Here is a 49,046-nt window from a genome sequence, read left to right on the forward strand (position 1 = left end):
CAGACAAAGTTAAGTCTTAAAAACAACTACAGGGGTGTAGCTCCAATTGGCAGAGCAGCGGATTCCAAATCCGCGTGTTGGGAGTTCGAATCTCTCCACCCCTGCCACTTTTAAAGCCTCAGCAGAAATGCTGGGGCTTTTTTCATACCCCTGTCCCGTCCTAGATACCTTTACGTTGCATTTTCTTCTAGCAAGCCCTTCTCCAGTTTTATCTCAAACCCCATAAAAATGTGCGGCGGGTGAATGACTATTGTGGGTTTAGTTAAAGCTTAAAAAGTCATAGTGCGTCGTAAGGCGAATAAGCGTGTCATTTTTCATCATGAGGCTGAAGTGATGATGAGATTTAGCGACGATAACAAGCTCAACGCTTAGTGATGTGGCAAGTTTATCTATGGCTTTTCCTACGGGACCATCAATAATATAGATATGATCTTTACTGATGGTGGTTTCAGTGAAAAGAGATTCAATTTTCCGCTCTAAATCCTTCTTATCTTCATCGACAATCTCGTCCCCAGTATGTTTGCCAAAATACACTTCGTCATCTTGATAGCTTTCCCCTAAGTAGGTTGCATAGCCAATAAATAGCTCAGCGTTCAACTGTTCGGCAATTTTAATGGCTTTATCTAAGTTGGCTTTTGAATCAATATCCAAAGCATAAAGAATCTTGCTGTACATAATCATTCCTTTTTAGCTTTATTGACCCACGCATATTCTGCACGTGACACCAAACCGTGATATATCAGTGCGATAATGACTATTAAACAACTTCCTAAAAGAACGGGATAAAGGGCGAAAGCAAAGCTGGTATGCCCGCCAAGCATAATGAGTATCGGATTGCCTCCCGCCGGTGGATGAGTAAATTTAAATATCATCATAAAAAAAATGCCTGTTCCTACCGCAAGTCCTAGAGCCCAATATTCAGGTGGGAAGATATTGGCAAAAATGATACCAACGATGGCAGTGGTTAAGTGGCCAAATACCACATTGGGAGGCTGTGCTAGCGGGCTTTGTGGTAGGCCGAACACCAGCACCATGGTCGCGCCAAACGGGGCGATAAGTGCATAGTCACCTTTGGCAGTTTGATCTATGAAGGCAAGCAGTGCGATACAAATCGCCGCACCAATGGCAGCGACAAACGCGATCATCCAAGGTTGTTTCGCGGGTTGTTGTATACGAAAGTAGATTCCTTTTGAGTCATCTGACATAGTTGGGCCTCAATTGCATCAGAATGCGCCGAGTATAGGTGCTTACCTGATGACAGGGAGTCGATTGTCGGGCTATTCGCGTGATTGAAACGGTTGTTCGTTTTTCGTGGATAGCAGCGCACTGCAAGCTAGTAAGGGGATTAGCTAGAAGTAGTGCCCATTTTCACAAGTGGTTACCAGAGATAATGAAGCAGTTAAAAGGGCGGTGGGTATTATTAGGCACAGCGATCCTGATTGTTGCCATCAGTTTAGTGTACGTGATGGTGGATGTGCCTGACAGTGCCAGGTTGGCATCAGGAGACGGCACTTTGCGTTGTCGCGACTATACAAGTGATTCCAGCATCGATATCAAAGAGCCTATCAATGTTGCTGTGTGGAATATTTATAAGCAGCAGAACAGCGGTTGGGATCAAGAGCTGGACGAGTTATCAAAGACGCATTCCCTTATTTTGTTGCAAGAAGCACAGTCAAAACCTCAGTTGCTTCACTATATCGAAGAAAAAGGCTGGCACAGCAATCAAGCTTACGCCTTTGCTGTGAATGGTGAGATTGCTGGCGTTATGACGCTGTCGGAAGTTATGCCGAGAGAAGCTTGTGCCTATACCAAGATAGAGCCGTACTTGCGGTTACCTAAAAGCGCGCTTTACAGTGCTTTCCCTTTATCAAATGGCGAGACCCTTTCAGTAATTAATATTCACAGCATTAACTTTACGTTTGGTATCGTCGAGTACAAAGAGCAACTTGAAGCTCTTGTGGATGCGGTACGCGATGTCAAAGGGCCATTGATTATTGCCGGTGACTTTAATACATGGAGTGAAGAGAGACTCGATGTTGTGAGAAATGCGCTGAATGAAGTGGGGATTAAAGAGGTTAACTTTGCTTCCGATCAGCGACTAAAAGTTTTTGGTCATCCGCTTGACCATCTCTTTTATCGAGGACTGACGTTGCATAAATCAAGCTCAAAAGAAACCAATGCGTCTGACCACGCTTGGTTGGATGCTTCGTTTTCCTTTTCCCAATAGTTTTAAAAAAGGCCGGAACCCCGGCCTCTATTTTTGTTCTTTCTGATGTTACATGACTTCTGCTAAATGTGGTTGTTCAACAGAATTGTCATAGAGAGGTCTTAACGCTTGGAGTACATCTGAACGGGAGATCACCCCAACCAGTTTGCCATGTTCTAAAACTGGGAGAATATGTGGCTTGCTGACTTTTGCTTCTTTTACGCGGTCTTTCAAAGACAAGCTAGAGAAGCTAGTTGCAATCCCCATTGAGCTTACTGGGAAGACTTTTTCTTTGTCCATGACCAAGAATTCAGCGACATCGATAATGGTCTCTTCGCAGTTAAGTGCGGTGACTTCATCACGCATGAGTTCCCCAATGCACTGTTTTGAATCTGGTAGATAGTCTTCACACCAAAGGTTTACCATTGCGTCATGGACAGAAAAGAATCCTACTACAAATTGCTGGCTGTCACAGACTGGGGCACCTGTTAAATTGTGTGCGAGTAGGATATCAATCGCGTCTGAAGTGCGGTCGCTGGCTTTCAGGACGATTGGGCTTTTGTTCATTAGGTCTTTAACTTTCAGATTATTCATCATAATAGTGTCCTTACTTGCTTTATTTATGGTGACTGGTACGTTGATGCTCAGCATCTCTGGTTGAAGAAGTTGCTTTCTGTAGATGCCCCAGTTAGCAAGGCCTACAAGAACTGCACCACCGACGATATTTCCAAGCGTCACAGGTACAAGATTATTTACTAGGAAGTGGTTAATCGTGAGGTCGGCATATTGGCTAGCATTTACGCCAAGCCCTGCCCAGAAACTTTCTGGTGAAAAGTTTGCGACCACGATGCCAAGTGGGACCATGAACATGTTTGCGATACTGTGCTCAAAGCCGCTAGAAACAAACATGGCCACCGGTAGCATAGTCATCACCGCTTTCACGATTGGGTTTGCAGAACAAAACGTCAGCCATATAGCTGTACAAACTAAGATGTTACACAGCACACCAAGCGTAAATGCCTCTAGCCAAGTATGGTGCAGTTTATGCTGTGCAATGTTCAGCACATTTAAGCCCCATTGACCCCCATCTAGCTGATACATACCTGCTGCAGATACGAGTAAAACTACCAACATGGCACCCAAAAAGTTTCCGAAGTAAACTTTGGCCCACGTGGAAAGCAGCTTGCCAATACCCACCTGATTGTTGGCCCATGAAATGCTGGAAAGCACCGTGCTGGTAAACAGTTCCCCTTCAAAAATAACGATTAATATCAGTCCCATGCTGAAAGCAAAGCCACCAGCTAGGCGGTTAAGACCCCAACTTGCGCCATCATTTCCGGTCGTAACTGTGGTATAGAACAGAAAAGCGAGACCGATAAATGCGCCAGCCAAAATTGCGAGACTGATTGTCGCACCGCTGCGCTTACTTATTTTCTTGAGCGCGTATCGCTCGGCTTCTGTCATCATTTCTGATGCAGAAAATCCCTTCACTGAGACGAAATCATGATCAGAGTATGCTGTAGTCATCATTTCCCCTCCCAAATGTATTCATTGTGCTCTCCTTGTTTCTAAGCAAGACGACGTGCCTTGCTACGCTTTCAGATTAAGTGGAGTGAGGAGGGGAAGTACAATTGATAATCTTCGAAATTCAATTCAGATAAATTGATGATTTTTAACGGATAGGTAGAATGTAACCATAGGAAGTTTGTGGCTTAATTCGCAAGCAATCAGGAGAGGTTGCAACCATGCGTTATTCATTAAAACAACTCGCCGTATTTGATGCGGTCGCAGATAGTGGCAGTGTCAGCCAGGCAGCTGAAATGCTTTCTTTAACTCAATCAGCTACCAGTATGTCATTGTCACAACTGGAAAAAATGCTAGGTAGACCTTTGTTTGAACGTAAAGGTAAACGTTTAATTCTTACTCATTGGGGCTCTTGGCTTCGACCCAAAGCAAAGCGCTTGTTAAGAGATGCTAAACAAATAGAAACTGGGTTCTATGACCAGCATCTTCTGAGCGGAGAAATACGTCTCGGTGCCAGCCAAACGCCCGCAGAGCACCTGATTCCGGACCTTATCAGTATTATTGATAATGATTTTCCGGAAATTCGAATCTCTTTAGGGGTGCAAAGTACCAGCTCAGTGATTTCCGGCGTACTGGATTATCGGTACGATCTCGGTGTTATTGAGGGAAGGGTAGATGATAACCGCCTTCATCAAGAGCCTTGGTGTACCGACCATTTGAAGATAGTCTCTTCAGTCCATCACCCATTTGCTAAGCGTGAACGCGTGAGTATGGCGCAGCTTGAGCAGGCCAAATGGGTGTTGCGTGAACATGGTTCGGGGACCCGTACCGCGTTTGAAAGTGCTATCTATGACCATATTGCGGATTTGGATGTGTGGCGAGAGTACGAGCATATTCCCGTTATCCGCCGTATGGTGGCGAACGGTCCTTATCTGACATGCCTGCCCTACCTTGATGTCGAGCGTTATATTGAAGCTGGAAAGCTAGTGGCACTGAATGTGCCAGAACTCAATATTGCTCGCTCACTCTCTTTTGTTTGGCGTGCTGATATGGCGGAAAACCCCCTCGTTGATTGTATTAAACGAGAGGGGATTCGAATGATGAAACGACACCCGATGGTGATGTGATAAAAAAAAGGGGCATACAAATATGCCCCTTTTTATATGTGTTATCAGACTTATGCGCTGACTTTGGTTACATCAATATACAGTTTCAGTTTTTGTCCAGGCTTAATATAGGCACTCTTCTTAAGCGAGTTCCATTTCACCAGATCAGACACGGAGACTTTGTAACGCGCGGCGATACCGCTCAATGAATCGCCTTCACGGATTTGATAGACGATTGTACGAATTCTTGCGCCTTCGGCTGCTTTCTTCCAAATGACTAAATCTTGGCCGATATGCAGCGGGTCTTTCGGACTCATGCCATTCCAACGTGCCAGCGAGCTCACTGATACATCGTTCTTGCGTGCGATGGTCCAGAAGCTGTCACCTTTCGCGACTTCGTACGTTACTTTGTAATCACCACGTTTTTTACTGGTTAGCTTTGCTAGACGCTGAGGTGCGCTAAGTGAGTATTGGCTTTCATCTTTCACTGAAACAGGGATAAGCAGGTGTTGTCCTGCACGTATATCGGTTCCACTGATGCTGTTGGCGCGTTGAATCACTTTTACTGTTGTATTGTGTCGCTGCGCAATCATGCCTAGCGAGTCACCACTTTTCACTTTGTAACGCGTGACCTTAATGCCTTTGTTGTTGTTCTCAGCGAGCTTGTTTTTGAACTGCGCGATATTGTCTTTCGGCAATAGCAGGTGGTTAGGACCGTCTGGAGATGTAGCCCAATGATTGTATGCTGGGTTTAAACTTTGCAGTTCAGAAAGTGGCAATCCTGCATAGCTAGCAGCAAGTGCAAGATCCATTTGTACCTTAGGTTCAACTTGCTCTACGACAGGTTTATTCGCGATTTCTGGTAGGTTGAGACCGTACTTTTCTTTGTTTTTGATGACGTCAGCAACGGCGAGCAGTTTTGGCACATAGCCACTGGTTTCTTTCGGCAATGACAAATGCCAAAAGTCAGTTGGAAGACCTTTCGCTTTATTATTGCGAATAGCGCGGAATACGCGTCCTTCCCCAGTGTTGTAGGCAGCTAACGCGTGTAGCCAGTCACCATCAAATTTCTTGTGAAGGTATTCCAATAAATCTAGGGCAGCGTCCGTAGATGCAATCACATCGCGGCGGCCGTCATACCACCAATTTTGCTCTAGACCAAAGCGGCGACCAGTATCAGGCACAAATTGCCATAGTCCCGCAGCACGGCCGTGAGAGTATGCGAATTGGTCGAATGAGCTTTCAACAACAGGCAAAAGGGCGATTTCTAGAGGTATTCCTCTTTCTTCTACTCTTTTAGTAATCAGGTAGAGGAAAGGCTCAGCACGCTTAGAGACAGTTTCGAGGTGTTGCGGATGCTTGAGATACCAGTTGCGGTAATAGTTTACGCGCTTATTTTCGGGGATTGGCATCTGCATTTGCATTGCAATTCGTTCCCAGACATCCTCCTGAGTCTGCGGTGTGATAACAGGGACGACAACTTCCTCAATAACTGGCTGTTGTGGTGATGTAACCGCAACCTGAGTGAGTGTTTCCTCTGGAGCATCTGGCGTATTAGTCGTAGATGCGACGTTTTCTTGCCCGGTAAGCTGGCATCCTGCGAGAAACATCGATCCCACTAATACAAAACGGAACTTCATTACGGGTTAACCTTTCAAAAATTGGCCGATGATAATAATCGGCCAGTAGCAATGCTTACAAGTGACTAATGTCAAAATTCATCTTTCCAACGGCGAAGGGCAGCGAAAGTTTCTACGTCTGACACGCCTTGCGCTCGGTTTGTTACAGCCATTTTCACCGCATCGATGTGCGAGCGTAAAAACGGGTTAATGGCTTTTTCCAATGCAATTGTTGAAGGGATCGTGCTTTGACCCGCCTCTCTTAGTGCTTTTACATCATAGGCATAAGTGGCCAGAGCTTCATTATTTGGTTCGATCGCTTGCGCAAAATTGATGTTTGTTTGTGTGTATTCGTGCGCGCAGTAGACTTTTGTGTCGTCTGGAAGGGCTGACAATGCTGTCAAAGAGCGGTGCATTAGTTCGGGCGTTCCTTCAAATAAACGACCACAGCCTCCAGAAAAAAGCGTGTCTCCGCAGAACAACATACCTTTAGCGTAATAAGCGACATGGTCGAGTGTATGTCCCGGAACTTGGAACACCGTAAAATCTTCACCATACAGTGTAAAGTGGTCGTTATCAGCAACAGGGCGCGTAACGAAAGGGAATCGAGCCGTATTGGGGCCATACACAGTAAGGGATGGAAAGTGTGACAGCAGTTGGTTCACACCGCCAATATGGTCGTTGTGATGGTGGGTAATCAATATGGCATCTAGCGTTAGGCCAAGTTGTGATAGTGTTTCAATGACAGGGTTGGCATCGCCTGGGTCGACAACAACGCAATGATTGTCATCATTTTTTAGCAGCCAGATGTAATTATCATTGAATGCGGGTATGCTTGATACTGATAGCACAAAAACTCTCCAGCTATAACTCAAATTGACTATGAAACCAGCACGCAGCCAACGTCCATTAGAATACCCCTACACATGGGATCAGTTTGCTCATGGCGAATGGGCGTGCACGCATATACAAACGCGACTCGATGAATGGTTGCCACGTCTGTTCGGATATCACATGTTGAAACTCGGCGGCCTAAGCTGCGAGTTGGTCAGTGGTCATTGTAACATCCAGCACCAAGTCTGCATTGATAAGTTAAATCCACTGCGAAATGTCGAATCTGAAAGCTACGATTTACCGTTTGTAGACAAGGCATTTGATGTTTGTATCTTAGCCAATCAACTCGACTACACCGATGATCCCCACCGACTATTGCGTGAGATCGACAGAGTAATGATAGATGACGGCTATTTAATCCTTTCTGGTGTCAACCCAAGCAGTGTAATGGGAGTTGGTCGTTTGATCCCTTGGCGGAAAAATCAATTGCCTTGGAGTGGTCGCATGTTCACTCCGTTACGCGTGAGAGATTGGCTGGGGGTATTGAATTACGAAATCATGGAAATGTCCTGCTTTGGTCTGATTCCGGCAACCAAGCATAGAACATGTGGTGTGTGGTTTGAGAACGCGTGTTCGGGGCTTTTGCCTGCTATTGGCTCTCTGTACTTTATTGTGGCGAGAAAGCGCACGTATCCATTGAAGCCGATAAAACCAAAATGGAAGCTGAAGAAATCGCTTTCGCCGGTGAGTGTTAACTATCGCACCGGCGGATAACGTCATTACTCAGACGGTACATAACCTGTGTCTGGGCCTGTAGGATTTTCCGCCCCCGACCTTGCCAACTCGTCACAACGTTCATTTTCTGGATGGCCTGCATGCCCTTTTACCCATTGCCAATCAACATCATGACGCTGAGTTTCTGCATCTAACCGTTGCCAGAGGTCTGCATTTTTCACCGGTTTTTTATCTGCGGTTTTCCAACCGCGCTTTTTCCAGTTATGAATCCATTGCGTAATACCCTGACGCACATATTGGCTATCAGTAGTGAGTACAACGGAGCAAGATTCCTTTAAACTGGCTAAAGCAACAATAGCAGCTAACAATTCCATGCGATTGTTCGTGGTAAGCGTAAAGCCCTCACTCAGCTCTTTTTCGTGCTGTTTGTAGCGTAAAACAACGCCATATCCACCCGGACCTGGATTTCCAAGACAAGAACCGTCCGTGAAAATTTCTACCTGCTTGACCATATTTGTTAGTATCTGTTCAATTTAATCGCCAAGTCTGACACAAGTGACGCTATGAAAGCCAGTTACGACCGGATAATCGTTCTCGATACCGAAACCACGGGTATGAACCGTGAAGGTGGTCCTCATTATGAAGGCCACAAAATCATTGAAATTGGTGCCGTTGAAATTGTAAACCGCAAACTGACGGGACGACATTTTCACGTATACATTAAGCCTGATCGTGAAATCGACCCCGAAGCGATTTCTGTTCACGGTATTACCGATGAGTTTTTGGTTGATAAACCAGAATACAAAGAGATCCATGAAGAGTTTCTGAACTTCATTAAAGGCGCAGAACTTGTCGCGCACAACGCGCCCTTCGACGTCGGCTTTATGGATTATGAATTTCAGAAGCTGAACGCGAATGTCGGTAAAACGGAAGACTTCTGTAAGGTTACCGATACCCTTGCAATGGCAAGGAAAATCTTCCCGGGTAAGCGTAACAACCTTGACGTGCTCTGTGATCGTTATGGCATAGATAACTCTCACCGTACGCTTCACGGCGCATTGCTCGATGCCGAGATATTGGCAGATGTTTATCTGTTGATGACGGGCGGCCAAACAACATTGAAGTTTGGTGGCAGCGACGCGGGTGATCAAGAAAGTGGGGGCGAGACCATAAGACGTGTCGAAGCCGGTGCAAAAAAACTAAAGATAATACAAGCTTCTGCCGATGAACTAAAAGAACATGAAGCGCAACTGGATGTGATTGAAAAAATCGGCAGTTGTTTGTGGAGGCAACAGGAGAGTGTATGAAGAGTGGGTGGACTGGATTGCTGCTCGCTCTGTTGATGGCGTTCCATGTATCAGCAGAGCAAACATCTGACAGTGATATTCGGTTGCTGAACAACCGTTTTCGTATCGATTCCACCATCACTCAGGTTGCGTTCGTAATCTATAGAGAAAATCCCAGCAAACCTGTTGTGCTTATCCAGCCTGATGGCACCAAGTTTTATGCATGGCGTCACCCAGACAATGTCTCTTGGCACCAAGAAGCCGATATGGATATTGTATCGGTCTTAGATCCGATGCCAGGGCCTTGGCAGGCTATCGGAAAGGTCTCGCCTAAAAATCGTATTCGTATTTTGTCGGATTTGAATATGAAGGTGGATAAATTTCCTACGCGGTTGTATCAGAGTGAGACACTCAAGTTCACCGCTCGCCTCATGCAGGGAAATCAGCCCCTAAATCTTCGAGATTTTCTAGACAGGGTAGATCTCACCGTCACGTTTACGGAGTTTTTGGAAAATGTTGACGGGATACCTGAAGACCAACGCCCTCAGGCCATGTCGCTTGGGCAATTTGCTGATGACGGGGCTGGGTTTGATGAAGTGGCGGGAGACGGGGTTTTCACGGTCGAATTACCCATTAATGTTGCGCCCGGGAAATACTGGGCACGCGTGACGTCAGGTAATGGCGTATTTTTCCGAACACTTGAGCAAGAGGTGTTGGTGTATCCGACCCCGTTGATGGCCACGTTTAAACAAAGCCGTAAAAAAGCACTGCCTCATCACTTGCTGGTGGAGTCAGATGTTGCCAGTGTCGAAGAAGGAACCGTGGCAGTTCACTCTGAGTTTATCGACTCAAACGGCAAGGTCAGTGTTTATCAGGGGGCGGCAAATGAAGATTACACAGCACTGAATATAGACATTGATAATTTTGATCAGCCTGGTCGACATCGATGGTTTGGTTGGCTTTATGGCACCGATAAACTCTCCGGTCGCCCGCTCGTATTCAAATTGCCCGAACAGACGTTTGCTGTTGCTGACTATGCTGCTATTGAGCAAGCAAAGATCGAGCGTGAAGAACGTGAAGCCGAGCGTAAACGTATTGAGGACGAAAAGCTGGCCGCAGAGCAGCGAGCAGCTGATCGGAAGATGGCGATGATCACGATTATAGGCGGCAATATCTTGCTGCTAATTTTGGCCATTGGTGGCTGGGTCGTGGTCCGTAAGATTAAGGCAAAACGATTGGCAGCTGAAACGGAAGATGAGTTGGAAGCCCCACCACCGGAAGAGTCAGATAAGGCTGCGTAGCAAAGGAAAAGGAGAAGCGAATCGCTTCTCCTTTTTACTACGTATTGCTAACGTTCGGTAGTGTTAGGCCGCATGAACCACGGTGTCTAATGCGGATTGGGCAGCAGCAAGTTCTTTCGGATCGAAGTCATCGACACTGATGGTTTCAATTCTTCCTTCCTCTGCTATTCGCAGCATATCTGCCTCTTTTTCAGAAATAGCACCTGCTTTCAAGCCTATGTCTGCCACTTTGTCCAAGAACATGAATGGCAGTTTTTCTCCTGTCTTGTCGCAGACTTTTTTGTGAATCGGTTCTGCTGCAAGGATATCAAGCAGTGCTTTTTCTATCTTGCCTACCGGATTGTGCTCAGAGGCTTCAACGAACTGACCACGACCGAGGCGAGAGCGCGTTTCTCCTGGCGTTTGCAGAATACGAGCAACCTTGCCATCCAGTTTGTCACTTGGTTTGGATCGACGTGAACCGAAAGGTAACAGCAGCACGCGAAGTGGCGTCGCTACCCAGCGATTTGGGAAGTTCGCCAGAAAATCTATCATGGCTTGTTCAGCTTGATAGAGTGCGTCTTGAGCACCCCAATGCACCAGAGGCAGGTCATCTTTCTTGAAGCCATCATCGGCATAACGTTTGAGGGTTGCTGATGCCAAATACAGTTGACTCAGAATATCACCTAAACGTGCGGATAAGCGTTCTTTGCGCTTAAGGTCACCACCCAAGACCGCCATGGAAATGTCTGCCAACAGTGCAAGGTTTGCTGAATAGCGGTTCATTTGTTGGTAGTAGCGTGCGGTAACATCTTTATTCGGTACGTTAGATGTACGACCGTCGGTTAGGCCCAGCCATACAGAGCGGACAAGGTTACTAATGACAAATCCAACGTGACCAAACAGCGCTTGGTCAAAGCCCGACAAGGCTTCTCTTTCATTCTCATTGTATGCCGCATCCATCTCTGCAAGAACGAAAGGGTGGCAACGAATGGCACCTTGGCCAAAGATAATCATTGAACGGGTAAGGATGTTTGCACCTTCAACTGTGACTGCAATGGGAGCACCTTGATAGCCCCGTGCAAGGAAGTTTTTCGGCCCAAGACAAATACCCTTTCCGCCTGCAACATCCATTGCATCAATCACACCTTGCTGCCCACGATGGGTACAGTGGTATTTCACAATGGCAGAAATAACAGACGGCTTCTCACCTAAGTCGATACCAGCAACAGTAAACGTACTTGCCGCATCCAGTACATAAGCATTACCGCCAATACGCGCTAATGGTTCTTCAATGCCTTCCATTTTACCAATGGGCAGTTTGAATTGGCGGCGAATGCGAGCGTATGCCCCTGTTGCTAGAGCGGCAGTTTTTAGTCCACCTGTCGCATTAGAAGGTAAGGTGATACCGCGGCCGACAGAAAGGCATTCCACCAACATACGCCAGCCTTGGCCTGCCATGGGTGAACCACCGATAATGAAATCGAGCGGTACAAAGATGTTCTTGCCGCGCGTTGGTCCATTTTGGAATGGCAGATTCAGTGGGAAGTGGCGACGGCCGATATCGACACCTTCAATGTCGGTAGGGATAAGGGCACAGGTAATGCCAATGTCTTCTTTGTCACCAAGCAGACCTTCAGGATCTTTGAGTTTGAATGCGAGACCCAATACCGTCGCAACAGGCGCGAGTGTGATATACCGCTTGTTCCAAGTGATAGACATGCCGAGGACTTCTTCACCTTGCCACATCCCCTTGGTGACGACGCCTTCGTCAGGGATAGACCCGGCATCGGAACCCGCTTCTGGGCTAGTCAGGGCAAAACATGGGATCTCTAATCCGTTTGCTAGGCGAGGTAGATAATAGTCTTTTTGATCGTCGGTGCCATAGTGTTGCAGTAGTTCGCCAGGACCAAGGCTATTGGGTACACCCACGGTGGATGACAGTACGCCAGATACGCCCGTCAGTTTTTGAAGTACCAGTGATTGTGCGTAGGCAGAAAACTCCAGACCACCGTATTTCTTCTTGATAATCATGGCAAAGAATTTGTTGTCTTTAAGGTATTGCCATACTTCTTCAGGAAGATCTGCAAGTTGATGTGTCACCTGATAATCACTCACCATGCGGCAGACTTCGTTGACTGGCCCATCGAGAAAGGCTTTTTCTTCTGCACTCAACCTTGGAGCCGGTACGTCGTGAAGTTTGTTCCAGTCAGGGGCTCCACGGAACAATTCAGCTTCCCACCACACAGTTCCTGCATCAATTGCTTCTTTTTCCGTCTGCGACATTTCAGGCATTACACCTTTAAAAAGCTTTAGAGCAGGTTTACTGAGCCAAGTTTCTCGAAACGAGCGCACATTTAATGGAATGGCGATCGCCACGAAAATTAGCCATGACACTTCACCGACGATGCCGATAGATGATCCAAGCATTAACAAAGCAGCGGTGGCGGCGGTAAAGAGCTTTAAACCGGTTCGGTGGTATGCCAGCAAGGCAAATACGAGCAAAAATGTTAGTAGGTACAGGGTTGTTGCCATGATTGGTTCTCCTTTTCCAGCAACCCGAACGATATTGGTAAGAGGTCATACCACTTAATTGTAAGCAGGTTTTTAAGAGAATGTAAAACGATGACCGGTAAAAATGTGCGCAAAATTTCACATGAGAAGAGGAAAGGTGGTGGTTCAAATTTTAGGCAATTGTTTTCACTGACTATTCATAAACCGAGCAGGATTATCGACAGGATTCGCTATTTGTGGGTACACTGCGGGATAACGATTTGGGCGGCTTGCCCCATCACGTCAACGATAAAAAGAGAATTTGCCCATGTACCAAGATCTCATTCGCTCAGAGTTGAATGAAGCAGCTCAAGTGCTAAACGCATTTTTAAGCGATGACAAAAACATTGCTGATATCGAAGCGGCAGCAAAGCTGCTGGCTGATTCTTTCAAGGCCGGTGGTAAAGTCCTGTCTTGTGGTAACGGTGGTTCACACTGTGATGCCATGCATTTTGCTGAAGAACTAACGGGTCGTTACCGTGAAAATCGCCCTGGCTACCCAGCGATTGCGATTTCTGATCCTAGCCATTTGTCATGCGTAAGTAATGACTTCGGCTACGAGTATGTGTTCTCACGCTATTTAGAAGCCGTTGGCAGCAAAGGTGATGTGCTGTTTGGACTGTCAACGTCTGGCAACTCAGGCAATGTCCTGAAAGCGATTGACGCAGCGAAAGCAAAAGGCATGAAGAGCATCATGCTGACAGGTAAAGATGGCGGCCAAATGGCGGGTCTGGCAGATGTTGAAATTCGTGTACCGCATTTTGGCTATGCTGATCGTATTCAAGAAGTGCATATCAAGATCATTCACATCTTGATCCAGCTTGTTGAAAAAGAGATGGAAAAGTAAGTCGAGAAAAGGCAGCGTAAAGGATTATGTGTGAACTCCTTGGCATGAGTGCCAATGTACCAACAGATATATGTTTCAGCTTTACTGGCTTGATCCAACGTGGGGGTAATACTGGCCCTCACCGTGATGGCTGGGGAATTGTGTTTTATGAAGGGAAAGGGTTCCGTACTTTCAAAGACCCTAACCCGAGCTGCGACTCAAAAGTCGCTGAATTAGTGCAAAGCTACCCCATTAAAAGTTGTGCGGTTATCAGTCATATTCGACAAGCGAACCGTGGTGAAGTCAGTTTGGTCAATACTCATCCGTTTACCCGTGAAATCTGGGGACGGTATTGGACTTACGCACACAATGGACAACTGACGGGCTATGAAGATCTCCCGACGGGTCACTTTAAGCCAGTAGGTGAGACAGACAGTGAGAAAGCCTTCTGTTGGTTGTTGTACGAAATTGAAAAGCACTACCCTGACAAGCCAGAGGACATGATTGAGGTTTTCTACTTTATCGCCAGTCGTTGCGATAAGTTGCGAGAGCTTGGTGTCTTCAACATGCTTTTCAGTGACGGTGATTACGTCATGACGTATTGCACCAACAATCTTCATTGGATCACGCGTCGCGCGCCGTTTGGCAAAGCGAGCCTGATTGATGAAGAGGTGACAGTAGATTTTCAGGAAGAAACGACACCGAACGACGTGGTAACAGTGATTGCGACTCAACCACTGACCAATAATGAAACGTGGCACAAAATGGTGCCGGGTGAATATTGTGTGTTCCACCTCGGGGAAGTCTTTACCTGCAACCGTGTTGAGCTAGCAGCCTCAGAAGCTTAGTTTTTTCGTTGAAAAGACAAATAAAAACGCGCCTCAATGGGCGCGTTTTTTTATAGGTGTTTGGGATTAATACCCTTTTGGGGTGGTACGTTAGTCCGCGGCGTATCCGTGGGAACCAAGAACGTCGTCGTCCAATTTGGCTTTGCCATCGACCATGCTAAGACGGCCCTGGCAGAACCACTCAACCACCAATGGATAGATGCGATGTTCTTGCTCTTGAACGCGAGCAAACACTGCATCTACATCATCGTCTTCGAAAATAGGCACGCGTGCCTGCAAAATGACAGGGCCGCCGTCGAGCTCTTCTGTCACAAAGTGCACAGACGTGCCGTGCTCTTCATCACCAGCATCGATTGCACGCTGGTGGGTATTAAGTCCAGTGTACTTTGGCAAAAGCGACGGGTGAATGTTCAGCATTTTGCCTTGGTAATGACGAACAAATTCCGGTGTCAGAATACGCATGAATCCAGCCAGCACAATAAGGTCTGGCGCGAATTCATCAATGGTTGCCATCAGCTGGCTGTCGTATTCACTGCGATCAGTGATGCCTTTACTTGGCACTACAACCGCTTCAATACCGGCTTCTTTTGCTCGTGTCAGTCCGTATGCATCAACCTTATTGGCAATCACGGCACTCACTGTCATGCCATTTTGGTCATGACAGCGGTCGATAATTGCCTGCAGATTTGAGCCGTTCCCTGAAACCAGAACAACCAGCTTTTTCATTGTTACCCCTTAATTTCTACCTGCTCTTCGCCGTCAGCCGCATTTTCGATGCGACCCAGAAGCCATGCATTCTCACCTTCTTGGTTCAGAATATCGATAGCTTGCTGTGCTTGTTCTTCAGGTAGAGCGATCACAAGGCCAACACCACAGTTGAAAGTGCGGTACATCTCGTGTTCGGTAACGTTGCCTTTCTCTTGCAGCCAGTTAAAGATGGCTGGCCATTCCCAGCTATTGCCATCAACAACGGCTTTGGTGCCTTTTGGCAGTACGCGTGGAATGTTTTCCCAGAAACCACCGCCAGTAATGTGCGAGATAGCATGCGCGTCACAGCTTTCCAGCATTTTCAGAACAGGTTTCACGTAAATGCGTGTTGGTTCCAAAAGATGGTCACTCAGCGTTTTACCTTCCAACTCTGCGCTGATATCAGCACCTGAGACTTCGATGATTTTACGGATCAGGCTGAATCCGTTTGAGTGTGGGCCTGAAGATGCAACGGCGATCAGTGCATTGCCTTCAGCCACTTTTGAACCATCAATGATGTCTTCTTTTTCCACAACGCCGACACAGAAACCTGCGACATCATAGTCTTCACCATGGTACATACCTGGCATTTCGGCTGTTTCACCACCAATCAGTGCACAGCCAGACTGCATACAGCCTTCACCGATGCCTGTCACAACGTCAGCTGCCGTGTCCACATCCAGCTTGCCCGTTGCGTAGTAATCAAGGAAGAACAGCGGTTCTGCACCTTGAACAATCAAATCGTTCACACACATTGCCACGAGGTCGATACCAATGGTGTCGTGTTTTTTCAGATCCATGGCCAGACGAAGTTTGGTGCCTACACCGTCAGTACCAGAAACCAGTACCGGATGTTTATATTTGGTAGGCAGTTCACACAGCGCGCCGAAGCCGCCTATGCCACCCATCACTTCTGGACGACGAGTGCGCTTTACCACGCCTTTGATTCTGTCGACCAAGGCATTGCCTGCATCAATATCTACACCTGCATCTTTGTAGCTAAGAGAAGACTTATTATCGCTCACTGGGGATCCTTACCGAGTTGTGGAGTGAAAAGCGGCGCCATTTTAACAGCCACTTTCCAAAAAGGAAAACGTTTGCGTCAGTGGTTTTGCTGCAAAAAGAAGCAACCGGATGTATCTGGCTATCCCGCCAAATATTCTCGTGTATAATTCGATGAATTTGTTTTTTTGCAGGAGTCTGTCATGAAAGTTGTTGAGGTCAAGCATCCGCTGGTTAAACATAAAATTGGTCTGATGCGTGAAGGTGACATCAGCACCAAGCGTTTCCGTGAGTTAGCAACAGAAGTGGGTAGCCTACTTACGTATGAAGCGACCTCAGATTTTGAGACAGAAAAAGTCACGATTGAAGGTTGGAATGGTCCAGTAGAAGTTGACCAAATCAAAGGTAAAAAAGTGACTGTAGTGCCAATCCTGCGTGCAGGTCTCGGCATGATGGATGGCGTTCTAGAGCACATCCCAAGTGCGCGTATCAGCGTTGTTGGCATCTACCGTGACGAAGAAACGTTGGAGCCTGTGCCTTACTTCCATAAATTGGCGAGCAACATCAATGAGCGTATGGCACTGGTGGTTGACCCAATGCTGGCAACTGGCGGCTCTATGATCGCAACTATCGATCTGCTGAAAGAAAACGGCTGTGAGCACATCAAAGTGTTGGTTCTGGTTGCGGCACCAGAAGGTATCGAAGCACTGGAAAAAGCGCACCCAGACGTTGAGCTGTACACGGCTGCTATCGATGAAAAACTGAATGACAAAGGCTACATCGTTCCAGGTCTGGGCGATGCGGGCGACAAGATTTTCGGTACTAAATAATCCGATTTCGCGTTCAATAAAAAAGGCTTCCAGATGGAAGCCTTTTTTGTTTCTGTGTGATTTAATGGCTGGAATTAATCTTCCATCTGCGCGTTATCGACAACGTGGCTCTCGCCCATGTCTTTTGGCAGGATAAGGTTCAGTGCGATAGCAACGATACCGCAAAGGCTGATGCCTTGAAGGCTGAAATCGCCAATACCAAATGCCATACCACCAATACCAAATACCAGCGTTACTGCAACAATCGCTAAGTTGCGCGCTTTGTGCAGGTCAACTTGGTTTTTGATTAGCGTATTCAAACCTACGGTAGCGATAGAACCGAACAGCAGGATCATGATTCCGCCCATCACGGGAACTGGAATGGTTTGCAAAATTGCACCCAGTTTGCCGACAAATGCCAATACAAGCGCAGTGATCGCACCCCACGTCATAATGGCAGGGTTAAATGCACGGGTCAGCATAACTGCGCCAGTGACTTCACTGTAGGTGGTGTTTGGTGGCGCGCCAAACATTGAAGCGGCAATCGTTGCCACACCGTCGCCCGCCATGGTGCGGTGAAGGCCAGGTTTTTTCAGGTAGTCTTTACCCGTTACGTTTGAGATTGCCAGCATGTCACCCACGTGTTCAACAGCGGGCGCGATAGCCACAGGGATCATGAACAAGATGGCACCAATGTGGAATTCCGGCATGGTGAAGTTTGGCATGGCAAGCCATGCGGCATTGATAACTGGAGAGAAATCAACAACACCGAAGAAAAGTGACACAACATAACCCGACACGATACCAGCAAGAATAGGTACGAGCTTGAAGAAACCTTTGGCGTAAACAGAAATCCCAATGGTAACTATTAGCGAGATTGCAGAAATCCAAAGTGCTGCTGAGCCATCAACCAGTTGTACTGCACCGTCACCGGACTTGCCTAGAGCCATATTTACGGCAGATGGCGCAAGACCCAAGCCGATAACCATGATCACTGGACCCACAACCACAGGCGGCAGTAGTCGGTGAATAAAGCCAACACCACGAACTTTGATGATTCCACCCATGATGACGTAAACCACACCTGCAGCCATCAGGCCACCCATGGTTGCCGCGATACCCCACTGTTGAACACCGAACATGATTGGCGCGATAAACGCAAAAGAAGAAGCGAGGAAAATGGGAACAGAGCGTTTGGTAATAACTTGAAAAATTAGGGTACCTATACCAGCACCGAAGAGAGCGACATTGGGGTCCAATCCCGTAAGAAGCGGAACCAGCACCAAGGCACCAAAGGCAACAAACAGCATTTGCGCCCCTTGTAGAGCTTGCATCATGACGAACCTTCCTAAATCAAAAAAAATCGCGGGATACTATCACAGTTTAAAATGGCAGAACTCTGACCTAAATCTATTTGTCAGAGAAAGAGTTTTGGAAGTCATGCAGAAGTTGAGGCTTTTCGAGTGACAACATGGCACGTTTGCCGCTTTATCGGGTCAGATACATAATGGAAAAGGGGGCTTGTTGAGTCAGTTTGCGTGGTTATATTACGCAATTTCGATGGATTACCGTTGCCGTGTGTAAGGGTTCCTTTTATGATCAGCGTTTAAATTTCGAGTTATCTGGCATAAATATGTTACGAATCTTATTTTTCGTGTTCGCAATGCTGCTGGGGCAAACCAGTGCATTTGCAGCTTCGATGTTCAGTTCTGAAGTGGTGCTGGATGACAGTGATGCAGCCACCGAGCAGGCAGCAAAGGAAAAAGCCTTTGTTGACGTGCTGGTTCGTGCATCCGGTCAATCAACCGTTGGCGAGAATCCTGTGATTCAAAAAGCACTGCCAACCGTGGGTCAATACATCACACAATTGGGCTATGGCGAACTGGACGGCCAACGCTCTCTGGTTCTAGGGTTCGATGATGCAAAAATTCGCACCCTACTTACCCAAGCACAAGCGACGTATTGGGGCGAACCTCGTCCAGACGTTTTGTTTTGGGTCATTGAAGATACCCCAACGCAGCGTAATGTTGTTTGGGAGCAATCTGGCTCACCATTAATTGGCGAATTGAAAGCAGAAGGTGAGCGTCGTGGTTTGCCTGTTCTGATGCCAGTGGGTGATTTTGACGATGTCGTCGCGGTATCTGTACCGGATCTTTGGGGCGGTTTTGCTGACCCTATTGCCAAAGCTAGTGCGCGTTACAACCCAACGGGTATCGTGGTTGTTAAAGTGAACGACAGAGGCCTAACGTGGCAGATGTTCCCGAATGCTGCTGCAATCAACAACGATACCCCGGTTGAAGGCCGCATCAGTGGTGCACCGGCACAAGCGTTTCCACAAATGATTGATGCGATTGCAGACTACTATGCTCAACGTTTGGCGGTGAATCTCGGCGTTGTAAATGGTGATGCGTTGTCTTTGGAAATCTCAGACTTGAATGATGCAGAGGACTTTTTCGTTGTTGAACGTTCGCTCAAAGCTCTGAATTCTGTGGCGGCTCTGCGTCTTGATTCAATTGTTGATGACAAGGCGACGTTTAAATTGAGCTTGTTGGCGTCAGAAGACATTTTCCACAATGAGATGATGGCTGACCGTCGATTACAGCGTCTTGAAGAGCAAGCTCCTGACATCGAAACACCGGCTGTTATCGATGCGCCTATCAATGCAACTGAAGGATCGGTGGATGCATCGGCAGGTACAATCGCAACGGGAACCGTAACGACAGGTCCTATGACAACAGAAGCGACGCCGACTGCGGCTGACCCGTCTGTGATTGCGCCGACACTAGAGGCGGTGCCAACGGAACCGTCTCCCCATGTTATCCGCTATAAGTGGGTGGGATAAGAAAACAAAAAGCAGGCCAAGGCCTGCTTTTTTATTGGTTGTCGCGTTGGATGGTTGATTGTCGCGATAGCACCGTTATTGTTCGAATCGCGCTTTTTCTTCTTTTTCTACCTGTGACAGCTTTTTCAAACCCAACCCAAGTGCTTTACCTTTCTGTTTGGCATACAAAATATTGCTGACAAACGAGATGGATGTAATCACGAGTTCAACTAATGCCAAGTACCTTTCACCTTCATCGACAAAAAGCAGCGTCAAACCATGTAGGAAATAGAACATCAAGATAAAGTTGGCCCAAGCATGCGTATAGGGTTTGCCCGTGAGAATGCCTTTTAATGGCAGCATTAGGGGGATTAACCACGCGATGGTGACGCCAACGGGATTGATATGAGGGTGTGGCGATAAAAACCCGTGCCAAATAAGTACCCACGCAATCAATGCTAAATAAGATGTTAACGCGACAGTGCGCAATTGAGAGAGCGAAGAAAACAACAGATAACTCCTTTTATCTTTCTTGTAACTTGGTGGCAATCGTTGCCAACCGCTTACCTCCGGCGATAGCCAACGCCTTTTCATCGTTGTCTGGCAGCCTGTGATTTTCAGAGGTGATGTGCGAAGGGCCGTAAGGCGACCCGCCACCGACTGTGGTGTGTAAGGCGGACTCGCTATGCGGTAAACCTACAATCACCATACCGTGATGTAACAGTGGTAGCATCATTGACTGCAGCGTGGTTTCCTGGCCGCCATGAAGCATGGATCCTGAAGTAAACACTAACGCGGGTTTCCCAATCAAAGTACCCGCCAACCACTCTTTGCTTGTGCTGTCGATAAAATGCTTGAGCGGCGCAGCCATATTGCCGAAGCGAACAGGGCTGCCAAAGGCCATACCATCACAGTTTTTTAAATCTTCCAACGTAACGAATGGGTCTTCGGCTTGATGATCTGGTGCGGTTTCACCCACAACGACAAGCTCCGGCACAGTGCGTAACGTCGCTACTGCGCCAGTGCTTTCGATCCCTCTAGCAATCAGGCGAGCCATCTTTCGAGTGCCACCATGACGACTGTAATAAAGGACTAAAACTTCCGTCATTACAGAATATCGAGAACAGCTTCTGGTGGGCGACCCATTGCCGCTTTACCATTAGCTACAACGATTGGACGTTCAATCAGCTTTGGGTTTTCAGCCATGGCTTGGATAAGCTCTGCATCAGTTGCATCAGCCAGTTTCAACTCTTTGTAAATGTCTTCTTTGGTGCGCATCATTTGACGTGGAGAGTCATAACCCAATTGTGCTAGCAGGGAATTGATGGTTTCAACTGATGGTGGCGTGTCGAGATAAGCGATAATTTCTGGTTCAATGCCTCGCTCAGTGAGCAGAGCCAGTGTCTGACGGCTCTTCGAACAACGGCTGTTGTGGTAAATGGTGACTGACATGAAGACTCCTTTAGCGCGTTGAGAACGCAATGTATTGTTATCGTAATTGTTAGAATTTTTATCATTGAAGAGCAGAGAAGCGAGCTTCTTCCACTCTTAACTGATCGATACGTGCATCGTAGCGAGCTTGATCTAAACTGCCAAGATCGACCAGTTGACTTGCTTGGGTATAGTTAGCAATGGCTTTGTGCCAGCGTGCCTGAAGTGCATAAAGTTCACCTTGCGCAGCTAGCCCACCGGCTTGATCGCCACTGTGCTCATAGGCCTCTTGAAGCATCGACCAGCCATTAACGTCAGTTGGGTGGCGGTGGGTATACCTTTCCAATCCAATAATGGCATCTTTATATTTTTCCGCTTTAACCAGAACGTAATCACGGTTCAATAAAAGTACAGGATTATTGGGTTGTGTATCGAGGGCTTTGTTAAGTCTTGCCAGCGCAGGGGCGAACTGTTTTTGTGCGACGTCTAAATCGGTCATCGCATCAAGATAAAAACGGTTGTTCGGTTGAGCGGCAAACAGGGGGTTAAGCAGCGCAGCGGCTTTGTCGAATTGGCGTGTATCGATGTAAACCAATGCTTTACCGTAATTGAGCGATTGCGCTTCCGCTGGGGACGCTTTTTTCAATGTGCGCTCGAACCAATCTAACGACGCATTACTGTCTATACCTGCAAATCGCGCAATCACCCTAGCTCTGGCGAGTTGATACGTTGGAGACATAGGAACGGAATGCTTGGGATATTGTTCTGCGCGCGCACGGGTATCAGTGATTCGGTCATCAGGGAGCGGGTGCGTCAATAAAAAGGATGGCGGCTTTGACGCATAGCGATACTGATCGGATAAACGGGTGAAAAAGCGTGGCATGGCATTCACGTCATACCCAGAGCGGGACAGTGTTTCGATACCAATTCTATCCGCTTCTTTCTCATTGCTGCGGGTGTAGTTTATTCTGCCTTGAATGGATGCGGCCGTCGTTGCTTGAACCGCGGCGATGCCAGCTTGTGGAGCCGCAATCGCAAGCATCAAAGAGCCGACCATTGCCGCAATGGTTAACGGGGTTTGGCGCGCTTGTTCTTCCATAGCTCTGGCAAGGTGTCGCTGAGTGAGGTGCGCAATTTCGTGCGCAACGACCGAGGCAAGCTCACTCTCCGTCTTCGCATGAAGAAACAAGCCAGTGTGTAAAGCAACATGACCACCGAAAAAAGCGAAAGCATTAATGTCGCGATTGCGGATCAGAAAAAATTCAAAGGGTGTTTTGACGTCATTAGCATTCGCGACAAGGGAGTTACCCAATCCAGTGACGTACTCTGACAGTAATGGGTCATTGACGATGGGCTGACTGCTTCTGAGCATACGCATGTAAGCGTCGCCATACTCGATTTCTTTTTCGACGGTAAGGGTGCCCGCAGCAGCTGTGCCAATCTCTGGCAGATCGCTATACGTTGTCGTTGCCAGCGCAGGGGAGGAAAGCGCGAGCGATGCGATGAGAACACTTGTCGTGGCTTTTTTGAATAGCTGCATAACTGACGTCGGTGCCTCCAGCACGCGATAAAAATAGAGCGGTATTATCTTGTAGACCGCAAAGAATCCAAGAGGTTCTTCATGATCAGTAGCGACTCGTTACATACCCAAACTGCATCTCAATACGCGTATTTTATCGTTGGATTCCGTAGAAATAGAATGACTGCTTCTACAGGGATTTGCCTTGCATTGAACGCGTTGATACCCTCAGAAGTCGAACATCTTCAGGCAGTTTGGGTATACAATGCCGAAGATAATAGCGGTCAGTGAGAAAGAATGGAAATTCAATCCCTTGATTTACGCGAGCAACGTTGTCCTATGGCGTTGCTGTTGGCCAAAAGGGCCTGTGCGTTGTTGGAGCACGGTCAGCCAATTGCGCTATATGTAACAGACGCCGGTGCGCTGCGGGATATTCCTCGCTATCTACAACAACACGGTTTTGTTGTAGAGCATCAACAATCTGACGGAACGACGGTGCTAAAAGTCACCAAACTATAAACGGGAATTTACATGCTAGATATGCTTAACCGTTGGTACCAAAGACGGTTTTCAGATCCACACGCCGTGAGTCTTGTTGCAATCATCGTTGCAGGCTTCATCGTTATTTATTTCTTTGGCAACTTAATTGCACCGTTACTGGTGGCGATTGTACTCGCATATCTTCTGGAATGGCCCGTCGCTAAATTGGTGTCTGCAGGCATTCCTCGTGTTGTTTCTGTGATATTGGTATTGACCTTGTTTGTTGGCTTCATGCTACTGGCAGCGTTTGGTTTAATGCCAACCATTTGGACGCAGGTTGTCAACCTGATTGCTGACATCCCCACTATGTTCAACAAAGTGCAGATTTTTGTCTCTCACCTGCCTGACGAATACCCAGAAATCATTCAACCCCATATGGTGAATACGTTTATTGATACGCTGCAAAATCGTGTTCTCGGTATTGGGGAAAGTGTGGTGAAGAGTTCGTTGTCTTCGCTGGTCAGTCTTGCGGCGATTGCGGTTTACCTGATTTTGGTCCCTTTGCTTGTGTTCTTTCTTTTGAAAGACAAAGACGAAATGCTGTCGATGTTTCAAGCCATGCTGCCACGTAACCGAAAACTGACCAACAAAGTCGGTCACGAGATGAACGAGCAGATCTCCAATTATATTCGCGGAAAAGTAACCGAAATTATCATCGTGGGTATCGCCAGTTATATTACGTTTGCCTTGCTTGATTTGCGTTATGCCGCGTTGTTGAGCGTTGCGACAGGGTTGTCAGTGCTTATTCCGTACATAGGGGCTGCGGCGGTCACGTTGCCAATATTCATGGTGGCATTGTTCCAGTGGGGGATCAGCCCAGAACTTGGTTATCTCATGTTGGCGTATGGCATTATTCAAGCACTGGATGGTAACGTTCTGGTACCCGTGTTGTTCTCGGAGGCGGTGAATCTTCATCCCGTTGCCATCATTGTTGCGGTATTGGTTTTTGGTGGGCTCTGGGGTTTTTGGGGTGTTTTCTTTGCGATTCCACTCGCAACCTTGGTCAAAGCCGTATGGAATGCATTACCATCACATGAATCAGAAGATGAAGCGGTAGCGGAATCTTCAAACTAGACTGATCCAAGGGAACATCTTTTGGGTAAAACAAAGGGACCGTGTCGGTCTCTTTGTTCTCATTGCGCACATATTAAAGAGTAGTAATCACCGTGAATGGTATTAAACATACCGCACTGGCAGACTTCACTGTAGGGATTGTCGGTGGGGGTGTTGCTGGAGCGACAGCAGCACTCAAGTTGGCTGGACTGGGCATTAAGACCCATCTTTTTGAGAAAAATAGCAGCCTTGTAAGCGGTCCACCGATTTGTCATCTGCATGCGGGTGGCAACTTGTACCGTGACATTTCGGAACAACAATGTATCACGCTGCTAGAGCAGTCGATTGCGACCCTTCGTGCTTACCCTCATAGCGTTAACTACCGTCCAACCGTGATTGCCATCCCTCAATCGGATCCTGGCGAGCCAGAGGCTATTCTTAGTCGACTTCGCGTCTTGACCGACCATTACCGCACAATGATCGCGAATGATGAAAACAACGGTGTGTTGGGAAGTGCTGATGACTACTTTGCGCTGTTTTCGAAAGAAGACATGGTTGCGTTGTCGAAAAGAGCGTTGCCAGAAACACCGACCAGCATTGAAGACTGGATGGTACCTGTTGCGAAGTATATGCCTCATGATGCGTTTAAATATCCCGTCGTGGTGGTTCAGGAATATGGTTTGAGTGTGTTCCGATTGGCCGCAACTGCGGCTTTGGGGCTGGAAGCAACGTCAAATTGCCAAATCCATTACCAGCATGACGTGATAGCGATTACTGAATCTGAAAATCGGTGGGACATAGTGAGTACCGCACCAGACGGGATTCAACACACGCAGTCTGTGGATTTTGTTATTAATGCGGGTGGCTATAAAACGGGTACTGTCGACAACATGCTTAACGTTAATCGAGAGCGCTGGGTGGAGTACAAGGCAGCCTACGTCGCGCATTGGACAACAAAACCGGGTATGTGGCCTGAAGTGATTGTTCATGGTGAGCGGGGTACACCGCAAGGAATGGGGCAGTTGACCCCATACCCTGACGGTTTTATTCAGTTGCACGGCATGACACAGAACATCACCTTGTTTGATGATGGGCTAGTAAAAAGCACACCTAGCGACGCGCAACCTCTATTACCTTTAAGGTTGGTGGAGAAAGCGGAAGGTGTGTGGGGGTGGAGTGAGGTTCGAGAGAGAACCGAGCGTGCAATAACTCACTTTGCTCAGTGGCTACCTGATTTTGCGAGTGCTGAGGTTGGTGGTAAGCCGCTTTGTGGTGCGCAACAAGTGCCAGGAAGCGATCCAAGCCTTCGCGCTGCAGATGCAACCTTTGAAGGTGATACTTACGCCAGAATCGAGTTGGTGAAAGCGTCATCGGCATTGCAAGCTATCGACCGTATACTCGCGCATTGCGAAGAAAAGGGGTGGATAACTTTGCCAGAGAGTTGGCGTGAGCCGACGTTATCACTGACAGCAACGCTGACAGAAGATGAGGTGGTAAATAAGGCCATAGAGCTTGCTAAAGCGCGTAACTACCCTGACGCGCTGGCAAGGCCTTATCCGTAAGTGCGGTACAACCAAGATAAAACGCGAGATAAAAAGAAAGTCGGCATTGGCCGACTTTCTTTTTTTATAATGTTAAGGCTTATTCGCCTTTAAGGTAGTTTACAACCACGTCATGGTGGTCTTTGGTTTTGAACTTGTTGAACACGTGCTCGATGTTACCGTCTTCACCAATCAAGAAGCTGATACGGTGGATGCCATCAAACTCGCGTCCCATAAATTTCTTCGGTCCCCAAACGCCAAACGCGTCTGCAACTGCGTGGCCTTCATCGCTCAGTAGTGTAAAGTTCAGCTCTTTTTTCTCTTCGAAGTTTTTAAGACGTTTTACTGGATCTGGGCTGAGACCAAGCACCACGGTGTTCAGTGCATCCAATTCACTTTTACTGTCACGCAGCGAGCAAGCTTGGGTAATACAGCCTGAAGTCATCGCTTTTGGATAGAAATATACCAAGACTTTGTTTTTGCCTTTGAATTGGCTCAGAGTCACTGTCTGTCCATTTTGATCTTGCAGAGAAAAATCAGGTGCTGTCGAACCCGCTGTCAGCATTTGCATGTATCTTCCTTCATTTATTTTGCTCATCTTCTTGATATTGATAGCCAAGAAGGGACTTTATGGATAATAAATCTACGTTTTCCCTTGCTTCACACCCCACAAAACGTGTAAATGTTAACCTATGTTGAGCGAAGTTTCCGCGTTAGCGAGTAAGAAAGGTGCTGAATAAAGCAGCACTTTTTAGCACGGGGAAAATCAAGCCGAGTTAGCTTTACGTATTGAATGACAATATCGTTCATTTTCTCGGTGATCAACCGCCCAAACACAGGGATTTGGTGCGTCCAGTGAGCTTGTTTTTGCTAAGCGCCAAAAGTACCATGGACGAAAACGCATTTTTGGAGAAGGAAATGTTTTCAGGAAGTATCGTGGCACTTGTCACGCCGATGGATAGCTCTGGTGAAGTTGACTACGCCAGTTTGAAAAACCTTGTTGATTTTCACGTTAACGCGGGCACTGATGCCATCGTTTCAGTGGGAACAACGGGCGAATCTGCAACAGTCACTGTCGAAGAGCACATCAAGATTGTACTGAAAACACTGGAGTTTGCAGACGGACGAATCCCAGTTATTGCGGGCACCGGTGGTAATGCAACTCATGAGGCCATTACATTCAGCAAGATGTTCGCAGGATCAGGTATTGCGGGTTGTCTGAGTGTGGTTCCTTACTACAATAAACCTTCTCAAGAGGGCTTGTATCAGCACTTCAAAGCGATTTCTGAGTCGTCTGAACTTCCTCTGATCCTCTACAATGTGCCGGGCCGCACCATTACAGACATGTTGCCGGAAACCGTGGCGCGTCTATCTGAGTTCGAAAACATCGTCGGCATCAAAGATGCGACAGGTGATCTCTCTCGAGTGAAACTTCACCGTGAACTTTGTGGCGAAGATTTTATCTTACTAAGCGGTGATGATTTAACGAGTCTGGAATTCATCGAATTAGGTGGTCACGGCTTTATTTCTGTTACCAACAACATCGCGGCAGCGCAAATGGCCAAAATGGTCAAGCTGGCATTGGCGGGTGAGATTGAAGAAGCTCGCTCAATCAATGAAAGCCTGATGCCGCTGCACAAGGACTTGTTCGTTGAAGCAAACCCAATTCCAGTGAAATGGGCAATGCATCAAATGGGCATGATTGCTGATGGTACGCTACGCCTGCCGCTGACAACGCTTAACCAAGCATTGCAACCGAAGGTTAAACAAGCGTTGCTTGATGCGGGTGTGATGTAATCGCATCATTGGAGAATAAATGAAATCTGTTGTTAAGTTTGGCCTGAGTGCTGTGATGGTCGCTACCTTAGCGGCCTGCTCGGGTGTTGAGACTCGTCGACAAGCGTCTGACGATTTTGAATATTTAAACGCACCTTCGCCATCGGAGTGGAAAACACTTCCTGATCAAAAGCCTGAGTTCACCGGAGCCTATGCGATTCCACAAGGCAATTTTGACGGACCAGTGGGTGCGAGCGTTGATATTCGTCCGCCACAACAAGTTCTCGAGTTAATTCCTGGCGCACGTTATGAGCGCACGGGATCAACGGTGACCATTTGGGTGCCGCGTGAAGCGCAATTGCAACGTGTTTGGAGTTCCGTGCAAAGCATGGCCAAAAATGGTGCACTTCCGGTGAGTAATTCGTCTGCGAACACTATTGAGACTGGTTGGGTTAACTGGGCAATCAATGAAGACGACGATGCGATCGAAGGCCGTTATGTGCTGGCACAAGAAGAGTCTCGTGGTCGTCATGGCTTGCGTATTGCACTGGTGGAAGCGCGTCGTAGCGACACAGGTGACGCCTTGTCCGAGGCAGCAAGTCAGCGTTATGCAACACAAATGACCAACCTGATAGCAACCACCTATGACATGGAAATTCGCGAAGAAGCGCGAATTCGTGCGCAGGAACTGGTTAAGAATATTCCTATCAGTATGGGCAAAGACCGCAGTGGTCTGCCTGTTATCATTGCGCGTGCGCCGTACGATGTGTTCTGGGAACGTCTCCCTGAAGTGCTAACTGAGCTGGGCTTCAAGGTGGAAGATCGTAATCGCTCTCAAGGTACACTTGAGGTTGACTACAAAAACCCGGACGAGTTGCTATGGGACAAAATTGGTACTGAGCGCTTGGACTTGGCACAACGCACTTACAATATTCAACTGGGTGATTTAGGTAACCGTACGTCAATAAACTTCACTGACAAAAAAGGTAAGCCTGTTCCAGAAGAAACATTGACTGAACTCAGTACTGTTCTGGCAGCTGTGATCGACTACATGAACACCAAGTAGCGATGCAGGTCTAGAAACCGAGTAAACGAATAAAGGACGCCCAGGCGTCCTTTTTTATGGTTTTCGTTTAGCGGATTTCGTATGCGCTTTTAGTCAACCAATCCGTACTCATTTTTAAGTATGGTGATGATTTCCTGTTTCGGGTTTTCACTCAAATGGATAGGTTTTCCTGTGATTTTTTCAGCAACGCCGATATACGTTTTTGAAATATCCATCAGTGATTCAACAGGTAACGCATTGTCACGCGCCAACGCGGCACGTTCAGGCATACGCTCTTTGTTAAGAAGAATATCTGGATCAGGGAAATAATTAAGCAAGAACTGACGGAACCCTTCTTTCGAGTTTTCCACGATATTTCCTGCGTCGTATTCTGCGGTATCCCAGATACGCGATGAGTCAGGGGTTCCGACTTCATCCATGTAAATCAGCTTTTCTTGCCCAGCCGCGTCAGTGACATAGCCAAATTCAAACTTGGTGTCGACAAAGGTTTGTCCAACCGCTGCCAATGCCTCACTGATCACACCAAAGCCTTCTTTTAACAGTGTCTCGTAGCGGTTGATATCTTCCGCTGAGGAGAAGTTAAAGGCTGCGAAGTTGTCTTCAATATTCTGACGCGTAATGTTGACGTCATCCGCCTCTGGCACGCCTGGAATACCTTTAAGAATGCCTTTTGTCGAAGGCGTAATTAGCAGATCAGGAAGCTGCTTATCTTTTTCCAGCCCTTCTGGCAAAGAAATACCACAAAATTCGCGTTCACCGTTTGAATAGGCGCGCCACATAGAACCCGTGATGTACTTACGGCAGATAGCCTCAATCATCACAGGCTTGGCTTTTTGAACAATCCACACGAAAGGATGGGGGATATCCAGAATGTGGCTGTCTGCGAGCCCGTTTTCTTTGAACAGCTTGAACCAGTGGTTGGAAATGGCATTTAACGCGGCCCCTTTTCCTGGGACGCCTTTTAATCCACCTTCACCATGCCAGATGCAATCAAAAGCAGAAATACGATCACTGATAACCATGATGGCTAACGGCGCGTCGGGGGCGACGTTGTACCCTTTTTCTTTGATAAGGCGTTGGCTATCCGCTTCTGTTAGCCAATAGACTGAGCGAACTTTGCCGCTATGAACGGGCAGGTGAGTACGAATGGGGAGATCATCGTTAACGGCAAGGACTTGATCCGCGAGGCTCATTGAGACATTCCTATCTGTAGTTGAACGGCACACAGAGAATGGCGTGAGGCAGGTATTTTAAGCCCACACCAACAAATTCACACGCATCATACCAGAACTTTTTCTTCAGATAGCGAAAAAAGCAAACGTTTGCCTAAAAAGTTTTATGGCGGGGAGAAAGGCGTAAAAAAGAAAAAGGCAGCGTCTTGCTGCCTTTTGTCACTCGTTACCAAAATGACGATTTGTCGTCTTCGTCATCATCATCGTAGGGCTTTTTTTCCTGCGATTTTTTGGCATTTTCATCGTCTTTTGGTTTGGGCTTTTTCTTCATGCCAAATTTGGCATTCGCTGTGTACTTCAAGGCCATAATGTTACTGACCACAACAGCAACAACGATGAAGATGATGACATAGGGGTTAGTGAGAAAGTCCATGTTCAAGCCTCGCAAACGTTAGAGACGTATTGTGAATATATCCAATCCAGCATAGTAAGGACAGTTTCTCTCCCCGCGATGTCACTGGATGCGATCGTCATCTTCAATCGTTCGGGGGTAAGCGCATCAAGAAAATCCGCGGCAGTAGATTGGTGACTGATGTGCCACGGCTCAAACGCGACACCGCCTCTGTCTTCGCGATAAGGCAGGTAAAAGCCATACGTTCCCATGTTGGCCGTGAGCCATTGGTATAACGGAGCTTGGTGTCCTGAAAGGTACTCCCACGGCTCTAAAAGAAGGTCTGTTTCCTTAGGAAGGAGGTTGGATGCAAACACATCCATGTCCGTGCCCCAATGGTGGCGACTTCCTCCCGGTAGGGCAGACCATCTCAGGATCGCTTTGACCTTATCTTCATTAGAGAGCGTGGCAAGGTCAATCTCATTGCCTTTGTCATCCAAAACAGGACGAATGCCATTGAACTTGTTATTCCAAATGAGCGACTGACGGTCAAAATCCCTAAAACTGCTGGCGATCGTTAAGTCGAACCCTGAAGCTTTCGCGGCTGCCTGCATGTTCAGAAAATCGCACTTGATAGCGCGATGAAGCAAGCGATCACCCAGAGCAATCAAGTGTTCTTGCGTTTGTCCTGTCAGTTGCTCAGTGGTTAGATTCATCAGGCGAACAGCTTCTCCAGTACTTTCTCGTACATGTCAGTCAGCTTTTCAAGGTCAGCGATTTTCACGCACTCATTCACTTTGTGGATGGTGGCATTTACTGGCCCCAGTTCAATTACCTGACCGCCCATTTGCGCGATAAAGCGGCCATCAGAGGTACCGCCTGTCGTGAGAAGTTGTGGTTGCTGGTGGTTAACTTCTTCAACAGCACCCACAACGGCATCAAGCAAGGAGCCCGTGTCTGTTAGGAATGGGTGGCCGCTGAATGTCCATTTGATCTCGTATTCCAGCCCGTGCGCATCCAGAACTGAATGCACGCGCGCTTTGATGTCATCTGCGGTGACTTCGGTGCTAAAACGTAGATTGAACTGCACGTTAAACTCACCTGGGATAACGTTGCTGGCACCCGTGCCTGCCGCAAGGTTTGGAATTTGGAAACTGGTTGGTGGGAAGAATTCGTTGCCTTTATCCCACTCAATTGCAGCCAACTCAGCCAGTGCAGGTAGCGCCTGATGAACAGGGTTGCGTGCAAGTTGAGGATAGGCGACGTGACCTTGAATACCTTTAATGGTGATATCACCCGTGATGGAGCCACGACGGCCGTTTTTCACAACATCACCAACGGCATGGGTACTTGAAGGTTCACCAACAATACACATGTCGATGATTTCATCGCGTGCCATCAAGGTATCAACAACACGTGTTGTACCATTAATAAATGGACCTTCTTCGTCAGAGGTGATCAAAAATGCAATAGAGCCAGTGTGATCTGGGTTCTCTGCGATGAAACGCTCAACAGCCACCAACATGGCAGCCAACGAGCCTTTCATATCCGCTGCGCCACGACCGTGAAGGTAACCATCAATGACAGTCGGTTCGAACGGCGGGGTGTGCCATTGTTCTAGTGGACCTGCGGGTACCACATCAGTGTGGCCAGCAAAGGCGAAAAGCGGTGCTTCAGTACCACGGCGAGCCCACAAATTGGTGGTATCTTCAAACACCATACGTTCGATAGTGAACCCCAGAGCTTCAAGGCGTCGAATCATCAACTCCTGACAACCTTCATCAAGTGGGGTAACGGAAGGGCGGCCGATTAAATCCTTGGCCAGAGACAATACTGCACTGTCTGTCATTGGGGGAAAGTTCCTTTATTTATCGCTTATTCACTAAAAATAGATTCGTATTCGGCGGGTTTGAAACCGAGGTAATAGCTACCACCATACGCCAACAACGGGCGTTTAATCATCGCAGGCTGAACCAGCATTAGAGCGATGGCATTGGTTTCATCAAGGTTGTTTTTTTGCTCATCAGACAAAGCACGGAACGTGGTACCACGCTTATTCACCAGTGCTTCCCAGCCTAATGCTTCAACAAATTGCTTGAGCATGTCCTGATCGATGCCATCCTTACGGTAGTCATGAAAAGTGAACGCTTTACCTTCTTGCTCCAGCCACTTCACGGCCTTCTTAATGGTGTCACAATTCTTAATTCCGTATACCACTGTGGTCATTGACGGCGTCCTCTTTCGCGATACGTTTGGGGGGATAGATTGACATTGCATAAGGTCGAAAGCAAGGCACTTGAAATCATCCGTTTACAGAACATTCACATTGTGTCGCAAGACGGTTTATCAAACCGGAGTTAGAGTGGGTTGAAGGATGATGCTATGGTAAATTAGATAAAACTAATTAATGGGATTTGTGGCGGGTTAAGATGAACAAAGATATCTTCAATGATGCAAAAGCAGCGGCGGATGTGTTGCGTGTTTTATCTCACCCTGAACGTTTGCTTGTGCTTTGCCAGTTGCGTGATGGCGAACGCAATGTGTCTGCGCTAATGGAAAACACCACCCTCAGTCAGTCCGCGTTTTCTCAGCATCTGACCGTATTACGCCAATCTAAATTGGTGGCGACGCGTAAAGTCTCTCAGACCGTTTTTTATCGTATCGCTGACGATAAAGTCGAACGCCTTATCAATGCCATTCAAAATGCGTGGTGTGACGCGTCATCTGGCAAATAAAGTCAGTGGCACACCCCTGTCGGTATACACCTTTGTCTCAGGTCGAGATCTAGTTATCGTTGCGGATTTTTGTACGTCATTGAATACGTACTCATATTGATCAAGCGCAATGCCTGAATTGCAATTCGTTGAATAATGGTACGCAGTGCATATTAGGAGGTCTCAATGGAACTGAATCCGGTTTTTGCTAGAAGACTGTATCTCGCTTTCTTAGTTGAAGAAATGGAACGCCCAAACGTTCCTCGTTTGATCGAAGCTACCGGCTGGCCGCGTCGCACCATTCAGGATGTGATTAAATCGTTAGCTGGTTTAGGTATTGAATTGTCATTCATTCAGGATGGACGTCGTCATAATGACGGGTATTACCGTTTGACCGACTGGGGCCCGTTTAAGCGTGAATGGGTGGAGGAACGTCGACGTGATATCGTAGGCAACCTCGTAAATTGAAAAAAACGCAGCGTAATGGCTGCGTTTTTTGTTTCTGCTAACGTTCAGTTTCATTAGGCCTAAGCACTTTCTGTACATATTTTGGAAGCTTGTTAACAACCAAGTGCCATGACTGCGAAATAATGTTTTCCAGCTCGGTGGTTGGTAAAGGGCAAGATTTACCAAACTCAATCCACCCCGCTCTGGCAAGATGCGGGGCAGGGCGGCAACCTGGGATTTCCGCCATCATAATGAACAGATCGTCCGGTACTTTGCATGCCATCTTGTCGCCATCATAGAAAATGCAAACCATCTTGGTCTGATGGACGCTGTAAACGTCCACATAATCCCATTTGACGTCATGCCTTATCCCAATCAGTGCTTCACAGTGTGATTTAAGTGCGGGAATGTCCATTACTGGATAAGACCAGCGGTTTTTAGTGCCTCTCGCAATGCTTCCGTGCGTTTACGGTTCACACCAAAATCAGAGTAGCCAACACGAGACTCAGAGCGAACAATCAGTTGATCGCCGTCGATACGAAGCTCCAAATCATCAATAAAACGCATGATTCGGCTAACGCTCTCAAGACGTGCATATTCGGCATTTAACTCGGCCATTCGTGCACCGGGTAAAGTCAGTGCTACATCAGAAATTTGCAGCATGGTTACGTCACCAGATGTGAGGGTGAAAGGAGCAATGTTATGATCTTCTCTGCTATCGAGCGTGGAAACGCAGTTCGGTTTGTCACCGCAGATTTGCATTGATTTATCTGTCATGGTTTCGTCTCCTTGCGCGCAGCCAAATAACAACATGATAGCGAGGCTGCTGATAGCGAATTGCGTTGTCTTTTTCATGTCATCATCCTTGTGCTTTGATGTTTAGGCAGACTGAGCCAGTGCAAAGTATGCGGCAAACCCAACCCAGCTTAGTACCAATAAAATCCACGGCAGTTTGTTATTGGACGCGTCATGCGCTGAATCAGTCACTGAAATATCTGGCGTTTCGTTTTCCTGTTTAGCGGCTTGTTTGGCTCGGATTTGTTTCTTTTTATCCTTGTCGCGCTCACGTGCTTTGACTTTTTGCTGCTTTTTATACTGTGCGATGCCTTTTTCAATGCCTTGAGCAATCAGCTTGGTCTGCTCTTTCGTCTGCCCTGGCTTTTGTGTCGCCTTGGCAATTTTCATCGCTTCTTGTTGGGTTTCTGGTGAAGGAGTCGCACTGGTCATCGTTTTATCTTTTTCTTAGGCTACTTTCGAGGGAGTATAACGCTGTTGGGTAACAGCCATGAAACCTAAAAACGTAAATCGTGTCAAAATTCCAGCAATGAAAAAATGGTTCCAGTAACGGATAAAGGAGTGCTTTAAATGATCTTAACCACCACACCAACTGTGCAAGGGCGAGAAATCAAAGACTACCATGGCGTCGTCGTGGGAGAAGCGATATTGGGTGCCAACTTGTTTAAAGATATCTTTGCGAGTATTCGTGACATCGTCGGTGGGCGCTCAGCTGCCTATGAACAAGAGCTGGCTAAAGCACGAGAAATTGCATTCGCTGAACTCAAAGAGCGTGCGCGTGAAGCGGGCGGAAATGCTGTCGTCGGCATAGATTTAGACTACGAAGTTGTTGGTCCCAATGGCGGAATGTTAATGGTGAGTGTCAGTGGCACCGCAGTGACGTTGGGATAGTGTGATCTGAATAGGAACTTTTCTTGAAACAGGCTGCGCCAACCCGCAAAAATTTGAGTTGGTGCTTTGCCGTCCCCATAAATATTGAGACAGTAACTTCAGGTTGTGAACATTGTTTTATTAATGAGCAACCGGCAAACAGATAGTGATATGAAAACGCTTTACCAATCCCCTGACTATTACGATAAACATGGCAACGCAAAACCGAATTTGATGTTTTGGCTCAGTTGCATTTACTTGGCGAAATCATGGGTGGTGTTCGTCATTGCTGGCGTCAGCAGAGAGCAAGGACAAACGTTGCTTTCGCTGTTTTATCCGCACCATGACGCGCTTTACATTGGTTTGGGTATTGGCTTTCCTGCTGTAGCGTTGATGCTAATGGCGGGCAATATTCATCGCTATCCCCCGTTTCTTGAGAAAATCTGGCGTAAAGGCAAGGGCATTCTCGTTGGGGCGTTTGTCTGTGACTTGATACTGCAAATCAAGCACTTGATTGCACAGCAGTGGGCGTTTCACTGGAGTGGTGCATTAACGTTACTGATTGCGATTTGGTTGGTGTCATACCTTTTCAGAAGCCGCCGTATTCAGTTTTTATTTGAAGCTCCTATTACACGAGAAGAAAAATGAAGAATGAGTGGAAAAAAGGACTGGTGCTATTTAGTGCCATGCTAAGCCCTTTGGCGATGGCTGACTGGCAAGTTGACGTCAATTTTAAATTGGATCGCGCGGGTAAACATCATAGTGCGCAAAGCTCGGTTTCACTGGTGCCGGGTGAGGAAACGGTGTTGTTCGACAATGGCACCATGAGCGGATCACTGATCGGTAAGGCTGAATTACTCGAAGTGACTGCGGATGAAGTTAAGATTTCTCTGGTCGTGCAAGAGCAATGTGACGATGGCGCATGGCGCACCATTATGTCGCCTGTTGTCAGTGCTGGTTTGAACTGCCCAGCGTCTATCAACGCCAGCAACGAACACTTGGATGAATTTGCTTCACTAGAAGTGGAAATTACGTCCGTTTAATCAATTCTTTAACGATCTTAAACAAAGTATCGGCACAATCGTGGCATTATGCTTTCCTCATCTTTGGAGATGCCGCGTCGCCGATGACTTTTCACTCTTCCCCTTCTCTGCGGAAAGAACACGTCATTTATTGCCATACGGCTCTCCAAAAAATACCCATAACGCGAACGTTGTATCGTCAGGTTATTTGGGTATGAAAATTAACTATCAGACATAAGAAGCTGATAAAGCAGTATTTATCTGGAGGATACCATGGCAATTTCTCAGCCAGCCATTGTGGCCGACGCCGGGCCATTTGCGCTTTACGTGTTGTTTAAAGTAACCGGGTCTGCAGCCGCAGTAAAATCACGTTGTGGTGCGTTGCACCAGCTTGTTGACGACATAAATGCCACCCAACCGGGCGCGGAAATGAAAGCGGCCGTGTCGTTTACGCCGGCATTTTGCAAGGAAAATGGTATAGCAACACCAGAAGACTTCCAGTCGTTCCGTCTGTTGGGAGAGGGCGATACTCAAGCCCCTGTTACTGATTGCGATTTTCTTGTTCACGTACATTCAACGCGCCACGATCTTAACTTCTTTTTGTTGCGTAAGTTTGTCTCTGATATCGCGTCAGACGTGTCCATTGTTGATGAAACCTACGGTTACCGCTACTTGGATTCTCGCGACATGACGGGGTTCATTGACGGCACGGAAAACCCAGAAGGTGAAGAGGCACGTCGCGATGTGGCAATCATTGCCGATGGTGAATGTGCAGGTGGCAGTATGGTGATGCTTCAGCGCTATATTCACCGTTTGGACGCGTGGGAGCCTTTGTCGCTCAAGCAACAAGAAAAAATCATCGGGCGCACAAAGCCTGATTCTATTGAGCTGGAAGACGTGCCTGCCACCTCACACGTTGGCCGTGTTGATATCAAAGAAAACGGCAAAGGCCTCAAGATGGTTCGCCACAGCCTACCTTATGGCTCTGTATCTGGCGATCACGGCCTGTTGTTTATTGCATACTGCCATACACAGCATGTGCACCGTACGATGCTTGAAAGCATGTTTGGGGAACGTGATGGCAAAACGGACATGATGTTACGCTTCACCCAACCTGTGACAGGTGCGTACTTTTTTGCTCCGTCAATGGATGCCCTTTCTGCGATGGCTTAAACCGCCTAAGCAACAGATAAAAGCACTCTTTGGAGTGCTTTTTTTTCGCCCGCTTTTTCTCACTTGGCTTTTCCCTGTGATGAAACATGATCAGTCTTCGCTTTTGTAACAGGGAGTAAAATTATCCAGTAAATCCCGCTCGACCCTTTTTTCAGCTATGCGATGATTTCGCCATCAAAAACCCGATGGGCCAATGACGTGCTCATTAACGGGAAATAAAAAGACGTGCTGGAGTTAAACATGAACATAGTTGCCATTACCGCTTGCCCTTCTGGCGTTGCCCACACTTATATGGCGGCGGAATCTCTCGAACAAGCAGCAATTGCTCGAGGCTGGACCATCAAAGTGGAAACCCAAGGAGCCTTGGGTGCAGAGAACGAAATCTCCGCCGACGATGTTGCTCGTGCAGATGCCGTGATCCTGACAACCGACATTGAACTAAATGGCACAGCGCGTTTTGAAGGTAAGAAGGTTATCCAAAGCACGGTGAAGCGTTTGGTTGTGAATCCATCGGAAGCACTGGACGCTGTGGAGGCCTAATCATGAGTCAATTCAATCTTGATGGCGTATGGCAACTATCATCGCTAACTAATCCAGACGTTACCGCACCAATTACATTACCAGGCGATGTTCACTCTGCACTGTTAGCCGCAGAGATCATTCCTGATCCATACCTTGGCTGTAACGAAACCCAAGTGCAATGGGTCGGCGAACACGACTGGCAAATGACCCGTACGTTTAACATCGACGCAAACGTACTTGAAGCACAGCAAGTCGACCTGATCCTGAGCATGGTAGATACCATGGCGCAGATTGAGGTAAACGGCGTAACGGCACTGCATTGCAGCAATATGTTCCGCCATTACCGTCGCGACATTCGTCCGTTGCTACGTGAGGGCGAAAACTACATTTGTGTAACGTTAAATCGCGCCGATATCGAAGCCAAAGCCCGCGCTGAACGCTTACCGTTCCCTGTGCCATGGGCGGTGGGCAACAACCAAGTGCCTCACATGAACACACTGCGTAAAACCCAGTGTCATGCAGGTTGGGATTGGGGCATTTGCCTGCTGGTTAGCGGTATTTATGACAGCATCCGTATTCAGCCAATTTCGCAAGCCCGCTTGAATGATGTTCGCACTCGTCAGGAGTGGCAGCAAGACGGTCAGTGTACTGTGATTGCCTCAATCACCGCTGATGTATTGGAAGGCTCAGAAGCGCAAGTGGCAGAGTGTGAATTGATCTCGCCAGCGGGCGAACGCCAATCTATTACCGCAGAACTTGCAGGTGGCAAAACGGAAATGCGCTTCACCGTACAAAATCCGCAACGCTGGTGGCCAGCAGGTTATGGCGAACAACCGCTTTACCAATTGAGCGTGTCGCTAGATGGGCAATTGGTAGAGAAGCAACTGGGGCTTCGTGAGCTGACTGTCGATACGTCAGAAGACGACGCTGGCGCAGCCATGACCTTTGTGGTCAATGGCAAAGCCGTCATGGCGAAAGGCGCAAACTGGATCCCGCTAGATGCCATGCCAGGTAAACAAACCCCTGAGCAGTACCGTCGTCTGTTAGAAGATGCGAAAGCTGCCAACATGAACATGATTCGTGTGTGGGGCGGTGGCATGTACGAGCGAGATGTGTTCTACCGTTTGTGTGATGAGCTCGGTCTGTTGGTATGGCAAGACTTGATGTTCTCGTGTGCGCTGTACCCGTCAACACCTGATTTCTTAAACGATGTTCGTCAAGAGATCACAGAGCAGGTGCGTCGCCTGAGCGATCACCCATCTTTGGCTCTGTGGTGTGGCGACAATGAGGTTATCGGTGCCATTGGTTGGTACCCAGAGTCTAAGAGTAATCGCGAAAAATACGTGGTGAACTACGACCGCCTGAACCGTGTTCTGCAAGAAGTTGTTGAAACAGAAGATCCAAGCCGTCGCTTCTGGGCGAGCTCCCCGTGCAATGGTGAGCTGGACTTTGGTGACGCATGGCACGACGACAATAAAGGCGACATGCACTTTTGGGATGTGTGGCATTCCGGTAAATCGTTTGATGCTTACCAAAGCATCAAACCGCGTTTTTGCAGTGAGTTTGGTTACCAGTCTTGGCCTTCGCTACCAACCGTAAAAACCTTTGCGGCGAAAGAAGATTGGAACGTAACGTCACCCACTTTTGAACAGCATCAGAAGAACGGTCGCGGCAACAGCATCATCACTGAAATGTTTACGCGCTACTTCCGCTTCCCTGTCGATTTTGCACAGATGCTTTATCTCAGTCAGGTACAGCAGGCTTTGGCAATTAAAACCGCAAGTGAATACTGGCGTGCGAATAAACCCGTTTGCCGCGGCATTCTTTACTGGCAATTGAATGACTGTTGGCCAGTGAGTTCTTGGTCGAGCATTGAGTACACGGGGCGCTGGAAGCAACTTCATTACCACGCGAAACGTTTCTTTGCGCCACAACTCGCCGTCTTTATTGATGATGGTGAAACCCTGAAGCTCAATGTCATCAATGATGAACACCGTCAGGTGGAAGCGAAAGGGCAGGTCACCTGGTATGACTGGCAAGGTGAAGTGATTGATACCTGGCCTGTTGAAGCAATGCTCGAAGAAGACGGTAACCAAGTGCTGTGGCAATGCGATCGAAATGTGATTGTAGAGCGTAAGCACGAAGGCTTCTTCTTCGTTGATATGGTCTGCGATGGGCAGACGATTTCAAACACCTGGTTTGATGATGTGTATAAGCGTTTACCGCTGCCAAATGCCAAGGTAGACGCCAATGTCGTTGAACAAGATGGCGCGATCACCGTGACCTTAACCACCGATAAGCCCGCGTTCTTTGTTCACCCTGAGTTTGAAGGGGAAGGACGTTTTAACGATTCGAGCTTTACGCTGATGCCGTGCCGCCCTGTGACATTAACTTACACAGGTACAGCATCGGCAGAAGAAATAAGTTCAAAACTGTCGATTTATCACTTAGCGCAAAGCTATACCCCAACACACTAAAACGTCTGGAAAGAGAAGGTTATTGGCGATGTTTATCGCCAATAATCCGGCTTCGTACACCTTGAATAGCGTGATCAGTCAATTAATCACGTTAGACAAAGGCAGTATCAGTCAGCCTCAACCAACGATGCCGTGTGCAGGGATTTAGCCATAACGTAATTTGAAGTAAGGACACCCAATGCTTAGCAAAACGAAACTTGCCGCCATTGTGCTGGCTGCGTTAACCGCGCCAACCGCTATTGCTGCAGAGAGACACGAGCTGACCATCGTTTCGGATTTTTATCCAACCATGATCAGAAACTTCAACCCTTTCCTGTCTACCACCTTGCGTACGACGACGGACTTCATCTACGAGCCTTTGGTGATTTTCAACCAGATGCACGGGAACAAACCAGTTATGCGTTTGGCGAAGGATTACTACCTGTCAGAAGATCTGATGCAGGTAACCTTCGAAATGCGAGAAGACGTCAAGTGGTCTGACGGTAAGCCGCTTACGGCGGAAGACGTTGTCTATTCGTTTGCGCTAATCAAAGAAAAGCCTGAGCTAGATCCAAAGGGCATGGACACCTGGGTGAAGTCAGTACGACAAGATGGCAACAAGGTTATCTTTGATCTGACAGAAGTGAACACCAATGTCCCTTACGAGATTTCGACCATTCCAATCGTGCCTAAACACATTTGGGAAACAATTGAAGAGCCTGAGCTTTTCACCAACGAAAACCCAGTGGGCTCGGGGCCGTTTACCGAAATTGATACCTTTACCCCTCAACTCTACATTCAGTGTCGTAACCCGCATTACTGGGACAATGACAACCTGGATGTCGACTGTTTGCGAGTTCCTCAAATCGCGAACAATGATCAACTGCTGAGCAAGATCATTAAGTCTGAGCTGGATTGGTCAGGTGCCTTTATTCCTGATATCGACATGATTTATTCAGCGAGAAGCCCGCACCACAAATACTGGTATCCAGCGGCTGGCCCACAATCTTTCATGTTGAACTTCAATTCGCCGCATCCTGGCAACAATGAAGCGATCAACAATATCGATTTCCGCCGCGCGTTCTCAATGTCGATTGACCGCCAAAAAATCATCAATATCGCTTTCTATGGTAACGGCGTAGTGAATGACTATGCGTCTGGCCTTGGCAAAGTGTTTGATTTCTGGGCGAACAAAGACACCTACAACCAATACAAGGGTTACAACACCTTCAGCGTAGACAATGCCAAAGCGCAGCTTAAAGAAGCGGGCTTTGTCGACATCGACGGTGACGGGTTTGTGGAAACGCCGACTGGCAAACAAATTGAGCTAGAACTGCAATCACCTACTGGTTGGACAGACTTTAACAATGCAGTTCAATTAGGTGTCGAACAGCTACAAAAAGTGGGCATTAAAGCGAAAGCGCGCACTGCTGACTTTGCGGTGTACAACCAAGCGATGCTTTCTGGTACCTACGATGTGGCGTACACCAACTATGTTATTGGTGCAGACCCTCACCGCTACTGGAACCGTGCGTTCCACTCTCGCTATCAGGAAGGACAAAACGCCCCTCGCTATGCGATGCATTTCTTCCAAAATGATGAGCTAGATACCTTGCTGGACAGCTTCTACAAAACGGACAAGCAAGAAGAGCAGATGCAAATCGCCCATAAGATTCAAAAGATCATCGCAGAGAACCAAGTCACCGTTCCTGTAATGTCTGGCGTGGATGTGTATCAGTTCAATGAAAGCCGCTTTACTGGCTGGTGGAATGAAGAAAATCCAAAAGGCCGCCCAATGTCTTGGGCGGGTGTACCAGAGCGTTTATTGCATGTTCTGGACTTAAAACCTAAAGCCTAATGTTGTTTAGGAAGCATATGTTCGCATGTGCTTCCTATTTTCTCGTTAATTCATACCGCTAAGCGTAATAGAAATGGGCATGCCTGTTTTTATATGCGCCGGGTTAACTGTATCTGAGGATAAGGTATGGCCTTTTTTCTTCGACGGCTTTCATTTTATTTAATGGCATTGTTGTTTGCCGCCACGCTGAATTTTATTTTGCCCCGTGCGATGCCGGGTGATCCCGTCACCATGATGTTTGCGAATGCAACCGCAGAAGTGACACCAGAGCGTATCGAGTCCATGAAAAAGCTGTTGGGCTTTGTGGATGGTCCTTTATACGAGCAATACTTTTCTTACCTTGGCAATATTTTCACCGGAAACTGGGGCTTATCAATTAAGTACTACCCGATCACGGTTAACGAGCTACTGGGAAGTGCAGTCGGCTGGTCTTTATTTTTAACAGGTTCAGCAATCATTTTGGCGTTTTGTATCGGTTCGGTGCTTGGCATTTTTGCCGCTTGGCGTCGCGGTAGCCATTACGATTCGTTTATTTCACCCAGCATGCTGGTGGTGCAATCCGTCCCTTCGGTGGTAGTCGCTATGCTGGTGCTCTACACCTTCGCGATTGGCCTTGAATGGTTCCCATCGGGCAATGCTTACACCGTAGGTACCCAGCCGGATTGGGGTAGTTGGGCGTTCTATAAAGACGTTGCCTACCACGCCGTTCTGCCGCTGTTCTGTGCCACGATCGGACAGATTGGTGGCTTCCTCATCAGCATGCGTAACAACATGATTAACTTGCTCAATGAAGACTTTATCACCATGGCGAAAGCCAAGGGCTTGAGTGAAAACCGTGTTGTATTCAATTACGCCGCCCGTAACTCCATGCTGCCAAGCGTGACAGCTCTGTCTATGGCATTGGGTTCGGCGATCAGTGGCCAACTTATTGTTGAAATGATTTTCAACTACCCCGGCTTGGGCACCGTGTTACTTAACGCGATCCACGCTCGTGACTACCAAGTGCTGCAAGGGCAGTTGCTGTTAATGACCATGTTTATGTTGTTCTTCAATTTCCTCGCAGATCTGATGATCGTGTATCTCGACCCTCGCTTGCGCAAGGGAGGTAAATAATCATGAAAGGCCTTATGAAACTGCTTATTGGGAATAAGAAATCCCTAGTGGGCTTAATCATTCTTGCCATGTTCGCACTGGCCGCAATCTTTGCGCCTGTGATTACGAAACATGCCCCGGATGTGGGAACGGGTAACCCACATGAATACCCGGCCTTTGTGGTGAAAGCGGCAATGGATAACCCTGATGGCTGGATTGCAAAGAATCTGGCGACCAACCCTCGTCGTTTGATGATGTCTGAAGGCGCGGATCATGTGCTCGGTACGTCACGTATGGGACGCGATGTCTGGTCACAGCTGGTTTATGGCGCAAGAACATCGCTGGCTGTCGGCCTGGGTGCGGGTGTGTTGGTGTGTTTTCTCGCGACAGCGATCGGCGTTACCGCCGGTTACTTCGGCGGCAAAATCGATGATTACTTGTCGGCAGCGATGAACATCATGCTGGTGGTTCCTCAATTGCCCTTGCTCTTTATCATCGCAGCGTTTATCGGTCAGGCAGGGCCTGCGACCATCGCCGTGGTGATTGCCATTACCTCCTGGGCTTGGGGCGCAAGGGTGGTGCGTGCACAAACCTTATCGGTGCGTGAGAAGGAGTTTGTTCGTGCTGCGGAAGTGTTGGGTGAAAAAACCTGGCGCATCATTGCTATCGAGATTTTACCAAACCTGATGTCGATTCTAGGTGCCAGCTTCATTGGCTGTGTTCTCCTTGCCATCATGACTGAAGCTAGCTTGTCTTTCCTTGGTTTGGGCGATCCTAACGCCATCAGTTGGGGCGTCATGCTCTACAACGTACAAACCTCTTCATCGATGCTGATCGGCGCGTGGTGGGAAATTCTGGCCCCTTGTTTTGCGTTGACCATGATTGCTGTAGGTCTGTCACTGCTTAACTTTGCCGTGGATGAAATCGCGAACCCGCAACTGCGTTCACACAAGGGCCTGCGCCTTTGGAAAATGCGTAACAAATGGGATAAATCGTCAGATAAAACGGAACGTCCTGTGTTTGAAAAAGGACAGCAATCATGACAGAACCGCAAATTTCAATTCGCAACTTGTGTGTTGATTACATTACCGATGCCGGCGATATCCGCGCGGTAAATGACGTGAGTTTTGATATCGGCAAAGGCGAAGTGTTTGGCCTGGCCGGTGAGTCGGGCTGTGGTAAATCCACCGTTGCGTTTTCACTGATGCGTCTTCACAAGCCGCCTGCTTATATCTCCCATGGAGAGGTCTTCTTTGATGGCCATGGCGATCTGCTGAAAAAGTCTGATGAAGCCATGTCGCGCTTTCGTTGGAAAGAAGTCTCTATGGTGTTCCAGAGTGCGATGAATGCACTGAACCCGGTGTTGACGATGGAAGAGCAGTTCTGCGATGTCATCATGCGTCACACCAACTTCACTCGCGATCAGGCGAAACGCCGCGCAGAAGGCTTGTTGGAAATCGTGGATATTCACCCAAGCCGATTGAGTGATTATCCGCACCAGTTCTCTGGCGGCATGCGTCAGCGTCTGGTGATTGCCATCGCCCTCGCATTGAATCCAAAGATGATCATCATGGATGAACCAACGACCGCACTGGATGTGGTGGTTCAGCGTGAGATTTTGCAAAAGATCTATGCGCTGAAAGAAGAGTTTGGTTTTTCTATTCTGTTTATTACCCACGATCTGTCATTGATGGTCGAGTTTTCCGACCGCATTGGGATTATGTATGCCGGTGAGCTGATTGAAGTGGCACCGTCAAAGCAAATCCTAACAACGCCGTTCCACCCTTACACCGAAGGATTGGGCAGTTCTTTCCCGCCTTTAACGGGGCCAAAAACCAAGCTAAAAGGGATTCCGGGAAGCCCATTGAACTTGTTCGATATTCCAAAAGGGTGTCGTTTTCAGGCGCGTTGCGGGAAGACACAGCCAAGCTGTTACACCGAACGGACATCGCTTCAGATGATTGAACCGGGCCGTTTGTCTAACTGCCATTTGTTCACTGCGCAGAACGTAAAGGCTTGAGGGGAGAGAGATGAGCAAGCCAACAGGAAAACTCATTATTGAGGGTAAAAACCTCATCAAAGATTTCTCGGTTAACAGTAACTCGTTACAGAAATCCAAGATGCGTGCAATTAATGACGTGTCTTTCAAAATGTATAAAGGGCGCGGTTTAGCGGTGGTAGGCGAGTCGGGGTCTGGCAAGTCCACGACGGCCAAAATGATCGCCAAAATGTACCCGCCGTCGGGCGGTAGCATCGAGTACTTCGGCCGTGATATTCAGACCATCACCCAGCGCGATGATCTGATGTTATACCGCCAAGGCGTGCAAATGGTGTGGCAAGACCCGTTTGGCTCTTTGAATCCAACGCATACGATTTTCCACCATATCGCACGTCCACTACTGATCCACAACAAAGTGGATGGTCGTGATAAGAAAGTTCTGGAAGAGATGGTGTATGACCTTCTTCTTCAAGTAGGGCTAACACCGCCGAAAGAAACGGCAGCGAAGTATCCACATCAACTGTCTGGCGGCCAACGCCAGCGCGTGAACTTAGCAAGAAACATTGCAGTGGGCGCAGAAGTGGTACTGGCAGATGAACCGACCTCTATGCTCGACGTCTCAATCCGTGCAGGTGTATTGAACCTGATGGAAGAGATGAAGTTTGAGCGTGAAATGGCCCTGCTTTACATCACGCATGACATTGCCACCGCCCGCTATATCGCGGAAGACCTTGCCGTCATGTATGTCGGTCATATGGTTGAGTGGGGCGATGTGGAACAGATCATCCATGACCCACAGCACCCGTATACCCAATTGTTGGTGTCGGCCGTGCCTGATCCAAATAAATCCATTCACGAGAAATTGAAAGGCAACCGTGGAGAGATCCCGCTCTGGACGCCTGAAAGTGTCGGTTGTCCGTTTGCAGGCCGCTGTCTGCATGCGACCCAAAAGTGTCAGGAAGCCCTGCCACCCGTGACCCAATTATCAGAAAACCACTTTGTACGTTGTTATCTCTTTGAATGATAACAAGTGAGGAAATCAAGATGTTTCAACTCGCGTTTATCCGCGTAAAGGACACAGAGTGTCATGCAACAAGAACCCTTAATCTGGTCAAGGGTGACAGTAAATCACTGGATTTAAATCAAGATGTTGACGGGTTCAACAGCGAAATCAAAAAAGCTGTATTTACGGTCGCAGACCTTCAAGATATTGGCTTTCTACTGGCTTCAACGTTTAAGCGTGCGCAAACCTTAGAAGTCCATATTGAAGACGATGTGTATGCACAGCATGCGCCTACAGTGTGGGTAAAGTGGCTGTCTTTGGGGATGGCGTTATCGTCTTACGACTACAAGCATCGAGACAGCTTCCATCTTGAGCCGAACATCAATGCGTTTGAGTTCAAATCTGATGACGAGGCACTGTCAGCCGCATTCTTTGAAGGTCAGGTATTGGCACAAAGCCAGCTGATTGCTCGTGAGTTGGTAAACAAACCGGGCAACGTGATTTACCCGGAATCATTTGTTAGCGCGGTTGAAGAACTGCCAATGGAAGGCACCGCGCTTTCATTTCTGACCGAGTCAGAAATGCGTGAGCAGGGCTTCGGCGGTTTGGTAGGGATTTCGCAAGGCAGTGACCGTGATGGTCGTATGCTCTGCCTTGACTACCACCCAGAAGGCGCGCAAACCACGATTGCTTTGGTTGGCAAAGGCGTCACGTTTGATACTGGCGGCATCAGTATTAAAGGTCAGCATCGCATGAGCACCATGAAAGTGGACATGGGCGGTGCGGCAGCCGTGGTTGGCGCATTGAATGCGATTGCCCAACTTCAATTGCCAGTGCGTGTTATCGGTTTATGTGGCTTGGTAGAAAACATGCCATCAGGTTGCGCGATAAAACCAGGCGACGTGGTGACCATGTTGTCTGGTAAGAGTGTCGAGATTATTTCGACCGATGCTGAAGGCCGTATGGTGCTTGCCGACGTGCTTCACTACGCGCAGCAAACCTATCAACCTGATTACTTGATTGATATTGCGACACTGACGGGCGCGACGGGCGTTTCGCTCGGAAAAGCATTTGCCTCCTTGATGGGCAACAGCGATGAACTCAAAACCTTGGCGAAAGCTGCCGGTAACAGCTGCTCAGAGCTGCTGTGGGAAATGCCTATTGCTACTGATTTGTACGAAGCATCACTGAAGAGTGACTTTGCTGAAGTGCGTCACGGTGCGGAAGACGGCGATGGCAGCGCAAGTGTTGCCGCAACCTTCCTCAATCACTTTGTCTCACCAGAACAGAAGTGGATCCACATCGATTCAGCGGCGATGTCACTTGGCATGACACACCGCAAAATTTATCCAAAAGCAGCATCCGGTTACGGCACATTCTTGCTGACTTCACTTTGCCAACACATTGCTAATAAAACGAATTAAGAGAAATAAGGAAATACCATGATTTTGCTCGCCAACTCAGAAGCCTACCCAGGTATTGAAGAATCTGCTCGTCGCCTTCAAGCGGGGGAAGAAGGGCTTCGCTCTTTGGTGGAAGGAATTAAACTGGTCGAACTCGACCCACGAGTACGTACCGTGGGGTATGGTGGTTGGCCAAACGTACTGGGTGAAATGGAGCTGGATGCGTCGGTCATGGACGGTGACAGCTTGCGTACTGGTGCCGTTGGTGCACTGAAAGGTTACATGCACCCAGTAGAAGTTGCCTACAAGGTAATGACTGATCTGAACCATGAAATTCTGGTCGGTGAGGGTGCAGCGATTTTTGCAAACGAAATTGGAGAAGTGGCAGGGGAAAACCTGATTGAAGACTCCAAGCAAGTTTGGTGGGAAAAGCTAGAAGCGTCTATGACACCTGAACAACAGGCGGCGTTCCCTAACGTGCCGTTGGCTCCGCTTTCTAACAATGCTACCGACCCTGAGCGTGTGCGTGATACAACTGTTTTCCTGTGTAGCGACAGCACCGACAAAATCAGTGCGGCCACTTCTACGTCTGGTTGGGCGTGGAAATACCCAGGCCGTTTAGGTGACAGCCCAATTATCGGTGCGGGTTCGTACGCAGATAGCCGTTACGGTGCGTGTGCGTGTACACATACTGGCGAGATGAGCATTCGCTGCTCGACTGCCCATGCTGTTGTGCTTTACATGAAAATGGGCATGAGCTTGGATGAAGCAGTATATGAAGCGATCAAAGACCTAGATTACCTCAAGGACGGGTATACCGAAGGCGTAACCATCCATGCGATTGACCGCCATGGCAATCACAAAGTGGTGAGCCTGAACTGTCCGGGTAACATTACCTACTGGTTCTGGCAGACGGGTATGGATAAGCCAGAAGAGCGCAAAGCAGAAGTGATTTTTACGCGATAAGTGCTGCCTCAGCCTCAAACTAAAAAAGCCGCTTAATTAAG

General features: G+C 47.8%; 53 protein-coding genes and 1 tRNA gene. 31 read left to right on the forward strand and 23 right to left on the reverse strand.

Translation table 11 applies throughout. The annotated features are described in order from the left end of the window. The first annotated feature begins 30 nt into the window (after positions 1 to 30). Positions 31 to 107 (forward strand) — tRNA-Trp (locus LRP49_RS23400). A 151-nt stretch (positions 108 to 258) separates the two neighbouring features. On the opposite strand, the gene LRP49_RS23405 is transcribed toward LRP49_RS23400, so the two are convergent. Then, the gene (locus LRP49_RS23405; RefSeq protein WP_274145847.1) at positions 259 to 675 is read right to left on the reverse strand and encodes a universal stress protein; all 417 of its coding nucleotides are present in this window, start codon (positions 673 to 675) and stop codon (positions 259 to 261) included. 2 nt (positions 676 to 677) lie between these two features. Then, positions 678 to 1,205, reverse strand: coding sequence for an HPP family protein (locus LRP49_RS23410; RefSeq protein ID WP_274145849.1), 528 nt, complete (start codon positions 1,203 to 1,205; stop codon positions 678 to 680). 185 nt (positions 1,206 to 1,390) lie between these two features. Between LRP49_RS23410 and LRP49_RS23415 the strand changes: the two genes are divergently transcribed. Then, the gene (locus tag LRP49_RS23415; RefSeq protein WP_274145851.1) at positions 1,391 to 2,227 is read left to right on the forward strand and encodes an endonuclease/exonuclease/phosphatase family protein; all 837 of its coding nucleotides are present in this window, start codon (positions 1,391 to 1,393) and stop codon (positions 2,225 to 2,227) included. A 48-nt stretch (positions 2,228 to 2,275) separates the two neighbouring features. On the opposite strand, the gene focA is transcribed toward LRP49_RS23415, so the two are convergent. Beyond that, the gene (focA, locus tag LRP49_RS23420) at positions 2,276 to 3,733 is read right to left on the reverse strand and encodes a formate transporter FocA (RefSeq protein ID WP_274145934.1); all 1,458 of its coding nucleotides are present in this window, start codon (positions 3,731 to 3,733) and stop codon (positions 2,276 to 2,278) included. Between the two features lie 218 nt (positions 3,734 to 3,951). Between focA and LRP49_RS23425 the strand changes: the two genes are divergently transcribed. Further along, positions 3,952 to 4,857 (forward strand): LysR substrate-binding domain-containing protein, encoded by a 906-nt coding sequence (locus LRP49_RS23425; RefSeq protein WP_274145853.1) that lies wholly within the window; start codon positions 3,952 to 3,954, stop codon positions 4,855 to 4,857. Positions 4,858 to 4,907: 50 nt separating this feature from the next. Here the strand turns inward: LRP49_RS23425 and LRP49_RS23430 are convergent, their stop codons facing one another. Both LRP49_RS23430 and gloB read right to left on the reverse strand, forming a co-directional pair. Continuing rightward, positions 4,908 to 6,476, reverse strand: a complete 1,569-nt coding sequence (locus tag LRP49_RS23430) for a LysM peptidoglycan-binding domain-containing protein (RefSeq protein WP_274145855.1) — start codon at positions 6,474 to 6,476, stop codon at positions 4,908 to 4,910. A 71-nt stretch (positions 6,477 to 6,547) separates the two neighbouring features. Then, positions 6,548 to 7,306: a hydroxyacylglutathione hydrolase gene (gloB, locus tag LRP49_RS23435; protein WP_274145857.1), complete on the reverse strand. Its 759-nt coding sequence runs from the start codon at positions 7,304 to 7,306 to the stop codon at positions 6,548 to 6,550. Between the two features lie 31 nt (positions 7,307 to 7,337). On the opposite strand from gloB, the gene LRP49_RS23440 reads away from it, so the two are divergent. After that, positions 7,338 to 8,063 carry a methyltransferase domain-containing protein gene (locus LRP49_RS23440; RefSeq protein ID WP_274145859.1) on the forward strand — a complete coding sequence of 242 codons (726 nt, stop codon included), beginning with the start codon at positions 7,338 to 7,340 and terminating at the stop codon, positions 8,061 to 8,063. Positions 8,064 to 8,068: 5 nt separating this feature from the next. Here the strand turns inward: LRP49_RS23440 and rnhA are convergent, their stop codons facing one another. Beyond that, the gene (gene rnhA, locus LRP49_RS23445) at positions 8,069 to 8,536 is read right to left on the reverse strand and encodes a ribonuclease HI (RefSeq protein WP_274145860.1); all 468 of its coding nucleotides are present in this window, start codon (positions 8,534 to 8,536) and stop codon (positions 8,069 to 8,071) included. 51 nt (positions 8,537 to 8,587) lie between these two features. Between rnhA and dnaQ the strand changes: the two genes are divergently transcribed. Together dnaQ and LRP49_RS23455 are read left to right on the forward strand one after the other, a co-directional pair. Beyond that, the gene (gene dnaQ / locus LRP49_RS23450) at positions 8,588 to 9,331 is read left to right on the forward strand and encodes a DNA polymerase III subunit epsilon (RefSeq protein WP_274145862.1); all 744 of its coding nucleotides are present in this window, start codon (positions 8,588 to 8,590) and stop codon (positions 9,329 to 9,331) included. Further along, entirely contained in the window at positions 9,328 to 10,611 is a 1,284-nt protein-coding gene (locus LRP49_RS23455) for a TIGR03503 family protein (protein ID WP_274145863.1), read from the forward strand. The genes dnaQ and LRP49_RS23455 overlap by 4 nt, the downstream gene beginning before the upstream one ends. Positions 10,612 to 10,674: 63 nt before the next feature. Here the strand turns inward: LRP49_RS23455 and fadE are convergent, their stop codons facing one another. After that, the gene (fadE, locus tag LRP49_RS23460) at positions 10,675 to 13,125 is read right to left on the reverse strand and encodes an acyl-CoA dehydrogenase FadE (RefSeq protein ID WP_274145864.1); all 2,451 of its coding nucleotides are present in this window, start codon (positions 13,123 to 13,125) and stop codon (positions 10,675 to 10,677) included. A 286-nt stretch (positions 13,126 to 13,411) separates the two neighbouring features. Between fadE and lpcA the strand changes: the two genes are divergently transcribed. After that, positions 13,412 to 13,990: a D-sedoheptulose 7-phosphate isomerase gene (gene lpcA / locus LRP49_RS23465; RefSeq protein ID WP_274145866.1), complete on the forward strand. Its 579-nt coding sequence runs from the start codon at positions 13,412 to 13,414 to the stop codon at positions 13,988 to 13,990. A gap of 26 nt (positions 13,991 to 14,016) precedes the next feature. Then, entirely contained in the window at positions 14,017 to 14,817 is an 801-nt protein-coding gene (locus LRP49_RS23470; protein ID WP_274145868.1) for a class II glutamine amidotransferase, read from the forward strand. Between the two features lie 90 nt (positions 14,818 to 14,907). On the opposite strand, the gene purN is transcribed toward LRP49_RS23470, so the two are convergent. Beyond that, the gene (gene purN / locus LRP49_RS23475; RefSeq protein ID WP_274145869.1) at positions 14,908 to 15,543 is read right to left on the reverse strand and encodes a phosphoribosylglycinamide formyltransferase; all 636 of its coding nucleotides are present in this window, start codon (positions 15,541 to 15,543) and stop codon (positions 14,908 to 14,910) included. Positions 15,544 to 15,545: 2 nt separating this feature from the next. Next, positions 15,546 to 16,589, reverse strand: coding sequence for a phosphoribosylformylglycinamidine cyclo-ligase (gene purM / locus LRP49_RS23480; protein ID WP_274145871.1), 1,044 nt, complete (start codon positions 16,587 to 16,589; stop codon positions 15,546 to 15,548). Between the two features lie 180 nt (positions 16,590 to 16,769). Between purM and upp the strand changes: the two genes are divergently transcribed. Further along, complete coding sequence (gene upp, locus LRP49_RS23485; protein WP_067415706.1) at positions 16,770 to 17,396, forward strand: uracil phosphoribosyltransferase; 627 nt, start codon at positions 16,770 to 16,772, stop codon at positions 17,394 to 17,396. A gap of 74 nt (positions 17,397 to 17,470) precedes the next feature. Here upp and LRP49_RS23490 read toward each other — a convergent pair whose 3' ends face one another. Further along, positions 17,471 to 18,712, reverse strand: coding sequence for a uracil-xanthine permease family protein (locus tag LRP49_RS23490; protein ID WP_274145873.1), 1,242 nt, complete (start codon positions 18,710 to 18,712; stop codon positions 17,471 to 17,473). Between the two features lie 296 nt (positions 18,713 to 19,008). Here LRP49_RS23490 and LRP49_RS23495 point away from each other — a divergent pair, with 296 nt between their 5' ends. Continuing rightward, on the forward strand, positions 19,009 to 20,217 hold the full coding sequence (locus tag LRP49_RS23495; RefSeq protein WP_274145874.1) for a DUF2066 domain-containing protein: 1,209 nt from the start codon (positions 19,009 to 19,011) through the stop codon (positions 20,215 to 20,217). Between the two features lie 75 nt (positions 20,218 to 20,292). Here the strand turns inward: LRP49_RS23495 and LRP49_RS23500 are convergent, their stop codons facing one another. The 4 genes from LRP49_RS23500 to bepA all read right to left on the reverse strand — a co-directional run bounded on the left by LRP49_RS23500 (position 20,293) and on the right by bepA (position 23,167). Then, the gene (locus LRP49_RS23500) at positions 20,293 to 20,706 is read right to left on the reverse strand and encodes a DUF2069 domain-containing protein (RefSeq protein ID WP_274145875.1); all 414 of its coding nucleotides are present in this window, start codon (positions 20,704 to 20,706) and stop codon (positions 20,293 to 20,295) included. Positions 20,707 to 20,719: 13 nt separating this feature from the next. Continuing rightward, a complete protein-coding gene (gene wrbA, locus LRP49_RS23505; RefSeq protein ID WP_274145877.1) occupies positions 20,720 to 21,304 on the reverse strand; it encodes an NAD(P)H:quinone oxidoreductase in 585 nt (194 codons plus the stop codon). Then, a complete protein-coding gene (gene arsC, locus LRP49_RS23510) occupies positions 21,304 to 21,648 on the reverse strand; it encodes an arsenate reductase (glutaredoxin) (protein ID WP_274145879.1) in 345 nt (114 codons plus the stop codon). Before arsC ends, wrbA begins: the two co-directional genes overlap by 1 nt. A gap of 61 nt (positions 21,649 to 21,709) precedes the next feature. Then, positions 21,710 to 23,167: a beta-barrel assembly-enhancing protease gene (bepA, locus tag LRP49_RS23515; protein ID WP_274145881.1), complete on the reverse strand. Its 1,458-nt coding sequence runs from the start codon at positions 23,165 to 23,167 to the stop codon at positions 21,710 to 21,712. A gap of 81 nt (positions 23,168 to 23,248) precedes the next feature. On the opposite strand from bepA, the gene LRP49_RS23520 reads away from it, so the two are divergent. The 4 genes from LRP49_RS23520 (at position 23,249) to LRP49_RS23535 (ending at position 26,301) form a co-directional block, all read left to right on the forward strand. Beyond that, a complete protein-coding gene (locus LRP49_RS23520; protein ID WP_274145882.1) occupies positions 23,249 to 23,437 on the forward strand; it encodes a hypothetical protein in 189 nt (62 codons plus the stop codon). Positions 23,438 to 23,443: 6 nt separating this feature from the next. Further along, positions 23,444 to 23,665, forward strand: coding sequence for a sulfurtransferase TusA family protein (locus LRP49_RS23525; protein ID WP_274145884.1), 222 nt, complete (start codon positions 23,444 to 23,446; stop codon positions 23,663 to 23,665). A gap of 12 nt (positions 23,666 to 23,677) precedes the next feature. Continuing rightward, positions 23,678 to 24,760 (forward strand): AI-2E family transporter, encoded by a 1,083-nt coding sequence (locus LRP49_RS23530; RefSeq protein ID WP_274145885.1) that lies wholly within the window; start codon positions 23,678 to 23,680, stop codon positions 24,758 to 24,760. Between the two features lie 92 nt (positions 24,761 to 24,852). Next, positions 24,853 to 26,301: an FAD-dependent oxidoreductase gene (locus tag LRP49_RS23535; protein ID WP_274145887.1), complete on the forward strand. Its 1,449-nt coding sequence runs from the start codon at positions 24,853 to 24,855 to the stop codon at positions 26,299 to 26,301. A 79-nt stretch (positions 26,302 to 26,380) separates the two neighbouring features. On the opposite strand, the gene bcp is transcribed toward LRP49_RS23535, so the two are convergent. Next, the gene (gene bcp / locus LRP49_RS23540) at positions 26,381 to 26,851 is read right to left on the reverse strand and encodes a thioredoxin-dependent thiol peroxidase (protein WP_274145889.1); all 471 of its coding nucleotides are present in this window, start codon (positions 26,849 to 26,851) and stop codon (positions 26,381 to 26,383) included. Between the two features lie 347 nt (positions 26,852 to 27,198). Here bcp and dapA point away from each other — a divergent pair, with 347 nt between their 5' ends. Both dapA and bamC read left to right on the forward strand, forming a co-directional pair. Next, the gene (gene dapA, locus LRP49_RS23545) at positions 27,199 to 28,077 is read left to right on the forward strand and encodes a 4-hydroxy-tetrahydrodipicolinate synthase (protein WP_274145891.1); all 879 of its coding nucleotides are present in this window, start codon (positions 27,199 to 27,201) and stop codon (positions 28,075 to 28,077) included. Positions 28,078 to 28,096: 19 nt separating this feature from the next. Continuing rightward, entirely contained in the window at positions 28,097 to 29,122 is a 1,026-nt protein-coding gene (gene bamC, locus LRP49_RS23550) for an outer membrane protein assembly factor BamC (protein WP_274145893.1), read from the forward strand. A gap of 89 nt (positions 29,123 to 29,211) precedes the next feature. Here the strand turns inward: bamC and LRP49_RS23555 are convergent, their stop codons facing one another. The 5 genes from LRP49_RS23555 to LRP49_RS23575 all read right to left on the reverse strand — a co-directional run bounded on the left by LRP49_RS23555 (position 29,212) and on the right by LRP49_RS23575 (position 32,911). Next, positions 29,212 to 30,315 (reverse strand): phosphoribosylaminoimidazolesuccinocarboxamide synthase, encoded by a 1,104-nt coding sequence (locus LRP49_RS23555; RefSeq protein ID WP_274145895.1) that lies wholly within the window; start codon positions 30,313 to 30,315, stop codon positions 29,212 to 29,214. 205 nt (positions 30,316 to 30,520) lie between these two features. Beyond that, the gene (locus LRP49_RS23560; protein WP_274145897.1) at positions 30,521 to 30,727 is read right to left on the reverse strand and encodes a DUF2897 family protein; all 207 of its coding nucleotides are present in this window, start codon (positions 30,725 to 30,727) and stop codon (positions 30,521 to 30,523) included. A gap of 2 nt (positions 30,728 to 30,729) precedes the next feature. Then, a complete protein-coding gene (locus LRP49_RS23565) occupies positions 30,730 to 31,401 on the reverse strand; it encodes a M15 family metallopeptidase (RefSeq protein ID WP_274145898.1) in 672 nt (223 codons plus the stop codon). Beyond that, positions 31,401 to 32,534 (reverse strand): succinyl-diaminopimelate desuccinylase, encoded by a 1,134-nt coding sequence (gene dapE, locus LRP49_RS23570; RefSeq protein WP_274145900.1) that lies wholly within the window; start codon positions 32,532 to 32,534, stop codon positions 31,401 to 31,403. The genes LRP49_RS23565 and dapE overlap by 1 nt, the downstream gene beginning before the upstream one ends. A gap of 26 nt (positions 32,535 to 32,560) precedes the next feature. Continuing rightward, positions 32,561 to 32,911 carry an ArsC family reductase gene (locus LRP49_RS23575; RefSeq protein WP_274145901.1) on the reverse strand — a complete coding sequence of 117 codons (351 nt, stop codon included), beginning with the start codon at positions 32,909 to 32,911 and terminating at the stop codon, positions 32,561 to 32,563. A 203-nt stretch (positions 32,912 to 33,114) separates the two neighbouring features. Here LRP49_RS23575 and LRP49_RS23580 point away from each other — a divergent pair, with 203 nt between their 5' ends. Both LRP49_RS23580 and LRP49_RS23585 read left to right on the forward strand, forming a co-directional pair. Further along, complete coding sequence (locus LRP49_RS23580; RefSeq protein ID WP_274145903.1) at positions 33,115 to 33,420, forward strand: ArsR/SmtB family transcription factor; 306 nt, start codon at positions 33,115 to 33,117, stop codon at positions 33,418 to 33,420. A 165-nt stretch (positions 33,421 to 33,585) separates the two neighbouring features. Continuing rightward, complete coding sequence (locus LRP49_RS23585; protein WP_274145904.1) at positions 33,586 to 33,867, forward strand: winged helix-turn-helix domain-containing protein; 282 nt, start codon at positions 33,586 to 33,588, stop codon at positions 33,865 to 33,867. 37 nt (positions 33,868 to 33,904) lie between these two features. Here LRP49_RS23585 and LRP49_RS23590 read toward each other — a convergent pair whose 3' ends face one another. From LRP49_RS23590 to LRP49_RS23600, 3 genes are read right to left on the reverse strand one after another with little or no spacing between them, the layout of a single operon-like run. Beyond that, positions 33,905 to 34,261 carry an MmcQ/YjbR family DNA-binding protein gene (locus LRP49_RS23590; protein WP_274145905.1) on the reverse strand — a complete coding sequence of 119 codons (357 nt, stop codon included), beginning with the start codon at positions 34,259 to 34,261 and terminating at the stop codon, positions 33,905 to 33,907. Next, on the reverse strand, positions 34,261 to 34,701 hold the full coding sequence (locus LRP49_RS23595) for a DUF1499 domain-containing protein (RefSeq protein WP_274145906.1): 441 nt from the start codon (positions 34,699 to 34,701) through the stop codon (positions 34,261 to 34,263). Before LRP49_RS23595 ends, LRP49_RS23590 begins: the two co-directional genes overlap by 1 nt. Positions 34,702 to 34,725: 24 nt before the next feature. Beyond that, complete coding sequence (locus LRP49_RS23600) at positions 34,726 to 35,073, reverse strand: DUF2956 domain-containing protein (protein WP_274145908.1); 348 nt, start codon at positions 35,071 to 35,073, stop codon at positions 34,726 to 34,728. Positions 35,074 to 35,211: 138 nt separating this feature from the next. Between LRP49_RS23600 and LRP49_RS23605 the strand changes: the two genes are divergently transcribed. The 13 genes from LRP49_RS23605 to LRP49_RS23665 all read left to right on the forward strand — a co-directional run bounded on the left by LRP49_RS23605 (position 35,212) and on the right by LRP49_RS23665 (position 49,005). After that, positions 35,212 to 35,532: a heavy metal-binding domain-containing protein gene (locus tag LRP49_RS23605; protein WP_274145910.1), complete on the forward strand. Its 321-nt coding sequence runs from the start codon at positions 35,212 to 35,214 to the stop codon at positions 35,530 to 35,532. 150 nt (positions 35,533 to 35,682) lie between these two features. Next, positions 35,683 to 36,159 carry a DUF2919 domain-containing protein gene (locus LRP49_RS23610; RefSeq protein WP_274145911.1) on the forward strand — a complete coding sequence of 159 codons (477 nt, stop codon included), beginning with the start codon at positions 35,683 to 35,685 and terminating at the stop codon, positions 36,157 to 36,159. After that, positions 36,156 to 36,554: a hypothetical protein gene (locus LRP49_RS23615; RefSeq protein ID WP_274145913.1), complete on the forward strand. Its 399-nt coding sequence runs from the start codon at positions 36,156 to 36,158 to the stop codon at positions 36,552 to 36,554. Before LRP49_RS23610 ends, LRP49_RS23615 begins: the two co-directional genes overlap by 4 nt. Positions 36,555 to 36,806: 252 nt before the next feature. Further along, positions 36,807 to 37,706, forward strand: coding sequence for a Dyp-type peroxidase (locus LRP49_RS23620; protein ID WP_274145915.1), 900 nt, complete (start codon positions 36,807 to 36,809; stop codon positions 37,704 to 37,706). A 240-nt stretch (positions 37,707 to 37,946) separates the two neighbouring features. Continuing rightward, a complete protein-coding gene (locus tag LRP49_RS23625) occupies positions 37,947 to 38,246 on the forward strand; it encodes a PTS fructose transporter subunit IIB (protein ID WP_274145917.1) in 300 nt (99 codons plus the stop codon). A 2-nt stretch (positions 38,247 to 38,248) separates the two neighbouring features. Next, positions 38,249 to 40,705, forward strand: a complete 2,457-nt coding sequence (locus LRP49_RS23630) for a glycoside hydrolase family 2 protein (protein ID WP_274145919.1) — start codon at positions 38,249 to 38,251, stop codon at positions 40,703 to 40,705. 178 nt (positions 40,706 to 40,883) lie between these two features. Beyond that, positions 40,884 to 42,542: an ABC transporter substrate-binding protein gene (locus tag LRP49_RS23635; RefSeq protein WP_274145920.1), complete on the forward strand. Its 1,659-nt coding sequence runs from the start codon at positions 40,884 to 40,886 to the stop codon at positions 42,540 to 42,542. Positions 42,543 to 42,668: 126 nt separating this feature from the next. After that, positions 42,669 to 43,655: an ABC transporter permease gene (locus tag LRP49_RS23640; protein WP_274145922.1), complete on the forward strand. Its 987-nt coding sequence runs from the start codon at positions 42,669 to 42,671 to the stop codon at positions 43,653 to 43,655. Positions 43,656 to 43,657: 2 nt separating this feature from the next. Then, complete coding sequence (locus tag LRP49_RS23645; protein ID WP_274145924.1) at positions 43,658 to 44,677, forward strand: ABC transporter permease; 1,020 nt, start codon at positions 43,658 to 43,660, stop codon at positions 44,675 to 44,677. After that, positions 44,674 to 45,654, forward strand: a complete 981-nt coding sequence (locus LRP49_RS23650; protein ID WP_274145926.1) for an ABC transporter ATP-binding protein — start codon at positions 44,674 to 44,676, stop codon at positions 45,652 to 45,654. Before LRP49_RS23645 ends, LRP49_RS23650 begins: the two co-directional genes overlap by 4 nt. A gap of 10 nt (positions 45,655 to 45,664) precedes the next feature. Further along, positions 45,665 to 46,657 carry an ABC transporter ATP-binding protein gene (locus LRP49_RS23655; protein WP_274145928.1) on the forward strand — a complete coding sequence of 331 codons (993 nt, stop codon included), beginning with the start codon at positions 45,665 to 45,667 and terminating at the stop codon, positions 46,655 to 46,657. Between the two features lie 20 nt (positions 46,658 to 46,677). Beyond that, on the forward strand, positions 46,678 to 48,060 hold the full coding sequence (locus tag LRP49_RS23660) for a M17 family metallopeptidase (protein WP_274145930.1): 1,383 nt from the start codon (positions 46,678 to 46,680) through the stop codon (positions 48,058 to 48,060). Between the two features lie 18 nt (positions 48,061 to 48,078). Further along, the gene (locus LRP49_RS23665; RefSeq protein WP_274145932.1) at positions 48,079 to 49,005 is read left to right on the forward strand and encodes a glycosylasparaginase; all 927 of its coding nucleotides are present in this window, start codon (positions 48,079 to 48,081) and stop codon (positions 49,003 to 49,005) included. The last annotated feature ends 41 nt before the right edge of the window (positions 49,006 to 49,046 follow it).

The sequence above is a fragment of the Enterovibrio qingdaonensis genome (assembly GCF_028683135.1).
Classification (GTDB): domain Bacteria; phylum Pseudomonadota; class Gammaproteobacteria; order Enterobacterales; family Vibrionaceae; genus Enterovibrio; species Enterovibrio qingdaonensis.

What these genes read in the sequence shown, in the direction of transcription:
- LRP49_RS23405 (WP_274145847.1), bottom strand. Translation starts at nt 675, where the DNA reads ATGTACAGCAAGATTCTTTATGCTTTGGATATTGATTCAAAAGCCAAC.
- LRP49_RS23410 (WP_274145849.1), bottom strand. Translation starts at nt 1,205, where the DNA reads ATGTCAGATGACTCAAAAGGAATCTACTTTCGTATACAACAACCCGCG.
- LRP49_RS23415 (WP_274145851.1), top strand. Translation starts at nt 1,391, where the DNA reads ATGAAGCAGTTAAAAGGGCGGTGGGTATTATTAGGCACAGCGATCCTG.
- focA (WP_274145934.1), bottom strand. Translation starts at nt 3,733, where the DNA reads ATGACTACAGCATACTCTGATCATGATTTCGTCTCAGTGAAGGGATTT.
- LRP49_RS23425 (WP_274145853.1), top strand. Translation starts at nt 3,952, where the DNA reads ATGCGTTATTCATTAAAACAACTCGCCGTATTTGATGCGGTCGCAGAT.
- LRP49_RS23430 (WP_274145855.1), bottom strand. Translation starts at nt 6,476, where the DNA reads ATGAAGTTCCGTTTTGTATTAGTGGGATCGATGTTTCTCGCAGGATGC.
- LRP49_RS23440 (WP_274145859.1), top strand. Translation starts at nt 7,338, where the DNA reads ATGAAACCAGCACGCAGCCAACGTCCATTAGAATACCCCTACACATGG.
- rnhA (WP_274145860.1), bottom strand. Translation starts at nt 8,536, where the DNA reads ATGGTCAAGCAGGTAGAAATTTTCACGGACGGTTCTTGTCTTGGAAAT.
- dnaQ (WP_274145862.1), top strand. Translation starts at nt 8,588, where the DNA reads ATGAAAGCCAGTTACGACCGGATAATCGTTCTCGATACCGAAACCACG.
- LRP49_RS23455 (WP_274145863.1), top strand. Translation starts at nt 9,328, where the DNA reads ATGAAGAGTGGGTGGACTGGATTGCTGCTCGCTCTGTTGATGGCGTTC.
- fadE (WP_274145864.1), bottom strand. Translation starts at nt 13,125, where the DNA reads ATGGCAACAACCCTGTACCTACTAACATTTTTGCTCGTATTTGCCTTG.
- lpcA (WP_274145866.1), top strand. Translation starts at nt 13,412, where the DNA reads ATGTACCAAGATCTCATTCGCTCAGAGTTGAATGAAGCAGCTCAAGTG.
- LRP49_RS23470 (WP_274145868.1), top strand. Translation starts at nt 14,017, where the DNA reads ATGTGTGAACTCCTTGGCATGAGTGCCAATGTACCAACAGATATATGT.
- purN (WP_274145869.1), bottom strand. Translation starts at nt 15,543, where the DNA reads ATGAAAAAGCTGGTTGTTCTGGTTTCAGGGAACGGCTCAAATCTGCAG.
- upp (WP_067415706.1), top strand. Translation starts at nt 16,770, where the DNA reads ATGAAAGTTGTTGAGGTCAAGCATCCGCTGGTTAAACATAAAATTGGT.
- LRP49_RS23490 (WP_274145873.1), bottom strand. Translation starts at nt 18,712, where the DNA reads ATGATGCAAGCTCTACAAGGGGCGCAAATGCTGTTTGTTGCCTTTGGT.
- LRP49_RS23495 (WP_274145874.1), top strand. Translation starts at nt 19,009, where the DNA reads ATGTTACGAATCTTATTTTTCGTGTTCGCAATGCTGCTGGGGCAAACC.
- wrbA (WP_274145877.1), bottom strand. Translation starts at nt 21,304, where the DNA reads ATGACGGAAGTTTTAGTCCTTTATTACAGTCGTCATGGTGGCACTCGA.
- arsC (WP_274145879.1), bottom strand. Translation starts at nt 21,648, where the DNA reads ATGTCAGTCACCATTTACCACAACAGCCGTTGTTCGAAGAGCCGTCAG.
- bepA (WP_274145881.1), bottom strand. Translation starts at nt 23,167, where the DNA reads ATGCAGCTATTCAAAAAAGCCACGACAAGTGTTCTCATCGCATCGCTC.
- LRP49_RS23520 (WP_274145882.1), top strand. Translation starts at nt 23,249, where the DNA reads ATGATCAGTAGCGACTCGTTACATACCCAAACTGCATCTCAATACGCG.
- LRP49_RS23525 (WP_274145884.1), top strand. Translation starts at nt 23,444, where the DNA reads ATGGAAATTCAATCCCTTGATTTACGCGAGCAACGTTGTCCTATGGCG.
- LRP49_RS23530 (WP_274145885.1), top strand. Translation starts at nt 23,678, where the DNA reads ATGCTAGATATGCTTAACCGTTGGTACCAAAGACGGTTTTCAGATCCA.
- bcp (WP_274145889.1), bottom strand. Translation starts at nt 26,851, where the DNA reads ATGCAAATGCTGACAGCGGGTTCGACAGCACCTGATTTTTCTCTGCAA.
- dapA (WP_274145891.1), top strand. Translation starts at nt 27,199, where the DNA reads ATGTTTTCAGGAAGTATCGTGGCACTTGTCACGCCGATGGATAGCTCT.
- bamC (WP_274145893.1), top strand. Translation starts at nt 28,097, where the DNA reads ATGAAATCTGTTGTTAAGTTTGGCCTGAGTGCTGTGATGGTCGCTACC.
- LRP49_RS23555 (WP_274145895.1), bottom strand. Translation starts at nt 30,315, where the DNA reads ATGAGCCTCGCGGATCAAGTCCTTGCCGTTAACGATGATCTCCCCATT.
- LRP49_RS23560 (WP_274145897.1), bottom strand. Translation starts at nt 30,727, where the DNA reads ATGGACTTTCTCACTAACCCCTATGTCATCATCTTCATCGTTGTTGCT.
- LRP49_RS23565 (WP_274145898.1), bottom strand. Translation starts at nt 31,401, where the DNA reads ATGAATCTAACCACTGAGCAACTGACAGGACAAACGCAAGAACACTTG.
- dapE (WP_274145900.1), bottom strand. Translation starts at nt 32,534, where the DNA reads ATGACAGACAGTGCAGTATTGTCTCTGGCCAAGGATTTAATCGGCCGC.
- LRP49_RS23575 (WP_274145901.1), bottom strand. Translation starts at nt 32,911, where the DNA reads ATGACCACAGTGGTATACGGAATTAAGAATTGTGACACCATTAAGAAG.
- LRP49_RS23580 (WP_274145903.1), top strand. Translation starts at nt 33,115, where the DNA reads ATGAACAAAGATATCTTCAATGATGCAAAAGCAGCGGCGGATGTGTTG.
- LRP49_RS23585 (WP_274145904.1), top strand. Translation starts at nt 33,586, where the DNA reads ATGGAACTGAATCCGGTTTTTGCTAGAAGACTGTATCTCGCTTTCTTA.
- LRP49_RS23590 (WP_274145905.1), bottom strand. Translation starts at nt 34,261, where the DNA reads ATGGACATTCCCGCACTTAAATCACACTGTGAAGCACTGATTGGGATA.
- LRP49_RS23595 (WP_274145906.1), bottom strand. Translation starts at nt 34,701, where the DNA reads ATGAAAAAGACAACGCAATTCGCTATCAGCAGCCTCGCTATCATGTTG.
- LRP49_RS23600 (WP_274145908.1), bottom strand. Translation starts at nt 35,073, where the DNA reads ATGACCAGTGCGACTCCTTCACCAGAAACCCAACAAGAAGCGATGAAA.
- LRP49_RS23605 (WP_274145910.1), top strand. Translation starts at nt 35,212, where the DNA reads ATGATCTTAACCACCACACCAACTGTGCAAGGGCGAGAAATCAAAGAC.
- LRP49_RS23610 (WP_274145911.1), top strand. Translation starts at nt 35,683, where the DNA reads ATGAAAACGCTTTACCAATCCCCTGACTATTACGATAAACATGGCAAC.
- LRP49_RS23615 (WP_274145913.1), top strand. Translation starts at nt 36,156, where the DNA reads ATGAAGAATGAGTGGAAAAAAGGACTGGTGCTATTTAGTGCCATGCTA.
- LRP49_RS23620 (WP_274145915.1), top strand. Translation starts at nt 36,807, where the DNA reads ATGGCAATTTCTCAGCCAGCCATTGTGGCCGACGCCGGGCCATTTGCG.
- LRP49_RS23625 (WP_274145917.1), top strand. Translation starts at nt 37,947, where the DNA reads ATGAACATAGTTGCCATTACCGCTTGCCCTTCTGGCGTTGCCCACACT.
- LRP49_RS23630 (WP_274145919.1), top strand. Translation starts at nt 38,249, where the DNA reads ATGAGTCAATTCAATCTTGATGGCGTATGGCAACTATCATCGCTAACT.
- LRP49_RS23635 (WP_274145920.1), top strand. Translation starts at nt 40,884, where the DNA reads ATGCTTAGCAAAACGAAACTTGCCGCCATTGTGCTGGCTGCGTTAACC.
- LRP49_RS23640 (WP_274145922.1), top strand. Translation starts at nt 42,669, where the DNA reads ATGGCCTTTTTTCTTCGACGGCTTTCATTTTATTTAATGGCATTGTTG.
- LRP49_RS23645 (WP_274145924.1), top strand. Translation starts at nt 43,658, where the DNA reads ATGAAAGGCCTTATGAAACTGCTTATTGGGAATAAGAAATCCCTAGTG.
- LRP49_RS23650 (WP_274145926.1), top strand. Translation starts at nt 44,674, where the DNA reads ATGACAGAACCGCAAATTTCAATTCGCAACTTGTGTGTTGATTACATT.
- LRP49_RS23655 (WP_274145928.1), top strand. Translation starts at nt 45,665, where the DNA reads ATGAGCAAGCCAACAGGAAAACTCATTATTGAGGGTAAAAACCTCATC.
- LRP49_RS23660 (WP_274145930.1), top strand. Translation starts at nt 46,678, where the DNA reads ATGTTTCAACTCGCGTTTATCCGCGTAAAGGACACAGAGTGTCATGCA.
- LRP49_RS23665 (WP_274145932.1), top strand. Translation starts at nt 48,079, where the DNA reads ATGATTTTGCTCGCCAACTCAGAAGCCTACCCAGGTATTGAAGAATCT.